Source organism: Cyanobium sp. Aljojuca 7A6, from assembly GCF_024346455.1.
Lineage (GTDB): Bacteria > Cyanobacteriota > Cyanobacteriia > PCC-6307 > Cyanobiaceae > Cyanobium.
The window spans coordinates 56,701-111,609 of record NZ_JAGQCY010000009.1; the positions used below are offsets into that span (position 1 = coordinate 56,701).

54 protein-coding genes (2 of these 54 cut by a window edge) are annotated in these 54,909 nt (G+C 68.2%); 28 read left to right on the forward strand and 26 right to left on the reverse strand.

Annotated features, from left to right (window positions below; genetic code table 11):
- Both KBY95_RS09490 and KBY95_RS09495 read left to right on the forward strand, forming a co-directional pair.
- Positions 1 to 1,312: the 3' portion of an ATP-binding protein gene (locus tag KBY95_RS09490; RefSeq protein WP_254964749.1), read on the forward strand. 1,199 nt of this gene lie to the left of the window's left edge; the window shows 1,312 of its 2,511 coding nt (coding positions 1,200-2,511); its start codon lies off the left edge, out of view; its stop codon occupies positions 1,310 to 1,312.
- A 5-nt stretch (positions 1,313 to 1,317) separates the two neighbouring features.
- Positions 1,318 to 2,490 (forward strand): PP2C family protein-serine/threonine phosphatase, encoded by a 1,173-nt coding sequence (locus KBY95_RS09495; RefSeq protein ID WP_254964750.1) that lies wholly within the window; start codon positions 1,318 to 1,320, stop codon positions 2,488 to 2,490.
- A 22-nt stretch (positions 2,491 to 2,512) separates the two neighbouring features.
- Here the strand turns inward: KBY95_RS09495 and KBY95_RS09500 are convergent, their stop codons facing one another.
- Positions 2,513 to 2,890: an STAS domain-containing protein gene (locus KBY95_RS09500; RefSeq protein WP_254964751.1), complete on the reverse strand. Its 378-nt coding sequence runs from the start codon at positions 2,888 to 2,890 to the stop codon at positions 2,513 to 2,515.
- Between the two features lie 174 nt (positions 2,891 to 3,064).
- Here KBY95_RS09500 and KBY95_RS09505 point away from each other — a divergent pair, with 174 nt between their 5' ends.
- From KBY95_RS09505 to KBY95_RS09515, 3 genes are all read left to right on the forward strand, one after another.
- Entirely contained in the window at positions 3,065 to 3,412 is a 348-nt protein-coding gene (locus tag KBY95_RS09505) for a PAS domain S-box protein (protein WP_254964752.1), read from the forward strand.
- 7 nt (positions 3,413 to 3,419) lie between these two features.
- A complete protein-coding gene (locus tag KBY95_RS09510) occupies positions 3,420 to 5,045 on the forward strand; it encodes an ATP-binding protein (protein WP_254964753.1) in 1,626 nt (541 codons plus the stop codon).
- Between the two features lie 113 nt (positions 5,046 to 5,158).
- Positions 5,159 to 7,039 carry an ATP-binding protein gene (locus KBY95_RS09515; protein ID WP_254964754.1) on the forward strand — a complete coding sequence of 627 codons (1,881 nt, stop codon included), beginning with the start codon at positions 5,159 to 5,161 and terminating at the stop codon, positions 7,037 to 7,039.
- Between the two features lie 13 nt (positions 7,040 to 7,052).
- Here KBY95_RS09515 and KBY95_RS09520 read toward each other — a convergent pair whose 3' ends face one another.
- From KBY95_RS09520 to menD, 3 genes are all read right to left on the reverse strand, one after another.
- On the reverse strand, positions 7,053 to 8,024 hold the full coding sequence (locus KBY95_RS09520) for a sensor domain-containing diguanylate cyclase (protein ID WP_254964755.1): 972 nt from the start codon (positions 8,022 to 8,024) through the stop codon (positions 7,053 to 7,055).
- A gap of 108 nt (positions 8,025 to 8,132) precedes the next feature.
- On the reverse strand, positions 8,133 to 8,987 hold the full coding sequence (gene menB / locus KBY95_RS09525; RefSeq protein ID WP_254964756.1) for a 1,4-dihydroxy-2-naphthoyl-CoA synthase: 855 nt from the start codon (positions 8,985 to 8,987) through the stop codon (positions 8,133 to 8,135).
- Positions 8,984 to 10,753 carry a 2-succinyl-5-enolpyruvyl-6-hydroxy-3-cyclohexene-1-carboxylic-acid synthase gene (gene menD, locus KBY95_RS09530; protein WP_254964757.1) on the reverse strand — a complete coding sequence of 590 codons (1,770 nt, stop codon included), beginning with the start codon at positions 10,751 to 10,753 and terminating at the stop codon, positions 8,984 to 8,986. The genes menB and menD overlap by 4 nt, the downstream gene beginning before the upstream one ends.
- Positions 10,754 to 10,836: 83 nt before the next feature.
- On the opposite strand from menD, the gene lepB reads away from it, so the two are divergent.
- Both lepB and KBY95_RS09540 read left to right on the forward strand, forming a co-directional pair.
- Positions 10,837 to 11,445, forward strand: a complete 609-nt coding sequence (lepB, locus tag KBY95_RS09535) for a signal peptidase I (protein ID WP_254964758.1) — start codon at positions 10,837 to 10,839, stop codon at positions 11,443 to 11,445.
- Positions 11,446 to 11,494: 49 nt separating this feature from the next.
- The gene (locus KBY95_RS09540) at positions 11,495 to 11,854 is read left to right on the forward strand and encodes a DUF760 domain-containing protein (protein WP_254964759.1); all 360 of its coding nucleotides are present in this window, start codon (positions 11,495 to 11,497) and stop codon (positions 11,852 to 11,854) included.
- Here the strand turns inward: KBY95_RS09540 and KBY95_RS09545 are convergent.
- The 6 genes from KBY95_RS09545 to KBY95_RS09570 form a co-directional block, all read right to left on the reverse strand.
- A complete protein-coding gene (locus KBY95_RS09545) occupies positions 11,851 to 13,059 on the reverse strand; it encodes a DUF4336 domain-containing protein (protein ID WP_254964760.1) in 1,209 nt (402 codons plus the stop codon). The genes KBY95_RS09540 and KBY95_RS09545 overlap by 4 nt on opposite strands.
- On the reverse strand, positions 13,056 to 13,928 hold the full coding sequence (locus KBY95_RS09550; protein ID WP_254964761.1) for a metal ABC transporter permease: 873 nt from the start codon (positions 13,926 to 13,928) through the stop codon (positions 13,056 to 13,058). Before KBY95_RS09550 ends, KBY95_RS09545 begins: the two co-directional genes overlap by 4 nt.
- Positions 13,925 to 14,719: a metal ABC transporter ATP-binding protein gene (locus tag KBY95_RS09555; RefSeq protein WP_254964762.1), complete on the reverse strand. Its 795-nt coding sequence runs from the start codon at positions 14,717 to 14,719 to the stop codon at positions 13,925 to 13,927. The genes KBY95_RS09550 and KBY95_RS09555 overlap by 4 nt, the downstream gene beginning before the upstream one ends.
- 4 nt (positions 14,720 to 14,723) lie before the next feature.
- Positions 14,724 to 15,716 (reverse strand): metal ABC transporter substrate-binding protein, encoded by a 993-nt coding sequence (locus tag KBY95_RS09560; protein WP_254964763.1) that lies wholly within the window; start codon positions 15,714 to 15,716, stop codon positions 14,724 to 14,726.
- Between the two features lie 150 nt (positions 15,717 to 15,866).
- Positions 15,867 to 16,943 (reverse strand): photosystem II q(b) protein, encoded by a 1,077-nt coding sequence (psbA, locus tag KBY95_RS09565; RefSeq protein WP_254951264.1) that lies wholly within the window; start codon positions 16,941 to 16,943, stop codon positions 15,867 to 15,869.
- Positions 16,944 to 17,098: 155 nt separating this feature from the next.
- The gene (locus KBY95_RS09570) at positions 17,099 to 18,493 is read right to left on the reverse strand and encodes a YcjF family protein (RefSeq protein ID WP_254964764.1); all 1,395 of its coding nucleotides are present in this window, start codon (positions 18,491 to 18,493) and stop codon (positions 17,099 to 17,101) included.
- Positions 18,494 to 18,634: 141 nt separating this feature from the next.
- Between KBY95_RS09570 and KBY95_RS09575 the strand changes: the two genes are divergently transcribed.
- The 4 genes from KBY95_RS09575 (at position 18,635) to KBY95_RS09590 (ending at position 21,769) form a co-directional block, all read left to right on the forward strand.
- Positions 18,635 to 19,201, forward strand: a complete 567-nt coding sequence (locus KBY95_RS09575) for a hypothetical protein (RefSeq protein WP_254964765.1) — start codon at positions 18,635 to 18,637, stop codon at positions 19,199 to 19,201.
- Positions 19,202 to 19,216: 15 nt separating this feature from the next.
- The gene (locus KBY95_RS09580; RefSeq protein WP_254964766.1) at positions 19,217 to 19,768 is read left to right on the forward strand and encodes a hypothetical protein; all 552 of its coding nucleotides are present in this window, start codon (positions 19,217 to 19,219) and stop codon (positions 19,766 to 19,768) included.
- A complete protein-coding gene (gene trpS / locus KBY95_RS09585; RefSeq protein WP_254964767.1) occupies positions 19,765 to 20,802 on the forward strand; it encodes a tryptophan--tRNA ligase in 1,038 nt (345 codons plus the stop codon). The genes KBY95_RS09580 and trpS overlap by 4 nt, the downstream gene beginning before the upstream one ends.
- 304 nt (positions 20,803 to 21,106) lie before the next feature.
- Entirely contained in the window at positions 21,107 to 21,769 is a 663-nt protein-coding gene (locus tag KBY95_RS09590; protein WP_254964768.1) for a glycoside hydrolase family 104 protein, read from the forward strand.
- A gap of 6 nt (positions 21,770 to 21,775) precedes the next feature.
- Here KBY95_RS09590 and KBY95_RS09595 read toward each other — a convergent pair whose 3' ends face one another.
- Positions 21,776 to 22,204, reverse strand: a complete 429-nt coding sequence (locus tag KBY95_RS09595; protein ID WP_254964769.1) for a TM2 domain-containing protein — start codon at positions 22,202 to 22,204, stop codon at positions 21,776 to 21,778.
- 176 nt (positions 22,205 to 22,380) lie between these two features.
- Here KBY95_RS09595 and thrS point away from each other — a divergent pair, with 176 nt between their 5' ends.
- The 5 genes from thrS (at position 22,381) to KBY95_RS09620 (ending at position 30,168) form a co-directional block, all read left to right on the forward strand.
- Positions 22,381 to 24,228 (forward strand): threonine--tRNA ligase, encoded by a 1,848-nt coding sequence (thrS, locus tag KBY95_RS09600; RefSeq protein ID WP_396095010.1) that lies wholly within the window; start codon positions 22,381 to 22,383, stop codon positions 24,226 to 24,228.
- The gene (glk, locus tag KBY95_RS09605) at positions 24,225 to 25,256 is read left to right on the forward strand and encodes a glucokinase (protein ID WP_254964770.1); all 1,032 of its coding nucleotides are present in this window, start codon (positions 24,225 to 24,227) and stop codon (positions 25,254 to 25,256) included. The genes thrS and glk overlap by 4 nt, the downstream gene beginning before the upstream one ends.
- Before the next feature lie 53 nt (positions 25,257 to 25,309).
- Complete coding sequence (thrB, locus tag KBY95_RS09610; RefSeq protein WP_254964773.1) at positions 25,310 to 26,284, forward strand: homoserine kinase; 975 nt, start codon at positions 25,310 to 25,312, stop codon at positions 26,282 to 26,284.
- A gap of 113 nt (positions 26,285 to 26,397) precedes the next feature.
- Positions 26,398 to 27,993, forward strand: coding sequence for an NAD(P)H-quinone oxidoreductase subunit 4 (locus tag KBY95_RS09615; RefSeq protein ID WP_254964774.1), 1,596 nt, complete (start codon positions 26,398 to 26,400; stop codon positions 27,991 to 27,993).
- A gap of 60 nt (positions 27,994 to 28,053) precedes the next feature.
- Complete coding sequence (locus KBY95_RS09620) at positions 28,054 to 30,168, forward strand: M3 family metallopeptidase (RefSeq protein WP_254964775.1); 2,115 nt, start codon at positions 28,054 to 28,056, stop codon at positions 30,166 to 30,168.
- Positions 30,169 to 30,188: 20 nt separating this feature from the next.
- Here the strand turns inward: KBY95_RS09620 and KBY95_RS09625 are convergent, their stop codons facing one another.
- Together KBY95_RS09625 and KBY95_RS09630 are read right to left on the reverse strand one after the other, a co-directional pair.
- Positions 30,189 to 30,755 (reverse strand): DUF3122 domain-containing protein, encoded by a 567-nt coding sequence (locus tag KBY95_RS09625; protein ID WP_254964776.1) that lies wholly within the window; start codon positions 30,753 to 30,755, stop codon positions 30,189 to 30,191.
- Between the two features lie 226 nt (positions 30,756 to 30,981).
- On the reverse strand, positions 30,982 to 32,151 hold the full coding sequence (locus KBY95_RS09630; RefSeq protein ID WP_254964777.1) for an OFA family MFS transporter: 1,170 nt from the start codon (positions 32,149 to 32,151) through the stop codon (positions 30,982 to 30,984).
- A 356-nt stretch (positions 32,152 to 32,507) separates the two neighbouring features.
- Here KBY95_RS09630 and KBY95_RS09635 point away from each other — a divergent pair, with 356 nt between their 5' ends.
- Both KBY95_RS09635 and KBY95_RS09640 read left to right on the forward strand, forming a co-directional pair.
- Complete coding sequence (locus KBY95_RS09635) at positions 32,508 to 33,755, forward strand: NAD(P)/FAD-dependent oxidoreductase (RefSeq protein WP_254964778.1); 1,248 nt, start codon at positions 32,508 to 32,510, stop codon at positions 33,753 to 33,755.
- On the forward strand, positions 33,752 to 35,947 hold the full coding sequence (locus tag KBY95_RS09640) for an FAD-dependent oxidoreductase (RefSeq protein ID WP_254964779.1): 2,196 nt from the start codon (positions 33,752 to 33,754) through the stop codon (positions 35,945 to 35,947). The genes KBY95_RS09635 and KBY95_RS09640 overlap by 4 nt, the downstream gene beginning before the upstream one ends.
- Here the strand turns inward: KBY95_RS09640 and KBY95_RS09645 are convergent.
- From KBY95_RS09645 to KBY95_RS09665, 5 genes are all read right to left on the reverse strand, one after another.
- Entirely contained in the window at positions 35,906 to 36,355 is a 450-nt protein-coding gene (locus KBY95_RS09645; protein ID WP_254964780.1) for a TspO/MBR family protein, read from the reverse strand. The two genes, KBY95_RS09640 and KBY95_RS09645, sit on opposite strands and share 42 nt — an antisense overlap.
- Positions 36,352 to 36,723, reverse strand: coding sequence for a VOC family protein (locus KBY95_RS09650; RefSeq protein WP_254964781.1), 372 nt, complete (start codon positions 36,721 to 36,723; stop codon positions 36,352 to 36,354). The genes KBY95_RS09645 and KBY95_RS09650 overlap by 4 nt, the downstream gene beginning before the upstream one ends.
- A 46-nt stretch (positions 36,724 to 36,769) precedes the next feature.
- The gene (gene glmU / locus KBY95_RS09655; protein WP_254964782.1) at positions 36,770 to 38,146 is read right to left on the reverse strand and encodes a bifunctional UDP-N-acetylglucosamine diphosphorylase/glucosamine-1-phosphate N-acetyltransferase GlmU; all 1,377 of its coding nucleotides are present in this window, start codon (positions 38,144 to 38,146) and stop codon (positions 36,770 to 36,772) included.
- 95 nt (positions 38,147 to 38,241) lie between these two features.
- Positions 38,242 to 39,534 (reverse strand): 3-phosphoshikimate 1-carboxyvinyltransferase, encoded by a 1,293-nt coding sequence (aroA, locus tag KBY95_RS09660; RefSeq protein ID WP_254964822.1) that lies wholly within the window; start codon positions 39,532 to 39,534, stop codon positions 38,242 to 38,244.
- A gap of 110 nt (positions 39,535 to 39,644) precedes the next feature.
- A complete protein-coding gene (locus tag KBY95_RS09665; protein ID WP_254964783.1) occupies positions 39,645 to 39,974 on the reverse strand; it encodes a DUF2605 family protein in 330 nt (109 codons plus the stop codon).
- 94 nt (positions 39,975 to 40,068) lie between these two features.
- On the opposite strand from KBY95_RS09665, the gene KBY95_RS09670 reads away from it, so the two are divergent.
- On the forward strand, positions 40,069 to 40,755 hold the full coding sequence (locus KBY95_RS09670) for a DUF547 domain-containing protein (protein WP_254964784.1): 687 nt from the start codon (positions 40,069 to 40,071) through the stop codon (positions 40,753 to 40,755).
- Between the two features lie 3 nt (positions 40,756 to 40,758).
- Here KBY95_RS09670 and KBY95_RS09675 read toward each other — a convergent pair whose 3' ends face one another.
- The gene (locus tag KBY95_RS09675) at positions 40,759 to 41,502 is read right to left on the reverse strand and encodes a TIGR04283 family arsenosugar biosynthesis glycosyltransferase (RefSeq protein ID WP_254964785.1); all 744 of its coding nucleotides are present in this window, start codon (positions 41,500 to 41,502) and stop codon (positions 40,759 to 40,761) included.
- Between KBY95_RS09675 and ubiG the strand changes: the two genes are divergently transcribed.
- The gene (ubiG, locus tag KBY95_RS09680; RefSeq protein ID WP_254964786.1) at positions 41,477 to 42,262 is read left to right on the forward strand and encodes a bifunctional 2-polyprenyl-6-hydroxyphenol methylase/3-demethylubiquinol 3-O-methyltransferase UbiG; all 786 of its coding nucleotides are present in this window, start codon (positions 41,477 to 41,479) and stop codon (positions 42,260 to 42,262) included. The genes KBY95_RS09675 and ubiG overlap by 26 nt on opposite strands.
- On the opposite strand, the gene KBY95_RS09685 is transcribed toward ubiG, so the two are convergent.
- Entirely contained in the window at positions 42,231 to 42,677 is a 447-nt protein-coding gene (locus KBY95_RS09685; protein ID WP_254964787.1) for an Rrf2 family transcriptional regulator, read from the reverse strand. The genes ubiG and KBY95_RS09685 overlap by 32 nt on opposite strands.
- Complete coding sequence (locus KBY95_RS09690; protein ID WP_254964788.1) at positions 42,677 to 44,251, reverse strand: UbiD family decarboxylase; 1,575 nt, start codon at positions 44,249 to 44,251, stop codon at positions 42,677 to 42,679. The genes KBY95_RS09685 and KBY95_RS09690 overlap by 1 nt, the downstream gene beginning before the upstream one ends.
- 73 nt (positions 44,252 to 44,324) lie before the next feature.
- On the opposite strand from KBY95_RS09690, the gene KBY95_RS09695 reads away from it, so the two are divergent.
- The 5 genes from KBY95_RS09695 to sds all read left to right on the forward strand — a co-directional run bounded on the left by KBY95_RS09695 (position 44,325) and on the right by sds (position 48,894).
- Entirely contained in the window at positions 44,325 to 45,080 is a 756-nt protein-coding gene (locus KBY95_RS09695) for a 2-phosphosulfolactate phosphatase family protein (protein ID WP_254964789.1), read from the forward strand.
- A gap of 61 nt (positions 45,081 to 45,141) precedes the next feature.
- Positions 45,142 to 45,960 (forward strand): carbon-nitrogen hydrolase family protein, encoded by an 819-nt coding sequence (locus tag KBY95_RS09700; RefSeq protein WP_254964790.1) that lies wholly within the window; start codon positions 45,142 to 45,144, stop codon positions 45,958 to 45,960.
- 6 nt (positions 45,961 to 45,966) lie between these two features.
- Positions 45,967 to 47,064 (forward strand): N-acetylmuramoyl-L-alanine amidase, encoded by a 1,098-nt coding sequence (locus KBY95_RS09705; RefSeq protein ID WP_254964791.1) that lies wholly within the window; start codon positions 45,967 to 45,969, stop codon positions 47,062 to 47,064.
- Entirely contained in the window at positions 47,061 to 47,885 is an 825-nt protein-coding gene (gene murI, locus KBY95_RS09710) for a glutamate racemase (protein ID WP_254964792.1), read from the forward strand. The genes KBY95_RS09705 and murI overlap by 4 nt, the downstream gene beginning before the upstream one ends.
- 37 nt (positions 47,886 to 47,922) lie before the next feature.
- Positions 47,923 to 48,894: a solanesyl diphosphate synthase gene (sds, locus tag KBY95_RS09715; RefSeq protein WP_216908406.1), complete on the forward strand. Its 972-nt coding sequence runs from the start codon at positions 47,923 to 47,925 to the stop codon at positions 48,892 to 48,894.
- Here sds and KBY95_RS09720 read toward each other — a convergent pair.
- The 3 genes from KBY95_RS09720 to KBY95_RS09730 form a co-directional block, all read right to left on the reverse strand.
- Complete coding sequence (locus tag KBY95_RS09720; protein ID WP_254964793.1) at positions 48,888 to 49,547, reverse strand: HAD family phosphatase; 660 nt, start codon at positions 49,545 to 49,547, stop codon at positions 48,888 to 48,890. The two genes, sds and KBY95_RS09720, sit on opposite strands and share 7 nt — an antisense overlap.
- A 14-nt stretch (positions 49,548 to 49,561) precedes the next feature.
- Positions 49,562 to 49,888: a hypothetical protein gene (locus KBY95_RS09725; protein WP_396095011.1), complete on the reverse strand. Its 327-nt coding sequence runs from the start codon at positions 49,886 to 49,888 to the stop codon at positions 49,562 to 49,564.
- A 100-nt stretch (positions 49,889 to 49,988) separates the two neighbouring features.
- The gene (locus KBY95_RS09730; protein WP_254964794.1) at positions 49,989 to 50,441 is read right to left on the reverse strand and encodes a tryptophan-rich sensory protein; all 453 of its coding nucleotides are present in this window, start codon (positions 50,439 to 50,441) and stop codon (positions 49,989 to 49,991) included.
- 80 nt (positions 50,442 to 50,521) lie between these two features.
- On the opposite strand from KBY95_RS09730, the gene acs reads away from it, so the two are divergent.
- Positions 50,522 to 52,495, forward strand: a complete 1,974-nt coding sequence (gene acs / locus KBY95_RS09735; protein WP_254964795.1) for an acetate--CoA ligase — start codon at positions 50,522 to 50,524, stop codon at positions 52,493 to 52,495.
- Positions 52,496 to 52,519: 24 nt separating this feature from the next.
- Here the strand turns inward: acs and KBY95_RS09740 are convergent, their stop codons facing one another.
- Positions 52,520 to 53,248: a DUF1350 family protein gene (locus KBY95_RS09740; RefSeq protein WP_254964797.1), complete on the reverse strand. Its 729-nt coding sequence runs from the start codon at positions 53,246 to 53,248 to the stop codon at positions 52,520 to 52,522.
- 35 nt (positions 53,249 to 53,283) lie between these two features.
- A complete protein-coding gene (locus tag KBY95_RS09745; RefSeq protein ID WP_254964798.1) occupies positions 53,284 to 53,748 on the reverse strand; it encodes a peroxiredoxin in 465 nt (154 codons plus the stop codon).
- Between the two features lie 99 nt (positions 53,749 to 53,847).
- Here KBY95_RS09745 and KBY95_RS09750 point away from each other — a divergent pair, with 99 nt between their 5' ends.
- Both KBY95_RS09750 and KBY95_RS09755 read left to right on the forward strand, forming a co-directional pair.
- Positions 53,848 to 54,714 (forward strand): 3'-5' exonuclease, encoded by an 867-nt coding sequence (locus tag KBY95_RS09750; protein ID WP_254964799.1) that lies wholly within the window; start codon positions 53,848 to 53,850, stop codon positions 54,712 to 54,714.
- 111 nt (positions 54,715 to 54,825) lie between these two features.
- On the forward strand, positions 54,826 to 54,909 hold the beginning of the coding sequence (locus KBY95_RS09755; protein WP_254951202.1) for a hypothetical protein. It continues 171 nt past the right edge of the window; the window shows 84 of its 255 coding nt (coding positions 1-84); it begins with the start codon at positions 54,826 to 54,828; its stop codon lies beyond the right edge, outside the window.

Sequence of the window (54,909 nt, forward strand, 5' to 3'; positions counted from 1 at the left end):
CCAGGAAGGCGAAGGCAGTGTCTTCACCTTCACCGTCCTGCTGCATCTTGATCCGGCCTCGCAGGCGAGCACCAGCCCGGAGCTCCTGGCGGTGCCAGCGGCGGCGCCCATCCTCCTGCTCATCGGCAATCCCACGCTCCGCGCTGTGCTCCAGAAGCAGCTTTGCTGGATGGGGCTGACGGTGATCGCCCCCGATCCCTGCCAGATCCCCACGCCGTTCGCCCACACCCAGATCGGCGACCTCGGGCCTGGGGCGGTGCTCATCGATGGGCGGCTGCTCTGCAGCGACGACGAGACATCAGCGCCGCCCTTTCTGCAGGACCCCATGATCCGGCTGCACCCCTGGATCATTTTGGCCGACCGCTGCAAGGTCTCCGCGCTGGGTTCCCTGGGCGAGAGGCCGCCAGTGATGCTCACCAAGCCTGTGCGACGCGAACAGCTCCGCCTGGCCCTGATGCAGCAATTGCAGTGTCCTGAGCAGCGGCGGCTGGCCGGGCCGCCAACACTGACGCGCGAATCTGTCCCTCGGGGCGGCCCCCATCGTCTCGCCGACCGGCTGCCGCTGCGGCTGCTCGTCGTGGATGACATCCCCGTGAACCGCCAGTTGGCGCTTCAGTTGCTGCAGCGGCTGGGCTACCGGGCCGAGGCCGTGGCCTCAGGCTCAGAGGCGCTCGCGGCCGTCCAGGAGACCCCATTCGACGTGCTGTTCATGGACGTGCAGATGCCGGAGCTGGACGGGTACGCGACCACGCGGGCCATCCGGCAGCTGCCGGCTCCGTTCTTACAGCCCTGGATCATCGCCATGACGGCCCATGGCCGTCCGGAGGATCGCCAGGCCTGCCTCCAGGCCGGCATGGACGACTTTCTGGCCAAGCCGATCGTGCCTGCCCAGCTCACCTACGCCCTGGAGCACTACCAGCCCCGCGACCAACCCGAGGCACCAGTGGGGGGAGGGGCCGACCCGATCGACGCTGCTGCCTGGGAGGAACTGGAGCAGGCCATGGGAGACGGTGCTGAGGCCGTGCTCCAGGAGCTCATCGACCTCTATCTCGAGGACGCGATGCGTCTGGTGTCCGCGGTGGTGCTGGCCCACCAGTACCACGATCCCCCCGCGATGATCGCCGCCGCCCATTCCCTGCGCTCCCCCAGTGCCAGCCTGGGGGCGCTGCGGTTGGCCGCGTTGTGCGGCCAGGTTGAGGAGTCCCTGCGCTCCGCGCCCGAGGCGTGGCCCCAGGTCAGAATCGATCAGTTGCTCGTCGAGGCTGGACGGGTGACCGAAGCTCTGCGGCTGCGTCGACCCCTGGAAGCCTGACCCCCATGGAAGGCCGTTCCGCACCGATCTCAATCCTGTTAGTGGATGACGACCGCATCCATTCCCGCATCCTCGAGGTCCGCCTACGCGCCCAGGGCTACCAGATCGTTGTGGCGGATTCGGGTGACAGCGCCCTGGTGCAAGCCCGTCTCTGCCCCCCCACGGTCATCCTCTGCGACTGGCTGATGGATGGCATGAACGGGCTGGACGTCTGCAGGGCGTTCAAGGCGGAACCAGCCCTGGAATCCGCCCACTTCATCCTGCTGACCTCGCGCTCCCGGGTGGAGGATCGGGTGGAGGGGCTGGACTGCGGGGCCGATGACTTTCTCAGCAAGCCAGTGGATCCAGAGGAGCTGCTGGCCCGGGTCCGCTCCGGCATCCGCCTGCACCAGGCCAATGAACGGCTCAAGGCCCTGGCCGAGGAGTTACGAGAGCAGAAGTTGCGGCTGGATCAGGAGCTGGAGGAGGCGGCCAGCTATGTGCGCTCCCTGCTGCCCAAGTCCATCGGCGGGGCTGTGCGGGCGGACTCCCGCTTCGAGCCCTGCCACGAACTGGGCGATGATTCCTTTGATTTCTTCTGGCTCGATGACGACCACTTCGTCGTCTACCTCGCCGATGGCTCGGGCCATGGACTGGCGGCGGCCTTCCCCTCGATTTCCGTTCACAACCAGTTGCGCTCCCGTGCGCTGCCAGCGGATCTGCGTGATCCGGGCGCGGTGTTGCAGACCCTGAACGCCGGGTTTCCGATGGAGCGTCACCAGGGCCGGTATCTGACGCTGTGGTACGGGGTGTATCAAGCCTCCAGCCGTACCCTGCGCTTTGCCAGTGCGGGCCATCCCCCGGCTCTGCTCTGGAGCCGCACGGGAGGGTTTCCCTGCCGCTGGCTCAAAGGTGAGGGCATGGCCGTGGGGCTGTTCGAAGACGCGACCTATGCCACCGAGAGCCTGGATGTTGGCGAGGGGGCCTGCCTTCTCGTCTATAGCGATGGCCTCTATGAGGTGCCCAGGCCCGGTGGGGTGATGGGGACGCTGCCCGATTTCATGGAGCTGGTGGAGCAGTGCCGCGGTCTGCTCGCTGATGATGATGGCCTCGATCGGTTGCTGTCCCAGATCCACGATTTTACGGATAATGCGCCATTCACCGATGACTACTCGGTGATTCGGGCTCTGCTGTCGTGATTCCTAAAGGTCTTCTGGTGATTCAGGTATCGCTTGAGCCGCCCGATTGATCGACCGCCAACGCGGCGACGCAGGCCTCACTGTTCGGAAAAATGGTGAACACTTTTTCGGTGCCGGTGAGTTCCAGAACGATGCGCACCTGGCTGCAGAGACCGCATAGAAACAGTTGCCTGTCTTGCTCCCTGACCCGCTTGAGAACGGAAACCAGCGCGCCGAATCCGCTGCTGTCCATGAAGTCAACGCCTTGGCAATCAATCAGAATGTCCCTGGGCTTATCCGCCAGGATCGTGGCGATGGAGTGACGCAAATCAGCGCCGCTTTGGGCATCAAGCAGCCCTGTGGGATTCAGGATGCAAAGATCATCCACACAATCAAACTCAAATTTGGGTGATCTTACCATTCATCGCCGCCTGCCCATTCGTCTTGGTCTGGGGTCTGGGGAGCCGCCCCAGGCTGGCGGCGGGGGGTGTGGGTCCGACCCCAAGTTCCCCCTGCCGCTGAGGGGGCAGGAAGGAGCCAATCGAGCACGGCGCTACAGTTTGTTACCCGGCAGGCCGCATCAGCAGCGAGGACCATGGTCACGATCGAAGAGCTTCGTCGCCAATCCCTTCCCTTTGTCGCCGCCGATCAGGAAGGGCTGATCGTGGAGATCAACGATCTGTTTGTGTCGACCTATGGATGGACATTGGACGATCTCACGGGGCAGTCCCTTTCCATGATCTTGCCTGCCGCTTATCAGGATGCTCACCACCTGGGATTCTCCCGTTTCCAGATCGTGGGTGAATCCCAGATCCTCAACCATCCCCTCGAGCTGATGACCATCTGCAAAGATGGAAAAGTCCTCAACTCCGAGCACTTCATTGTGGCCGAGCGCCGAGGAGAGAGCTGGGTGTTCGCGGCAACCCTGCGTCCGCTGACCTGAGGCGGAGATGCCGGATCAGAACCTGGTCGCCCAGCTACGGACCACCCTGGGGAGGTTGGAATCGGCCCTGGGAGTCATTGAAGAGGCCCTCGCCTTCACCGACCTCGACGGCCTCGTGGAATGGACGAATGCCTCGTTCGACCGCTTTGTGGGGCTTTCCCGCCTGCAGAGCCTCGGCCATCCACTCGCCCAGATCATTCCCAGGCGCCACGATGGCGAGCTGATGCCACCCAGAGAGGCGCGGCCGTTCTGGGGCTCGTCTTCGGAAGGGAGCACCACCTGGGAGTTGCTGAGTGAGCCACCCCGGCGCGTCATTGCAGTGTCCTGGGCCACCGTCAATCTGCCGACCAAACCGTCGCTGGTGTTCACATTCAGGGATCAGAGCACGATCGTCCAGGCCCAGGATCGCCTGATCGAGGCCAGGGATCAGCTGGAGGAACAGGTGGTCCAGAGAACCCGGGAGTTGCAGCAGGCCCGTGATGAGGCCTTGGCGGCCAGCCAATCCAAGACCCGCTTTCTGGCCACCATGAGCCATGAGATCCGAACGCCGTTGAACGCTGTGATCGGCATGACGGATCTGTTGCTCAGCAGCTCATTGGAGACGCAGCAACGGGAGATGCTGGAAACGATTCACGACAGCGGTGAGTATCTGTTGAGTCTGGTCAACGACATCCTCGACATCTCGCAGATTGAAACCGGCAAACTCGAACTGAATCCCAGGAGCTTTGATCTTCATTCCCTGCTTCATGACCTTGCCACGCTGTTCCAGCATCAGGCGTCCTCCCGAGGCCTCAGCCTGCAGCTCCACATGTCGCCGGACATGCCGAAGTGGCTGGTCGGTGATGACCTCAAGCTGCGTCAGATCCTCTACAACCTCCTGGGAAATGCCTGCAAGTACACCAACGAGGGGGAGATTCGTCTCAGCGTTGAGGCGTTGCCAAGGCAAAGCCATGCGTTGACCCTGTTGTTTCGTGTTTCGGACACGGGTATTGGCATGGCCCCTGAGACGCTGCCGTTCATCTTTGACGAATTCATCGGCCATTCCAACCCGGCCCAGGCCCAGCAGAGTGCCGGACTCGGCCTCGCCATCTGCTCCCGACTGGCCAAGCTGATGGGGGGTGACATCTCCGTGGTCTCAACCCTGGGGTCCGGCAGTTGTTTTTCCGTGCGTCTTCCCTTTGGGTCGGCATTGCCAGACCATCAGGAGGCCAGTGGTGCGGACCTTGGTGAGAACTTTGAATCTGTGATTCGTATCCTGGTCGCTGATGACAACCGTGTCAATCAACGGGTGCTGGAATTGATGCTGGCCAGAATGAATCTCACGGCTGAGTCAGTGGGCGATAGGGAGGCGGCCGTGCAATGCGTCAAGGATGGCGAGGTTGACCTTGTGATGATGGATGTGGCCATGCCCGGCCTCGATGGAATTGCGGCCACGCGTCAGCTGCGAGAAGATGGTTTTTCGGATGTTTATATCATTGCACTCACGGCCTATTCGTTCGACTCCCACCGCCAGGAGTGTGAGGCTGCCGGAATGAACGACTTCCTCTCCAAACCGCTTCGTTTGGCAGACCTCTGTGCGGCCTTGAACCGCTACCGCGACTGGCGCGCGGCCCGCTTGGCGACGCTGTCCTAGCGGTCTCCACCAGAGGCCAGGCGATCAGAGCAGGGGCGTTGGACTGTAGGTTGGAATGTCAGAGAAGGTGGGGCGTGAGCCAAGCAGACGTCGCCTCTCCATCGAAGGCCAAGATGGTCTGGGATAGCTGTCTGCTGGCCCTCGGGATCATGGCGATCTCGAGTACGGCGTTGACCATCACCTATCGGGTGGCCGAGCAGACGCTTTACACCAACAGCAAGGAGCGCCTGCGCGATCTGGCCGTATTCACGGCGCAGCAGATGGACGGTGATCTTCACGCCCGAATCACCAGCCCGAAGCAGAAGGCTGATTCTCTCTATCGCCAGGCCATCGATCCCCTGATCCGGCTCAGGACGTCGGTTCCGGATGTCTACTACGCCTACACCCTCAGGGGCCCTGCCCAGGATCTTCGCTTCGTTCTTGACAGCACGGTCTACATCAAGAACCAGGGCGATAATGTCAGCACGCTGGAAATTGGCCAGCGCTACCCGGACGCTCCCCGGGCGGCCCGCCGGGCGGCCCGTTCCGGCACGGTCGAGGTGAGTTCCGTTCCCTACACCGATCAGTGGGGAACCTTCCTCAGCAGCTTTGCCCCCATCCGCGATGGCAACGGGCGGCCCGTGGGGCTGGTGGGCGTCGATCTCACCATGGCCACCCTGAATCAGCAGTTGTTTCCCCTGCGCCTGAGCCTGGGTCTCTCGTTGGGCGGGAGTGCGCTGTTGTCAGGGCTGGCGGGTGTGCTCCATTGGCGGTCGCTGCGATCCACGGCCCAGGCCCTGGAGGTCAGCCTGCAGGCGGGAGATCTGGCCCGTCGGGCGGCGCTCGAATCCGAGCAGGCCAACCTCGCCAAGAGCACCTTCCTGGCCACCATGGGCCACGAGTTGCGCACGCCACTGAATGGTGTGATCGGACTCACCGACATCCTGCTGAGCACCGCCCTGACGGACCACCAGCAGTCCTGCCTGCAGACGGTCAGGAACTCCGGCGAATCCCTGCTCCTCCTGCTCAACCAACTGCTCGACTTCGCAGCGATCGACAGTGGCAAGTTGGTGATTGATTCAGCCCCCTGCCGTCTTCGACCCCTGTTCGACGACGTGCTGACGCTTTTTGCTCAGCAGGCGCAGGTCAAAGGCCTGACGACCAACCTTGCCTTCGACGCCGCCATCCCCGCTGTGGTGCTGGCGGATTCCCTCCACCTCAGGCAGATCCTGGTGAACCTGCTCAGCAATGCGATCAAATTCACCGACCGTGGGGAGGTGGCCATGGCCGTTTCGGTGCAGGCTGGCCTCAGCGATGGCCGGGTTCCCCTGGTGTTCAGCGTCCGTGACTCCGGCTGCGGCATCGCCGCTTCCTCCGTGGAGGCCCTCTTCCAGCCCTTCACCCAGGCCGATTCCTCCAGCACCCGATCCCACGGCGGCACGGGTCTGGGTCTGGCCATCTGCCACCACCTGGTGGTCGCCATGGGGGGCACCCTCCAACTCGAAAGCCGGCCCGGGAAAGGCAGCACCTTCACGGTGACGCTTCCTGTGGCGATCCCCGCGGCCCCCGCACCGGCGAGCACCTCGTCGACGCCGGATGGGGAGCCCACAGCGGCCTGTTTCGCTGCCAGCCATCCCCTGCGGATCCTCCTGGCCGAAGACAATGCCGTCAATGCCCGCGTCTGTGAACTGATGCTGCAGCGCCTCGGCTATGGGGTCAGCGTGGCCCGTGATGGCCAAGAGGCCCTGCTGGAGCAGCGCCGGCTGGATCCGGACATCATCTTGATGGATCTGCGCATGCCGAAACTGGATGGCTTCAACGCCACCCGCCGGATCCGGGAACAGGCTGGCCCCGAGGGTCGCCCCTGGATCGTGGCGGTCACCGCCAACATCCGCGAGAGCGACCGTGCCGCGGCCCTGGCCAGCGGCATGAATGACTTCATCGGCAAGCCGATCAGGGTCGAGTCGCTGCAATCCGCCCTGTCCCGGGCCTATGCGGCCGTGCAGGGACACTGACGCAGCCTGGGGCTCAGTCGCCCGCCGCCATGCCCGACAGCCTGGCCTGGTTCAGGGCGGTTTCGGCCCGTTGAAACAGATCCCTGAAGCCGGCGTCTTCGGCGCTGAGGCTGGCCACACTCCGGCTGACGGGCAGGGGGTGGCGAACGCCATCCACCAGCCAGCCCTGCAGCGCCAACCCGGCCCGGAGGCTCTCCGCCTGGGCATGGCCCTCCCGGGCCTCGAGGCCGGTGCGCAACACGGCGAACTCGGCTTCGGTGACGCGCCCGACCAAGGCACTGTCCCCCAGTCCTGCCTGAAGGGTCTTGGCCACCTCCTGAAGCACCCGCTCGCCTTGCTGGCTGCCGAAGCGAGCCCGGAAGCTTTGGAAATCGTCGAGGCCGATGAGCATCAGGGTCAGGGCCTCGCCGCTCTGCCGGGCCCTGAGGAACTCCCGCTGGCCCGCCTCGAAGAAGGGACGCCGGTTCTGGAGGCCGGTGAGCGGGCAGAGGTAGCCGTTGCGCCTGGATTCCAGGTACTGGGTGACCATGCCGGCCAGATCCTGCAGCAGCTGGTGCTCCCCGCTGGCCAGCTGCCTCGGCTCGGGGCTGATGACGCAGAGGGTGCCCAGATTGAAACCGGTGCGGGACTGCAGCGGCACCCCGGCATAGAAGCGGATGTGGGGGTCCCCCGTGACCAGGGGGTTGTCCTTGAAGCGCTCATCTTCGGTGGCATCACTGACGACCATGACGTCGTCGGAGCAGATGGCGTGAGCACAGAAGGCCTGCTCCCGTGGCGTTTCACTCGCCTCCAGGCCCACCCGGGAGAGAAACCATTGCCGCTGGCGATCCACCAGCGAGATCAGGGCGATGGGAACACCCAGCATCTGGCTGGCCAGGCGGGTGATGCGGTTGAAGTCCTCATCGGGCTCCGTATCGAGGATGTGGTGCTCGTCCAGGGCCGCCTGGCGCAGAGCCTCGTTGTCCGGGATCGGATAGGCGGGCATCGCGCGGCGCAGGAGTAACTGTTGGGACCAAGACGCCGGGTGCTTGACGTCTGCGCCTTGGCGAGTATGGCGGGGCCTGAGCCGTCCCTGAGACCGGGGCACGCGGCTTCATGGCAGCCAGGGAGCCTCGGAGAAATCAGGATCCCGCTTTTCCAGGAAGGCGTTGCGCCCCTCCTGGCCTTCGCTGGTTCGGTAAAAAAGATGGGTGGCCTGGCCCGCCAGCTCCTGGATCCCGGCCAGGCCGTCGGTTTCGGCGTTGAAGGCGGCCTTGAGGCAGCGGATCGCCGTGGGGCTGTGCTGCAGCACCTCCCGCGCCCAGGCCACCCCTTCCCGTTCCAGCTCCTCCAGGGGCACCACGGCGTTCACCAGCCCCATGGCCAGGGCCTGAGTCGCGTCGTAGCGGCGGCACAGGAACCAGATCTCCCTGGCCTTGCGTTGCCCCACCACCCGGGCCAGGTAACCGGCGCCGAAACCGCCATCGAAGCTGCCCACCCGGGGCCCGGTCTGGCCGAAGACGGCGTTCTCGGCCGCCAGGCTCAGATCGCAGAGCAGGTGCAGCACCTGCCCGCCGCCGATGGCATACCCCGCCACCAAGGCGATCACCACCTTGGGCAGGCTGCGGATGATCCGTTGCAGGTCGAGCACGTTCAGCCGCGGCAGGCCGCTCTCGTCGAGGTAGCCGCCATCGCCGCGCACGCTCTGGTCCCCTCCGGCGCAGAAGGCCCAGACGCCATCGGCGGCCGGGCCTGCGCCGGTGAACAGCACCACGCCGATGGAGGGATCGTCCCGGACCCGGTTGAAGGCATCACAGAGTTCCTGCACCGTGAGCGGCCGGAAGGCGTTGCGCTTCTCGGGCCGGTTGAGGCTGATCCGGGCGATCCCATCGCCGCTGGTCTCCAAGCGGATGTCGCTGTAGTCGCCGGCACTGGTCCAGCTCGGCAGGGGCAGGGAAACGGGGGTCATGGGGGCGTGACCTGGGCTGCGGCCATTGTGCGCAGCCGCAGCCGCAGGGCGGCATCACGGCGCCGGTCGGTCGAGATCACCAGCAGTGCCATCGGTTGCTGCCGTGCCCAGGCCAGGTCGCTCTCCAGGGTGGCCAGGCCCTCAACCCGCCGGCCCGGCACCCCGTGCACCGCCGCCAGCGCCAGGGGATCCACCGGCTGGGGCATGGCGAACAGACGTTCGAAATCCATCGCCTCCGCCGGCTCGGTACGGATCGGCAACTGCTCGAAGATGCCGCCGCCGCCGTTGTCGATCAGCACCACGGTGAGGCGCCCCCGCAGCTGGCTCCGCCACAGCCAGCCGTTGGCGTCGTGCAGCAGGGCCAGATCGCCGCTCACCAGCACCAGGTCGCCCAGGGCCTCGGCCAGGCCGCAGGCGCTCGAGAGGGTGCCATCGATCCCCGAGGCCCCCCGGAAGCCGTGCATCGGCCGGGGTGGGGCGCCCGGGTGGCCAAAGCTTTCCCAGTCGCGCACCGGACTGCTGTTGGCCAGCAGCACCGGCAGCCCCGCCGGCAGCAGCCCGCTGAGCCGACGGGCCAGGGCTGGTTCGCCGTCCTCGCCCTCCAGCTCCTGCTCCAGCAGCGCCTGCACCGCCGCCTCCGCCTGGCGCCAGCGATCCGCCAGCGTCAGTGATTCCCATGCGGGCTTGCCCGTGGCGGTGGGCTGGGGTTGGCCCGCCAGCCAGGCCGCCAGGCCGGCGCCGCACTGGGCCCGCACCAGCCGGAGGGGATCGAGGGGGCGGCCGTCCCCTTCGCTCACCAGCACCTGGGGCCCGCTTTGGGCCGCCAGCCAGCGCTGCAGGCGACGGCTGGCCGGCAGGGGCCCCAGGCGCAACACCTGCAGGCCCCCGATCGCCGCTGCGCTGAAGGTCTCTTTCGCCAGGATCAGGTCGTAGGCCTTCACGGTGTCGAGCCCCGGCAGGCCCCGCAGGCTCGAGAGGCCATCGGCCAGCACGGGCCAGCCGCTGCGCCGTTGCCAGTCCCGCAGGGCCTGCACGTGGGCGGGCCAGGCGGCGGGGCTACCGCGCCAGGGGCCGGCCACCACCACGCCGGGACGATCCGGGTCCAGGGTCGCGGCCTCTCCGGTGGCCAAGCGGGGAGGCGCCGGCGGGTTGCCCAACGGGGCCGGGGGGGCGGCGCCCGCTGGCTGGCTGGAGAGCGAAGCGGCCAGGTGGGTCAGCTCCCCGCCGCTGGCATGCAGCGGTTCGGCGAAGGGCAGGTTGAGGTGGATCGGTCCGGCTCCGCGCCCGGCCCCATCCCCTTGGGCGGCGGCCAGGGCGGCGCTGGCAAGGGACTCCAGCTCCTTGGGTGCCATCGCCGCCAGCCCCTCGGGGGCGCCGCTGCCCAGCCAGCGGCAGCTGCAGGCCAGAAAGGCTTCCTGGTTGACGCTCTGGTTGGCGCCGCAGCCCTTGAGCTGGGCCGGACGGTCGGCCGTGAGCAGCAGCAGGGGCAGGCAGCCGAAATCGGCCTCCACGGCGGCGGGCAGCAGGTTGGCCACCGCCGTGCCCGAGGTGGTGATCACCGCCGCCGGCTGGCCGCTGCCCCGGCCCAGGCCGAGGGCGAAGAAGGCGGCGCTGCGCTCATCGATGGCCGTATGCAAGCGCAAGCCGCCTCTCTCCAGCAGGGCGGCGGCCACCGCCAGGGGCGCCGAGCGACTGCCCGGGCAGAGCACCGCATGGGCCAGGCCGCCAAGGCGCAGGGCACGCAAGAGCGTCAGGGCTGCCTGCACATTGGCCAGGGATGACGGGGGCCCGGCCAAAGGGGAGCTCCACTGTTCAGGATGGGGGAATCATCCTCATCGACGGCTTCGCCATGGCCAGCGGCCCCGCCATCGCCAAGCCCCCCTCCGGTCCCCAGGCTGGGGTCAGTGGGCTGCTGCAGCAAGCCGCCCGCCTGCTGCTCTGGGTGCTGCTGGCCCTGCTGCTGCGCTGGGCGGTGGTGGAGCCCCGCTGGATCCCCTCCGGATCGATGCTGCCGACCCTGCAGCTCCAGGACCGGATCCTGGTGGAGAAGCTCACACCCCGTTTCGGCTCCGGTGTGCGCACCGGCAGCATCGTGGTGTTTCATCCGCCGGCCCGGCTGCAGGAGGCGGGCTACGACCCGCGTACGGCCCTGATCAAGCGGGTGGTGGCGGTGGCCGGCGATCAGGTGGAAGTGAAAGACGGCCAGCTCTGGCGCAATGGCAGCCCCGCCGAGCCGGACTGGGCCAGCGAACCGATGGCCTATGCCCTGGAGGCTTTCGTGGTGCCCGCCGGCGAGGTGCTGGTGCTGGGGGACAACCGCAATGCCAGCCTTGATTCCCATCTCTGGGGGCCCCTGCCGGAGGCCGATCTGATCGGTACGGCCATCTGGCGCTACTGGCCCCTCGCCCGGTTCGGTCCGGTTGGGTTCTCCTCTCCCCACGCAGGGGAAGCCCCATGAAGGACTGCGTTAGGGTGCGTGTCGTGTTGCAGCGCACACCGGAGGGCAAATGTTCAACCCGGAGTTCCTGACCGCCGATAATGAGGCGATCAGCGACAATTCGCTGATTCAGTACCTGCAGGAACAGTCTCCGGACGTGCTGCAGAGGGTGGCCCGCTCGGCCACAGGCGACATCCAGGACATCATTCGCCACAACGTCCAGGGGCTGCTCGGCATGCTCCCCGGCGAGCAGTTCGAGGTGAAGATCCAGGCCAGCCGTGACAGCCTCGCCGGCCTGCTGGCCTCGGCGATGATGACCGGCTACTTCCTGCGCCAGATGGAACAACGCATGGAACTGGAATCGGCCATGCTCGGCAGCGGTGGTTTCGAGGCCGGTCTCGACGACGATCCCGGCGAGCTGGAGCTCTAAGCCCTGGGCTCTTGTGGCTCGGGAGTCTCTCCCGGTACCAACCCCAGGCGCACCAGGGTGTTGTCGATCCCGGCCAGAGTTTGCCAGGACCCTTGATCAGGCGCCCACTCCCCCGTCTCGATCCGGTCCGCCAGGGCGGTGAGCTCCGCCGCTGAGCTGGCCACGGGGGCCTCATGGTGGGCCGGCACCACCCAGCGCAGATCCTTCAGGCCAGCCAGCACACGGATCCAGGCCACCAGGGCGGCGCGCTGGCGGGGGAACACCAGCCGCTCCAGCACCGCCGCCACCTGCAGCCTGCTGCGGCCCCCAGGCGTCAGGGCCTCGAAGTCCTCCTGCCAGCCAGGCAACCAGCGGAACGGATAAAAGCCGAAATGGGCCCTGCCGCCACGGCACCCCGGTGCCAGGCAATGGCGCAGCACCTCGCCCAGGGGCGGCACCTCCAGGGGCCTGGGCCGCAGATAGGTGGCGAACAGCACCATCCGCCACCAGCCCTTGCGCCGCCGATCCGGATCGTCCAGCAACGGCTCATCGCCCCGCTCACGGGCATGGAACAGCAGTGGTGTGGGATCGAGATCAAACACCGCCGGAGGCTCGTGCGGAATCGCCACCAGGGCATCGGTGAGCAGCAGGCTGCCGCTGGCCCGATCGAAGCAGGCGATCTCCAGGAAGGTGCCCAGCCCCAGATCAAGAGGCCCCAGCGGCAGCCAGTCGAGCTGGTCGCCGTGGGGCACCCCATCGCTCAGCAGCACCCGGGTGCGGGAGGCGGGGAACCCCAGCCAGGCGGGCGGCAGCGGCAGCGGGAAACTCCACTGCTTCGGCGTTACCCACACCTGGGCCGCAGGAAAGGCCCGGGCCATGGCCGGCACGGGCAGCTTGTGCTCCAGGCCCGATGCGGTGGGCAGCACGATCGTGCACACCCGCCCGTAGCGCTCCTCCAGCTGGTGCAGCTGGGTCCTCACTTCGGCGGTGGGCGCCACCGGGGCATAGAGCAGCAGCCCTTCGCTGACCCGCAGCACCAACATGCGGATCGGCACCGCCACGTACCAGACCCCCTGCACTTGCTCGAAGCTCCAGAGCCGCTCGGCAATCAGCTCTCGCACCAGGGTGCGGCGGCGGCCATAGGGGTAGAGGGGCAGCAGGGGCCACCAGGACCAGCGTTGGTCGGCGGGCGAGGGCGTAGCAGCGAAGTTGGCTGTTTCGCTCACGCGGACGGGAAGCGCGAGGCCCGTGGGGAACGGCGCCGTTGGGCCAGCAGGCCATGGCGGGGCGCCAGCAGGAAGCAGAGCAGGAATAACAGCGTCTGCACGAGCACGATGCATCCGGCGGTGGAGGCATCCATCCAGTAACTCCAGTAGATCCCCACCACGCTGGAGATCACCGCCGACAGGATCGAGAGCCACACCATGCGGTCGAAGCGATCGGTGAGCAGGTAAGCGGTGGCTCCCGGGGTGACCAGCATCGCCACCACCAGGATGATCCCCACCGTCTGCAGGCCGGCCACCGCCGCCAGTGACAGCATCGACAGCAGCAGGTAGTGAAGAACGCCGGTGTGGATGCCGATCGAGCGGGCGTGGGTGGGATCGAAGCAGAACAGGAGCAGGTCCTTGCGCATCACCAGCAGCACGGTCAGCACCAGCAGGCTGATCACCACCGTCTGGAGGATGTCGGAGGAGCTGATGCCCAGCACGTTGCCGAACAGGATGTGGGACAGGTCGATGCTGCTGCGCACCTTGGAGATGAGCGTCAGGCCGAGGGCGAAGAAGCCGGTGAACACCAGCCCGATCACGGTGTCCTCCTTGATCCGGGTCATCTGCTTGATGAAGCCGATCAGGGCCACCGAGCCGACGCCGAAGACAAAGGCCCCCACCGCGAAGGGCAGATTCAGGGCGTAGGCGATCACCACGCCGGGCATCACCGCATGGGACACCGCATCACCCATCAGGGCCCAGCCCTTGAGCGTCATGTAGCAGGAGAGCAGGCCGCAGACACAGGAGACCAGAGTGCTGACCAGCAGGGCCCGCACCATGAACTCCTGCTGCAGGGGTTCGACCAACCAGGTCAGCAGGGTGGTCATGGCGCCTGCGGATCGGGGTCCATGGCTGTCGCCGACTCCGCCTCCAGCCGCAGGCCACCGAAGGTCAGCGCCAGGTTCTCGCTGGTGAACACGGAGGCGGTCTCGCCATAGGCGAGCACGGTCTTGTTGATCAGCACCACCTGGTCGCAGAAGCTGGTGACATGGGAGAGGTCGTGGGTGGAGATCATCAGCGTGCGCCCCTCGCGACGGAACTGCTCGAACAGCTCGATCATCAACTTCTCGGTGCGGATGTCGACGCCGTTGAAGGGCTCGTCCAGCAGCATCACCGAGGCGCCCTGGGCCAGGGCCCGCGCCAGGAAGGCCCGTTTGCGCTGGCCGCCGGAAAGGGCTCCGATCTGGCGGTCCCGCAACGGCCAGAGCTCCACCCGATCCAGCGCCTCCTTCACCGCCACCCGGTCGACCGGCCGCGGGATGCGCAGCACATTCATGGCGCCGTAGCGGCCCATCATCACCACCTCATGGACGTTGACCGGAAAGTTCCAGTCGACGCTTTCGGTCTGGGGGACATAGGCCACCGCCTTGGCCCGGCGGGCCTGGTGCAAGGGCAGACCATTGATGGCGATGCTGCCGGCCGTCGGGCGCACGAAGCCCATCAGGGCCTTGAACAGGGTGGACTTGCCGGCCCCGTTCATCCCCACCAGAGCGCAGATGCTGCCGGCATCGAGATGCAGGGACGCGTCGTGGACGGCCACCACCCCGTGGTAGTCGACGCAGAGATGGCGAACCGAGATGCGCTCGTTGGCGCTGAGGTGAGGAAGGCGCGAGGGCATCGGTTCAGCTCCCCGCCAGACCCGCTTGCAGGATCCTTACGTTATGACGCTGCATCTCCAGCAGGTTGGGGGCAGGACCGTCCGGCAGGGAGAGGGAATCGACATGGAACACCCCCCCGAAGCGGGCCCCCGACTGCCGGGCCACCTGCTTCTGGGGCTCAGCGCTGACGGTGCTCTCGCAGAACACCGCCGGCACCTGGCGCTCCTTCACCAGGGCGATCAGGCGGGCCATGCGCTGGGGGGTGATCTGGGATTCGGCGTTCACCGGCCACAGATAGGCCTCGGTGAGGCCGTAGTCGCGGGCGAGGTAGGAGAAGGCCCCTTCACAGGTGGCGAGCACCCGCTGGCGGGGGGGGATCTGGCCCAGGGACACCTGCAGCTCCCTGTGGAGCGCGTCCAGCTGGGCGTTGTAGCGCTCGGCGTTGCGGCGGAAGGTCGCCTCGCCGGCGGGGTCGAGCCGGGTGAGGGCCAGGCGGATGTTTTCCACATAGACCTTCGCCAGCCGCGGGGACATCCAGGCATGGGGGTTGGGCTTGCCCTGGTGGGCGTCACTGGCGATCGGCAGGGGGGCGATCCCTTCGGTGAGGGTCACATGGGGCACATCCCGGAGGCTGGCGTAGAAGCGCTGGGCCCAGCGCTCCAGCCCGAAGCCGTTCTCCAGCACCATCTGGGCCCCCGAAGCCCGCTTCAGGTCGCTGGGGGTCGGCTCGTAGCCGTGAACCTCGTCGCCCAGGCGCGTGATCGATTCCACCCGTACCCGCTCGCCGGCCACCTGGCGGGTCATGTCCGCCAGGATCGTGAAGGTGGTGAGCACCAGGGGCCGCCCGTCCGGGGCCGTGCCTGCCTCCTTGGTTCCGGAGGGCGTTCCGTTCTCCGCCGGCCTGGGGTGACAGCCGCTGGCCAGCAGCGGCACGACAAGGGCGGCGCCCAGCAGAATTCTCCTCAGACGTTCGCGGAGGCCGCTTGGGTCCTGGGCATTCGTGCGGAGCAGAGGCATTCGGATGTGGGTCAGTGAGAAAGCTTGCTGTGAACATTTTGGCGGTTGTTACCCCCGATCGTTGGCCGGCCCAAGCCAAAGAAAAGCCCCCTCTGCAGAGGGGGCCAAGGGATGGATCGCCTGGCCACGGGAGCCGGACCGATCCCTGGATCAGCCGATCGCCGGGGCGCGCAGGGCGACGGGAATCGACTGGGTCGCGGCCAGATCGAGCGGGAAGTTGTGCGCGTTGCGCTCGTGCATCACTTCCATGCCCAGACCGGCACGGTTGAGGATGTCGGCCCAGGTGTTGATCACCCGGCCCTGACCGTCGAGGATCGACTGGTTGAAGTTGAAGCCGTTCAGGTTGAAGGCCATCGTGCTCACGCCCAGGGCGGTGAACCAGATGCCGACCACCGGCCAGGCCGCCAGGAAGAAGTGCAGGCTGCGGCTGTTGTTGAACGAGGCGTACTGGAAGATCAGGCGACCGAAGTAGCCGTGGGCAGCCACGATGTTGTAGGTCTCCTCTTCCTGGCCGAACTTGTAGCCGTAGTTCTGCGACTCGCTCTCGGTGGTTTCACGCACCAGGGAGCTGGTGACGAGCGAACCGTGCATGGCGGAGAACAGGGAGCCACCGAACACACCCGCCACACCCAGCATGTGGAAGGGGTGCATCAGGATGTTGTGCTCAGCCTGGAACACCAGCATGAAATTGAAGGTGCCGCTGATGCCGAGCGGCATGCCGTCGGAGAAGGACCCCTGGCCGAAGGGATAGATCAGGAACACCGCGAAGGCCGCCGAGAGGGGGGCGGAGTAGGCGACGCAGATCCAGGGGCGCATGCCCAGGCGGTAGGAGAGTTCCCACTGACGGCCCATGTAGGCCGAGATGCCGATCAGAAAGTGGAAAACCACCAGCTGGTAGGGGCCACCGTTGTACAGCCACTCATCGAGGCTGGCGGCTTCCCAGATGGGGTAAAGGTGCAGACCGATGGCGTTGCTGGAAGGAACAACGGCGCCGGAGATGATGTTGTTGCCTTGGATCAGGGAGCCGGCGACAGGCTCGCGGATGCCGTCGATGTCGACGGAGGGGGCCGCGATGAAGGCGACGATGAAGCAGATGGCGGCAGCCAGCAGGCAGGGGATCATCAGCACACCGAACCAACCGACGTAGATGCGGTTGTTGGTGGAGGTGACCCAGCCACAGAAGCTTTCCCAGCTTCCGGAGCGGCCGCTGCGGAGGGCAGTGGTCATGGAAGTAAGACGGGTGTAAGAGGAGAGATACCTCCCCAAGGGAGGTCGATTCACATTAAGTAACCCCTCCCTGGATCGGACCGGAGCGCAATGATCCTTCAGCCAATCGTGTTGGAGCGCAATGAAAAGTGATGAAGAGACTTCATGAATAATCGTTATGAGCTGGCTGGCAGGGAGCCGGTCCCCGGAGAAGCCAGTTGCTGGCCGAGCCAGTCGCGTCCCTGCTGCAGAAACCCGGGCCAGTCGAGCTTCTCCGCCTCGGCCGCCCGCGCCACCAGCAGCGGCGCCTCCCGCTTGATCCGCTCCAGGTCCGGCGCCTCGACGCCAGCCGAGAGGGCCAGCACATCGGCCATGGCATGGCACACCACCCGGGTCAGATAGGCCGCGCTCAGGGCCTGGAGAGCCCCGCCCACCAGCCAGGTGGCGCCATGCAGGCGCACGGCCGCCACCAGGGCCTGGCTGCTCCACTCCACCACCCCCAGCAGCAGCGAGGCCTTGGCCAGTTCGACGGCGGCGGCCTTGAGCTGCTCCACGCTCCAGGGGCAATCCCAGAGCCGGGCCATCTCCTGGAGCATCAGACCGTTGGCCGCCGCCAGCACCACCAGATCCATCGAGGGAACGGGGGCGGCAAACACCCCCGCCGCCACGGCCCATTGGGTGCGTTGCTGCAGCTGCACGAGTCGCTGCCGGCGCAGGAGCTCCAGCTCCGCTTGCCAGTGGCGGTGGAGATCTTCGCAGCGCCGCAACGGTGTGGCCCGGCGCAGGGCGGCACCTTCGCTGCCGAGCCAGCGGGCCAGGGGCTGCAGGCTGGCCGTCAGGGCGTCGGGACGGCCGTCCCAGCTCAGCACCCGCTCGGGGGCGGTGGCGGGCCACTGGGACACCAGTTCGGCCACCAGAGCCTGCGGGTCGCAGGGAGCCTCCGGTTGGACCAGCAGCCAGACGGGCTGACCCTTCGGCACCGCTTCCAGCCAGCGCAGATCGGCGGCCCGAAGGGGGGTCACCAGGTGGAACAGCACCACGTCAGCGGCGGCGAGGCCGTCCGGCCAGCGGCGCTCCCGGCTCACCGCCGGCAGGGCTTCGCCCCAGCGCAGGCTCAGGGCCAGACGGCCGCGCAGGGACCGCTGCAACTGGGGTGCCCAGGCGGCGTCAGGGACCACGGAGCCCACCAGGGCCAGATGCAAATCGGTTCGGGTGCCTTGTTCGCGCAGGGCGGTCAGGCCCTCGCGGCGTCGCGCCTGGGCCTGCCCGGGCTCGCCTTCCAGCCGTTCGAACTGCAAGAGGAGATCGTCGCAGCGCCGTAGCCAGGCCTCGAAGCTGCTGGGCAGCCGCGGCGTTGCCAGCCGGGTGGGCCGCCGGCCCAACCACCACCAGCCCGCCGCGATCCCCGCCAGCCCCATCAGGCCCCATCCTTCTCCGGGCAGTGACCGCAGGATGAACTCGCCCCCCAGCACCCCTCCGGCGAGCATCAGAGCTTGCCTGCCCCAGCCGGCGGACAGCAGCGACGACAGCGACGAGGACAGTGCGGCTGGGGGCAGTGGGTCCTGGGGCATCACGGGTGGCTGCCGGCGGCGTTGCCTCTCTAGCTCAGAAGTGACGGGGCTCACACCCCCGACCCCCTCTCCCTTAAGCCAAGGCCCCTGCAGACCCCGGCAGGGCGCAGCATGATGGCTGATGTCGTCCGGATCTGCTCCGTGCCGTCTTCCGATGACCGTGCCGGCCTGGCAGCAACGCTGGACGGCCTGTTTCTTCTGGACGACCAGATGGCGGAGCTGCGCCGCGCCCATGCTGAGCTGCGCCGCAGCGATCACTGGCACGGCGGCCTGCCGGTGCTGCTGCTGGAACGCTGCTGGCTGCGCCTGAGCCGTGTCTCGGTGGAGCATCTCGCCCAGCGGCTGCCCCCGGATTGCAGTCAGGAGGCCCCCGAGCTCTGCCGGTACCGGGAGCTGGTGGCGGCCGGTCGCTCGCCGTGGGAAGCCGAGCGGCTCTGCTGGGAGGACTTCGGCGCGGAGGCCTGCCGGGAAGCCCTGCGCAAATTCTGGGCCGCCCAGGAACGGGGAACCCAGGGCTGGACCCTGGAGACCTATCTCGACCTTCTCCAGCAATACCGCCTGCGCTTCGCCCAGGAGGGCCCCCGGCCCGTGCCTTTGCTGGTGCTGGCCCGGCGGGAGGGCACGGCGCGCCTCGGCAGGCATCGGCTGCTGTGGCTGGTGCCCGAAGCGGCCGGCGGCCGGCCGTCGATGCGCGACACTTGCCCCTGATTGCAGGCTGCGGCCATGGGCGACGACACCAACACCCCTCTTCCCGTGGGCTCCGGCCGTGGGGACTCCCCCGAGCGGGGCGGCCGTTCGGGGCCGAACCGGGAGCCGGGTGGCTTCCGCATCCGTCTGAGCGACAACGAGCTGCAGGCGGCCCGCGCCCTGCAGGACGCCTTTGGCCTGCGCTCCACCGTGGCGGTGCTGGGCTTTGCCCTGCGCACCCTTGCCGACCAGCTGGAGAAGGGGCAGCTCGAGGCCCTGGTCGCCGAGAGCCGGGCCCAGGCGGGCTCCCGCGCTCCGGCCCCCCGTGGGGGTGGTGAGCCCCGCCGCGTCATCGGCGGTGACGGCCAACCCCGCTCCGGCGGCCGAGGCGGCCAGGGTGGTGCCCGGATTGATCCCTTTGCCCGGCCCAGCAAGCCGGTGGTTCCGGTCGAGGTGAGTGAACCCGAAGCCCCTGCCGAAGAGGAGGCCCCGGATTCCGCCAGTGAGGCCCCGGACGCCGTCTCCGATCCTGGTGAAGCCCCCGTAGCCGCTTCCGAACCCGAGGTCGACGCCACTCCGGACGCGTGAGCCAGCCCAGCACTGCGCCGGCACGGCCCCGGGTGCTCTCCGGTGTGCAACCCACCGGTGCTCTGCATCTGGGCAACTGGCTCGGGGCCATCCGCAATTGGGTGGATCTGCAGGACAGTCACGAGACCTTCTTCTGTGTGGTCGACCTGCACGCGATCACGGTGCCCCACGATCCGAAGCGCCTGGCCGAGGACACCCTCACCACCGCCGCCCTCTACCTGGCCTGCGGCATCGACCCGCAACGGGCCACCGTGTTCGCCCAGAGCCAGGTGAGCGCCCACAGCGAGCTCTGCTGGCTGCTCAACTGCGTCACGCCGCTCAATTGGCTGGAACGGATGATCCAGTTCAAGGAGAAGGCGCTCAAGCAGGGCGACAACGTCTCTGTCGGCCTGCTGGATTACCCGGTGCTGATGGCCGCCGACATCCTTCTCTATGACGCCGACCTGGTGCCGGTGGGGGAAGACCAGAAGCAGCACCTCGAGCTGGCTCGCGACATCGCCCAGCAGCGCATCAACGCCCGCTATGCGCCGGATCCGGAGCAGCCGATCCTCAAGGTGCCCGAGCCCCTCATCCTGAAGGAGGGGGCGCGGGTGATGAGCCTCACAGACGGCAGCGCCAAGATGAGCAAGAGCGATCCCAACGAGGGCTCCCGCATCACCCTGCTGGACCCCCCCGAGCTCATCACCCGCAAGATCAAGCGGGCCAAGACCGATCCGGTCATGGGCCTGGAGTTCGGCAATCCGGAGCGCCCGGAGGCCGACAACCTGCTCGGGCTCTATGCCCTGGTGTCCGGCGTCGGCCGTGAGCGGGCGGCGGCGGAGTGCGCCTCAATGGGCTGGGGTGGCTTCAAGCCTCTGCTGACGGAAGCCACGGTGGAAGCCTTGCGGCCCGTGCAGCAGCGCTACGTCGAGCTGCGCAGCGATCCCGCCACCCTCGAGGCGGTTCTTCGGGACGGGAAAGAGCGGGCTGCGGCCGTGGCCAGCGCGACACTGCAGCGGGTGCGCAGCGCCCTGGGATTTCTGGCTTCGAATTGAAGCGAATTGATTCCCTGGTGGCAAGGTGCCGCCGGAAAGCGTGAATCAATCGTTATGTATTCATCACGACAACTGATGGTTCGCCCTGGGTGTAGGGCATCTTGTGGGATGTCTGGCCGCCTCTGGCTGGCACCTGAGGACTGCCGCCCATCCCCCGCTCCTGACTGAAGTTTTCCTGAGTGCCGGTCCCGCTGATCGGTGTTGCAAGCACGTCAGAACCCGTTCTGTCCAGTACGGGCGCAGGGGTCTCGCCTTCGGGGGCTGTCCCTGAGCAGGGTCAGGGTCCCCTGACGACCGCTTGCCCTTGCGACGACCCTTCCTGCCTCCGCCGCCGCCGCATCAGCATGGCCCGCTGGCTTTGGTGTTGTTGCTGATGCTGCCGATGCTGCAACGACCGGTCGCGCCAGTCCCCCAACCAGTGGCCCCGGCAGCGGCCCAATCAGCGGCCAGGCCCATCGCCCAGCCGGCGCTGGCGGCGGCCACCGGCCCCTATGGGGTCACCCCCGAGCGACGCGCCCTGCTCAACACCATCCGCTTCGCCGAAGGCACCTGGATCGGTGGCAGCCAGGAGGGCTATCGGGTGCTCTACGGCGGTGATCGCTTCGGCGATCTCAGCCGTCATCCGGACATCGTCGTGCGGCGCCGCTATGCCAGCGCTGCCGCCGGTGCTTATCAATTTCTTCCCACCACCTGGGACCAGGCCGCCGAGGAGCTCCAGCTCAGGGATTTCCGTCCCGCCAGCCAGGATCAGGCGGCCTTGCACCTGGTGCAGGAACGGGGGGCGCTGCAAAGCTTCGATCGCCATGGCCTCACGGCCGAGGTGTTGGCCCGGTTGGCGCCGGAATGGGCCTCCCTGCCGACCCTCGAGGGCGTCAGCCATTACGGCCAGCCGGTGAAAGACCGCCGTGAGCTGCAGAAGTTTTACCAGCGGGAGCTGGAACGGCTGCGCCGTCTCACCAGCGCCTGAGCCGGTTCAGGGCTCCCGGTACACCACGCGGCCCCGTTCGTCATTGCCCACATCGAGCAGATGGTTGAGCAGCAGCCGCTCGACCTCAGCGCTGACCACGCTGCTGTTGGCCTGGGCGGGTAGCTGGAGCTCCAGCAGCGCGTCGTTGAGGGTGAAGCCAGCCTTGCCGGCCCGACGGGCGAGTTGCAGCAACTGCCGTTCGATCGGCGGGTAAGACGCCGTGTCGCTCTCCGCCAGGGCCTCCTCCAGCAGCAGGGACTGGTTGGCCTGCCGCACCATGTCGGGCACCAGCACCAGGTCCAGCAGCTGGCCGATGCCGCAGAGCCCGAAGGTGAGCAGCCAGAGCGTGCCGCTCAGGGGTTTGCGGTTGTAGAAGCGCTGCAGCCCGCACAGCCCCACCAGGCAGGTGCACCACAACAGATAGCTGAGCGCCACGCTGCGCCTCTCGGACGCAGGGTTGAGCGCCAACCCCGCGGGACGGCTGGGGAGTGGCCGCTGTTGTGGGCTCTGGACGGGTCCTGGCGTGGGTCGGGCAGCCATCAGGGTGCTCAGCACCCCCAACTTAGGGCCGCTGCCGGGCCTGGATACCATGCCTCTAACAGGTGCCCTCCATGACGTCCGCGCCCCCTTCGCCGGTGCCACCGGCCTCCAGCCCCGTCCCCTCCGGTGGCGCCGCTCCCGATGGCGCCGCCATGGTGCTGCCGAAAACAAGTCAAAGCCCCCAGTTGCTGCGGATTCGCCACTCGATGAGCCACGTGCTCGCCATGGCGGTGCAGAAGCTCTTTCCCCTGGCCCAGGTCACCATCGGTCCCTGGACCGAGAGTGGCTTCTACTACGACTTCGACAACCCGGATCCCTTCACCGAGGCCGATCTCAAGGCGATCCAGAAGGAGATGGGCAAGATCATCGCCCGCAAGCTGCCCTTGGAGCGCATCGAGGTGAGCAGGGAGGAGGCGGAGCGCCGCATCCGGGGCCAGAACGAGCCCTACAAGCTGGAAATCCTGGCCGGACTGACCGAGCCGATCACCCTGTACACCCTGGGAGACCAATGGTGGGACCTCTGCGCCGGTCCGCATGTGGCCAACACCGGCGAACTCCACCCCAAGGCCTTCGCCCTTGAGAGCGTGGCCGGCGCCTATTGGCGCGGCGACGAGAAACGCGCCCAGCTGCAGCGCATCTATGGCACCGCCTGGGAGACACCGGAGCAGCTGGCGGAGCACAAGCGGCGCAAGGAGGAGGCCCTGCGCCGCGACCACCGGCGCCTCGGCACCGACCTCGACCTCTTTTCGATCGAGGAGGAAGCCGGCGCCGGCCTGGTGTTCTGGCATCCCCGCGGCGCCCGCATGCGGCTGCTGATCGAGGACTTCTGGCGCTCGGCCCACTTCGAGGACGGCTACGAGCTCCTGTACACCCCCCACGTGGCCGACCTCAGCCTGTGGAAAACCTCGGGCCACCTCGACTTCTACAGCGAGAGCATGTTCGGGCCGATGGCGGTGGACGAGCGGCAGTACCAGCTCAAGCCGATGAACTGCCCCTTCCATGTGCTCACCTATGCCAGCCGGTTGCGTTCCTACCGGGAGCTGCCGATCCGCTGGGCTGAACTCGGCACGGTGTATCGCTACGAACGGCCTGGGGTGATGCATGGGTTGATGCGGGTGCGCGGCTTCACCCAGGACGACGCCCATGTGTTCTGCCTGCCGGAGCAGATCTCCGATGAAATCCTGCGGGTGCTCAACCTCACCGAGCGCATCCTCTCCACCTTCGATTTCCGCAGCTACGAGATCCATCTCTCCACCCGTCCGGAGAAGTCGATCGGCGAGGATGCCGTCTGGGAGCTGGCCACCGCCGGCCTGGTCGAGGCCCTGGAGCGCAAGGGCTGGGCCTACAAGGTGGATGAGGGGGGCGGGGCCTTCTATGGCCCCAAGATCGACCTCAAGATCGAAGACGCCATCGGTCGGATGTGGCAGTGCTCGACCATCCAGCTCGACTTCAACCTGCCGGAACGCTTCGATCTCAATTACGTGGCGGCCGACGGCAGCCGCTCGCGGCTGATCATGATCCACCGCGCCATCTTCGGATCCCTGGAACGCTTTTTCGGCGTGATGGTGGAGAACTATGCCGGCGATTTCCCCTTCTGGCTGGCCCCCGAGCAGGTTCGGCTGCTGCCGGTCACCGACGACGCCCTCCCCTGGGCCGAGGAGCTCAAAGGCCTGCTGGCGGCCGCCGGCATCCGCGCCGGTATCGACCACAGCGGCGATCGGCTCGGCAAGCTGATCCGCAACGGCGAACAGATGAAGATCCCGGTGCTGGGGGTGCTCGGTGCCCGTGAAGCGGAAACCCGCAGCGTCAGCCTGCGCAGTCGTCGTCAGGGGGATCTGGGCAGCGTGGCGGCCGACGCCCTGGTGGCCGCCGCTTCGGCCGCGAATGCCGGCCGGCTGGCCACCCTGGCCCTGGCATGAGCCTTCTGCTGGCGGGCGACATCGGCGGCACCAAGACCCTGCTGAGCCTCTGGCGCTCGGGCGCTGACCGGCTCGAGCTGCTGCTGGAGGAGCGGTTTGTCTCGGCGGCCTGGGAGGACCTGGCCCCGATGGTGCGCCACTTCCTGGCCGGCGCCCGAGCGGTCGCCGAAGGCCCACCGGAGGCCGCCTGTTTTGCCGTGGCCGGACCGGTGCAAGGGGGGCAGGCCCAGCTCACCAACCTCCCCTGGCGGCTCGATGCCGAGGCCCTGGCCCGCGGTTGCGGTCTGCCGGCGGTGGAGCTGGTCAACGACTTCGCCGTGCTGATCTACGGCCTGCCCCATCTCCAGCCTGGCCAGGTGGCGCCCGTGCGTGATGGTCGCCGCGACCCGCAGGCGCCGCTGCTGGTGCTGGGGGCTGGCACCGGCCTGGGGGTGGCCATGGGCCTGCCCAGCGCCGCTGGTCTGCGGGCCATCCCCAGCGAAGCGGCCCATGGGGAATTCGCCCCCCGCAGCCAGCAGGAATGGGAGCTGAAGCAATGGCTCAGAGACGATCTGTCCCTGGAGCGGGTGTCGATCGAGCGCGTGGTGAGCGGCACTGGCCTGGGCCATGTGGCCCGTTGGCTCCTGCGTTGCCGCCACCCTGACGGTGACCATCCCCTCAGCGAGCACGCCCGTCTCTGGAGCGCGGCCGGTGATGGGCCTGCCCAGTCCGACCTGCCCGCTGAGGTGGCGATGGCCGCCGCCGCCGGCGACCGTCTGGCGGCCGACGCCCTCGACCTGTGGCTCGGGGCCTACGGCAGCGTTTGCGGCGATCTGGCCCTGGCCGCCCTGAGCCGGGGCGGGCTCTGGCTGGCCGGCGGCACGGCCGCCAAGCTGCTTGACGGCCTGCGCTCGAGCACCTTCCTGGAGCCCTTTCTGAACAAGGGGCGCCTGCGCCCCACCCTGGAGCCCGTGCCCATCACTGCCGTGGTGGATCCGGCGGTGGGGAGCTTCAGCGCCGCCTGCCGCGCCCGGATGCTGCTGGGCTGAGTCCAGCACAGCAAAGGGTCGGCTGCAACACTGAGCCCAACGACAGTTCACCTATGGTTCGGCCCCAGATTGGCCAGGGGGTGGTGGTGGAGGTTCCGGCCACCACCGCCAACATCGGCCCAGGATTCGATTGCCTCGGCGCCGCCCTGGCCCTCGGTAACCGCTTCGAGCTGCGGGTGATCGAGGGGGGAGGCGAGCGTTTCGAGCTGATCATCGAGGGCCCGGAGGGGGCCCACCTGCGTGGTGGCCCGGACAACCTCGTCTACCGCTCCGCCCAGCGGGTCTGGCGTGAGGTGGGACTGGAAGCGGTGGCGATCGAGGCCCGGGTGCAGCTGGCCGTGCCTCCTGCCCGGGGTCTGGGCAGCAGCGCCACGGCCATCGTGGCGGGCCTGATCGGCGCCAATGCCCTGGTGGGAGAGCCGCTCAGCCGGGAGAAGCTGCTCGAGCTGGCCATCGACATCGAGGGCCATCCCGACAATGTGGTTCCGTCCCTGCTCGGTGGGCTCTGCCTGACGGCGCGGGCCGCCTCCCATCGCTGGCGGGTGGTGCGGTGCGAGTGGAACCCACTCGTGAAGGCCGTGGTGGCGATTCCGACGATCCGGCTGAGCACCAGCGAGGCGCGCCGCGCCATGCCCCGCAGCATCCCGATCAGCGATGCGGTGATGAATCTGGGGGCCCTCACCCTGCTTCTGCAGGGGCTGCGCACGGGCAATGGCGATCTGATCGCCGATGGCATGCACGATCGCATCCACGAGCCCTACCGCTGGGGGCTGATCCAGGGGGGGCGTGCGGTGCGGGAGGCCGCCCTGGAGACCGGGGCCTGGGGTTGCGTGATCAGCGGCGCCGGCCCCAGCCTGCTGGCCCTGGCTCCTGCCGACCGGGCCGAGGCGGTGGGGCAGGCCATGACCGGTGCCTGGCAGGGGGAGGGGGTGAGCAGCCACAGTGCCGTGCTCGGACTTCAGGAGGGCGGCAGCACCTGGGAACCCCTGGTCGAGGCTGGCCGCCCACAGGTCATCGCTGCCGACTAGAACAGCGCTGTAATGAGTACAACTACCCAGCTGATAAGCTCTGCGCCCCAGGGGCGCCCTGCCGCCGAGGTCGAGTCCCCCGTCATACTTCCTGCCTGGAGCACCGCACAGTGATGGACGCCAGCCTGCCGCTTTCGCTCGCGTCCTCTACGTTTCCCGCCGGACTCTCTGAAGCTGCCGGATTTCCCTGGCTGAGCCTCATCGTGCTGCTGCCGGCCACCGCAGCCCTGTTGATGCCCCTGCTGCCCGGCGACGGCAGCGACCCCCGCCTGCCCCGCACCGTTGCCCTAGGTGTTCTGGGCGTGGATTTTGCCCTGATCCTTTGGGTGTTCGCCCGTCATTTTGATGGCGGTCTCAGCGAGCTTCAGCTGGTGGAGCGGGTGTCCTGGGTGCCGGCCCTCGGTCTGGAATGGTCCCTGGCCGCCGATGGGCTCTCGGCCCCCCTGGTCGTACTCAGCGGACTCGTCACCCTGCTCTCGGTGGCGGCCAGCTGGAACATCCGCCTCAAGACACGCCTTTATTTCGGCCTGCTCCTGGTCCAGGCCACCGCCCAGAGCCTGGTGTTCCTCTCCCAGGATTTCCTGCTCTTCTTCCTGGCCTGGGAGCTCGAACTGGTGCCGGTGTATCTGTTGATCGCCATCTGGGGCGGCAAGCAACGCCAGTACGCCGCCACCAAGTTCATCCTCTACACGGCCACGGCCTCCCTGCTGATCCTGATCAGCGGGCTGGCCCTGGCCCTTTCCGGCGACAGCTTCACCCTCAACCTCAGCGAGCTGGCGGCCCGCTCCCCGGGCGGCACCTTCGGCCTGCTCTGTTATCTGGGCTTTCTGGTGGGCTTCGGCGTGAAGTTGCCGATGTTCCCGTTGCACACCTGGTTGCCCGATGCCCACGGCGAGGCCAACGCGCCGGTGTCGATGTTGCTGGCGGGGGTGCTGCTCAAGATGGGCGGCTATGCCCTGCTGCGCTTCAACGTGCAGATGCTCCCCGAGGTGCACCTGAGGCTGGCGCCGGCTCTGATCGTGCTCGGGATCATCAACATCATCTACGGCGCGCTCAACGCCTTCGCCCAGGACAACGTCAAGCGCCGCATCGCCTGCAGTTCGGTGAGCCACATGGGCTTCGTCCTGCTGGGGATCGGCGCCATTGATGCCCTCGGCATGAGCGGCGCCATGCTGCAGATGATCAGCCATGGTCTGATCGCCGCAGCGATGTTCTTTGTCACCGGCGTCTTTTACGAGCGCACCGAGACCCTTTCGATCCCCAACATGGGTGGTCTGGCCAAGGTGCTGCCAATCACCTTCGCCTTCTTCCTGGCCAGCTCCCTGGCCTCCCTGGCCCTGCCGGGGATGAGTGGCTTCATCAGCGAGATCACCGTGTTTCTTGGGGTCACCTCCTACGAGGGCTTCACGGTCGGCTTCCGCGTCATCGCCATCTTCCTGGCTGCCATCGGCCTGGTGCTCACCCCTGTGTACTTGCTCTCCTTGTGCCGGCGCGTCTTCTTCGGTCCCCGGATTCCGGCCCTGGCGGTGGTGGGCGACATGAAGCCCCGGGAGCTGCTGATCGGCCTCAGCCTGCTGGTGCCCACCCTTGTGATCGGTTTCTGGCCGCGGGTGGCGATCGACCTGTATGAAGCCAGCACCAATGGCCTGGCTGCCGAGCTGGCCAACCAGGGGGCCGTGGCCATGGGACGGTTGGCCGCCCTCGGCTGACCCGCACCCTGGTCCGGGGTGGGCTGAAATGGGACCTTCCTCCGCAGCGGCCGCCCGGCGATGACCAGCACCCTCCAGAGCCCCCCTGCCCTGCTGGCCGGAGAGGGACTGCCCCGCTTCGAGGCCATCACCCCGGATCAGGTGAGGGCCCACATCCCCGAACTCCTCAACGGCCTGCAGGCGGAGCTGGATCGGGTCGAGGCTGATCTGGCGGCGGCGACGTCCGCCGCAAGGCCCCTCACCTGGGCCGAAGTGATGGATCCCCTGCATCGCCTGGGGGAACGGCTGCGTTGGAGCTGGGGGGTGGTGAGCCACCTCAACGGCGTCTGTAACAGCACGGAACTGCGGGAGGCCCACGCCAGCCAGCAGGCGGCGGTTGTGGCCTTCGGCAACCGTTCCGGCCAGAGCCGGGTGCTCTACGAGGCCCTGCGCCGCCTGCAGAGCCAGGGGGGGCTGGATGCCACCCAGGAGCGGATCCTCACGGCGGAACTGCGGGACATGGAGCTGCGGGGCGTGGGCCTCGAGGGCGCCGCCCAGGAGGCCTTCAACGCTGCCAGTCAGGAGCTGGCGGAACTGGCCACCGCCTTCGGCAACCGCGTGCTGGATGCCACCAACAGCTGGACCGTGAAGCTCACCGATCCGGCCGAGGTGGAGGGGTTGCCCGAGAGCCTCAGGGAGCAGCTGGCCCAGGCCGCCCGCGATGCCGGCGATGGCCAGGCCACGGCCGCGGCTGGGCCCTGGCTGCTGGGGCTCGACATGCCCCGCTTCGGCCCGTTCCTGAAGTACAGCCGCCGCCGCGACCTGCGGGAGATTGCTTACAAGGCCCACGTGAGCCGAGCTTCGGGAGAATCCGATGGCAACTGGCCCGCGATTGAGCGGATTCTCACCCTGCGCCGTGTGCAGGCCCACCAGCTCGGCCATGGCTCCTGGGCCGAGGTGAGCCTGGCTTCGAAGATGGCCGGTTCGGTGGCCGAGGTGGAGGCCCTGCTGGAGGACCTGCGCACCGCTGCCTACCCGGTGGCCCTGCTGGAACTGGAGGCGCTGCGCGCCTGTGCGGCCCGGGAGGGGGCGGCCGAGGCAGGGGACTTCAAGCCATGGGACGTGAGTTTCTGGGCCGAGGTGCGGCGCCAGCAGGCGTTCGACCTCGACAGTGAGGCCCTGCGGCCCTGGTTCCCCCTGCCCCGGGTGCTCGAGGGCCTGTTCGGCCTTTGCGACCGCCTGTTCGGCCTCCATATCCACCCCGCCGATGGCGAGGCGCCCGTCTGGCATCCGGATGTGCGTTTCTTCCGCGTCGATGACGCCGCCAGCGGCGAGCCCCTGGCGGCCTTCTATCTGGACCCCTACAGCCGGCCGGGCAGCAAGCGCGGCGGCGCCTGGATGGATGAATGCCTGGTGCGTTCGCTGGATGCCTCTGGGCAGCCCGTGCTCCCCGTGGCCTACCTGGTCTGCAACCAGAGCCCACCCGTGGGTGACACCCCCAGCCTGATGACCTTCGAGGAGGTGGAGACCCTGTTCCACGAATTCGGCCACGGCCTCCAGCACATGCTCACCACGGTGGAGCGTCCCCAGGCGGCCGGCATCAACAACGTGGAATGGGATGCGGTGGAGCTGCCCAGCCAGTTCATGGAGAACTGGTGCTATGACCACGCCACCTTGATGGGGATGGCCCGCCACTGGCAGAGCGGCGAACCGTTGCCGGAGGTGGAGTTCGCCAAGCTCCGGGCCGCCCGCACCTTCATGGGGGGTGCCGCCACCCTGCGCCAAGTGCACTTCGCCCTCACCGACCTGCGTCTCCACAGCCAGTGGACCCCGGAATGCGGCCAGACGCCCGAACAGCTGCGCCGCGAGATCGCCGCCACCACCACCGTGCTGGAGCCGATCGAAGAAGATGCCTTTCTCTGCTCCTTCGGCCACATCTTTGCCGGCGGCTATTCCGCCGGCTACTACTCCTACAAGTGGGCCGAGGTGCTCAGCGCCGATGCGTTCAGCGCCTTTGAAGAGGTGGGCCTGGAGAATGAGGCGGCGATCCAGGCCACCGGCCGCCGCTTCCGCGAGACGGTGCTCAGCCTCGGCGGCAGCCGCCACCCCGGCGAGGTGTTTGAAACCTTCCGGGGCCGGGCTCCCAGCCCGGAGGCCCTGATCCGGCACTCCGGGCTGGGAGCCGCTGGCGGCTGAGGGTGGGGGCCCCTCGAGGCTCAGTTCGCGCAGGCGCTGGAGATGGAGTGCATGGTCTGAACCTGACCGGGTGCCAGAGCGAAGTTCAGGTCACCAGCGGAGCTGGGGACTGTGATCCGCATGGCCATGCCGTCTTCAGGGATGGGATTGAGGCAGCCAGCGTTGAACTGGGAGGAACCCACGGGGATGGTGCCACCGGCGCTGCTCAGCAGTTCCTGGCTGAGGTTGTCCAGGCTCCAGGCTTGCTTCGCTCCGTCACTCATCACCGTGGGGCGAGTGTGGTTCAGGTTCAGTCCGACCGTCTCGGCGTTCAGTCTCAATCGCAATCCGGAAGGAGAATTGATCTCGGAACGTTCAAACAACACGGCACCCAGCTTGTGACCTGAGCCGTCGTGGAGAAACCAGTTTCCGGTGTCATCGGCCATCGCCGCCGATGGGGTGAACAGGGGGGCGAGCACAAGCAGCCCCACGGCCATGATCCAGGCACTTCCCAGGATGCCAATACGGCGCCACTGATGTGCAAATCCCTGTTTCGTAGCGGCAATGAATGGTTCCATTGCCTTGACCTGAGTTGTGGACGTTTCCAACCTGACCGCAACATCAGATCCGTCATGGCGGCAATTCACCCCCTGACGATGGGCCCGATAGCGTTAAAGTGATCCCGAAAAAAATGTTTCTCAAGGAATCTGAGCATCTGCGGTTGGCTCCCCTGAATCGGCTGATCGATGGCCTTGGTTGATTCGCCTGTTCAGGGTTGAGTCCAGATCATCGCTTGGGCGATGACCGTCCATCAGGGTGCCCTGCTGGGGACGGCTACCACCCATCCTTGCCTGTCCCGCGCCTCAACAACGTGCCAGCGGCCACCATCCCGAGGATGGTCAGCAGAGCCAGTGGAACGAACACATGGTTGTAGCTGCCAAACAGATCACGGGTGCGTCCGGTCACCAGCGTTCCGATCAAGGCACCGACGCCATAGGCCGTGAAAACAATCCCATAATTCTGCGCATAACGATCAGGCGCAAAGAAGCGCAACGTGATCGTGGGAGCCATTGCCAACCATCCCCCCAGGCAGAACCAGAACAGGCAGAAGGAGAGGAGATAGGTCCCAATCTGTCCACTGCGCGCCTGGATCATCAAAAGGCAGGCCACGAAACTGATCGTATAGGAAAAGATCGCGACATAGTGGGGCTTGAAGCGATCGCTCAACCAGCCAAACAAGGGACGACTGATCCCATTGAAGACAGCAAACAACGACATGCTGCTGGCCGCCACAGCTGGATGAATGCCGATGAGCTCCTCTCCAACGGAGCTGGAGATGCCGATCGCACTCAACCCTACGAGCGTCCCAATGACGTAGCAGATCCACAGGCCATAGAAGGATCTGTTCCTGAAAAGGCTCGTCGGATGATGGGGAGCTGAGGCGAACGCTGGCTGGGCAAGGACTGGCTGGGGCTGCCAGGCCTTGGGTGGCAGCTTCATGGTGAAGGACAGGGCCACGATGATCACCATCATGGCGATGCCAAGAAGGCGCAGGGTGGGCCTCACCGTGTAGGTCTCGATGAGGTGGTTGGCGAGGGGGGCGGTGATCAGTGGGGAGAGCCCAAAGCCAACGATCGTCAGTCCAACGGCCAACCCTTTCTTATCAGGAAACCATCGTGAGACCACCAGAATCGGAACCCCATAAACAATGCCAATCCCTGTCCCTCCAATGATTCCGTAGCTGACAACAAGCCCTCCCACCTGGTTGGCAAAGCTCGAAAGAACGTAGCCAAGGCCAACGATGATGCCGCCGATGGCTGTCGTCAGGCGGGTGCCCAGGCGGGGCAGATAAAAGCCAGTCACGGGCATCAGCGCTGCATAGAACACCAGCACGACGGTGAACGGCATCAGACTTTCCGTCGCGCCCATCCCCAGTTCCTGCTCCAATGGGGTTCTGAAAAGGCTCCAGGAATACACACTGCCCAGACAGAGCAGGATCACCATGCCCAGGGGAATCAGGAGCCATCGCCCTTGGCTGGCGGGCCTTCCCAGGAGCATGACCTGGCCCTCAGGCTGAATCGTCAGGTTCATTGGGTACCGCAAGAACGTGGGCAGAGCGGCTGATCGGGCTGCTTGTGCTGTTGCGTCACAAGTGATGTCTATCCCGCGTCCAGAGGACGATTGAGGGGCGTCGTAACATTTCCAGCCCACTTGGATCAAGGCTAAACCGGTTCTGTTATTCCATCCGCAACAACCTGGATGGACTTGTCGGGATCCACACGAATCAGTGCAATCTCAGTTAGAATAATCCGGCCTGATCCGTTTCCGGTGAGTCCTTCGCCCCTTGCCGGAGAGACGTGATGGGACCCAGGAGAATTCTGGTGCTGGGCGGCGGTTTTGCCGGCCTGTGGAGTGCCCTGGCGGCCGCTCGCCAGCTCGATCAGCTGGGTCTCGCTCCAGACGCCGTGGAGGTGCTGCTCGTCAATCGCGACGCTTTCCACGGCATCCGTGTGCGCAATTACGAGCCCGACCTCACACCACTCAGGGTCCCCCTGGAGGCGGTGCTGGCTCCCGCCGGGGTCCGCTGGCTGGTGGGGGAGGTCGGCTCCATCGACCTGGCCGCCCGAACGGTCACGGTGCTGTCGGAGTCTTGGCCCCAGAACCTTGCCTACGACCGGCTGGTCTTCGCCCTGGGCAGCCAGCTGCTGCGGCCCGAGGTCCCCGGCCTGGTTGAGCACGGCTTCGATGTCGACACCTATGCCGGAGCCTCCAAGCTTGCAATGCACCTGCAGGCCTTGGTGCAGCACCCCGAAGCACCTGGCCAGTTCACGGCCGTGGTGGTGGGGGCCGGCCTGACAGGGATTGAGGCCGCCTGCGAGCTGCCGGCACGGCTGCGGTCCGTTCAGGAGCGCGCCGGCCTGGCCCAGCCGCTGCGGGTCGTGCTGGTGGATCACAACCCCAAGGTGGGCTCCGACATGGGCGACGCGGCGCGGCCCGTGATCGAAGAGGCCCTGGCCGCCCTGGGCGTGGAGCTGCGGCTCGGGGTCCGGGTGGACGGCCTCGATGGCGCCTCGATCCGCTTCGATTCCGGCGAGATCCTGGCCACGTCAACGGTGCTCTGGTGCGCCGGCATGCGGGCCAGCCCGCTCACCGCCGGCTGTGGGGTGGCCACCGATGCCCTCGGCCGCCTGCCGGTGGATGCCGTTCTTCGGGTCGAGGGGCTCAGGGATGTGTTCGCTGCTGGCGACAGCGCCAACCTGGCGCTGGGTGATGGCCACACCTCGGTCATGTCCTGTCAGCACGGCCGGCCCATGGGCCGGTTCGCCGGGCACAACGCGGTCTGCGATCTGCTGGGTCTGCCGCTGTTGCCGCTGCGGATCGATTGGTACACCACCATCCTGGATCTGGGTCCCTGGGGGGCCCTCTACACCGAAGGCTGGGACCGCCAGGTCGTGGCCACCGGGGAGACGGCCAAACGCACCAAACGTCTGATCAACGGCGTGCGCATCGTCCCGCCCCTGAACGGCGACCGGGCCGAGATCCTCGCCGCCGCCGCTCCGGTGATCCAGCGCCCTCCACCGCTCCAGCCCCTGGGGAGCCAGCGATGAGCTCCCCTGGGCAGGAGGACTCCCCCGGTGCACCCGTGGGACGCCTGTTGGCGATCGCCCTTGTGCTGGCTGGGGTGACCCTGTTCTTCAGCCAGGGCTGGTACCGCCAGCTGGATCTCGCTGCGCTGCAGGCCTCCCGCAGCCAGCTCGTGGCCTGGCGCCAGGCGGCCCCGCTGGCCACCGCTGCCGCGTATCTCCTGGTGTACGTGCTGGCGACAGGGCTCTCCCTGCCGGGCGCCACCGTGCTCACCCTGGCAGGAGGCGCCGTCTTCGGCCTGCTCCAGGGCACGCTGCTGGTCTCACTCGGCTCCACCCTCGGCGCCACGGTGGCCTGCCTGCTGGCCCGGACCTTGTTGCGGGAGCCGGTGCGGCGCCGTTTCGGCTCCCGCCTGGGGCCGATCGAGGCTGGCGTCCGCCGTGACGGTGCCAGCTACTTGCTCAGTCTGCGGCTGGTGCCGGTGGTGCCGTTTTTCCTGGTCAACCTGCTGATGGGCCTCACCCCCATGCCCCTGCGCTCGTTTGCCTTTGTGTCCCAGCTGGGCATGCTGCCGGCCACCCTGGTGTACGTGAACGCCGGCACCCAGCTGGGCCAGCTCACCGGCCTGAAGGGCCTCCTTTCGCCCGCCCTGCTCGGCTCTTTCGCCCTGCTGGGCCTGCTGCCCTGGATCGTCAAGCTGCTGCAGGGCCGCTGGCGGCTCTGGCGGCTATACCGCCCCTGGAGCCGCCCCCGCCATTTCGATCGCAACCTGATCGTCATCGGCGCCGGGGCGGCTGGCCTCGTCACCGCCTACATCGCCGCCACGGTGCGGGCCAAGGTGACCCTGATCGAGCGGGCCCGCATGGGTGGCGACTGCCTCAACACCGGCTGCGTGCCCAGCAAGGCCCTGATCAGCTCCGCCCGCCTGGCCGCCCGCCTGCGCCATGCCGACCGCTACGGCCTCAGCCCCATGGAGCCCCAGGTGGATCTGCGCCGGGTGCTGGAGCGGGTGCGGCAGAAGGTGGCGGCCATTGCCCCCCACGACAGCGTCGAGCGCTACACAGCCCTGGGCGTAGATGTGCGCCTCGGCCAGGCCCGCCTGGTGAGCCCCTGGGAGGTGGCGATCACCGCCGCCGATGGCAGCGAGACCGTGCTGTCGGCCCGCGCCATCGTGCTGGCCACTGGGGCCGCGCCGGTGATTCCGGCGGTGCCCGGCATCGCTTCCGTGCGGGTGCTCACCAGTGAAACCCTCTGGGACGCCCTGGCCGAGCACCCGTCCCCCCGGCCCAGCCTGGTGGTGCTGGGCGGCGGGCCGATCGGCTGCGAACTGGCCCAGGCCCTGGCCCAGCTGGGCCTGCCCGTGACCCTGCTGCAACGCAACACCCGGCTCCTGCCGCGGGAAGATCCGGAGGTGGGGGCGCTGCTGCGCGAGGTGCTGGAGCGCGATGGCGTGCGGGTGCACACCGGATGCCGCATGGAGCGCGTCAAGTCCACGGCCGCGGGCGGCGTGCAGGTTCACTTCCAGGATGGCGGTGGCGGCGGTGGCGTCGAGGCCGACGAACTGCTCTGTGCCGTGGGCCGCCAGGCCCGGTTGGAGGGCCACGGTCTGGAGGCCCTCGGTATCCCCACGGGCCGCACCATCGATACCAGCCCCCACCTGCAGACCCTCTACCCCAACATCTATGCCGCCGGGGATGCGGCCGGCCCCTGGCAGTTCACCCACACGGCGGCCCACCAGGCCTGGTACGCGGCCGTCAACGGTCTGTTTGATCCGGTGCGCTTCGCCGTCGATGGCCGCGTCATTCCGCGCACCACCTTCACTGACCCGGAGGTGGCCCGGGTGGGGCTGAGCGAGTCGGAGGCGATGGAGCAGGGGGTGGCCTTCGAGGTCACCCGCTTCGACCTGGCCGAGCTGGATCGGGCCATCGTCGAATCCGCCGAAACCGGCTTCGTGAAGGTGCTCACCGTGCCTGGCAAGGACAGGATTCTGGGGGTCACGATCGTGGCGGAGCAGGCCGGGGAGCTGCTGGCTGAATTCGTGCTGGCGATGAAGTGGAACCTGGGCCTGGGCAAGGTGATGGGGGCGATCCACGCCTATCCCACCCTGGCGGAAGCCAACAAGTACGCCGCTGGGGCCTGGAAGAAGGCCCATGCCCCCCAGCGCACCCTGGCCCTACTGGAACGGTTTCACACCTGGCGTCGCGGCGGCGGATAGGAACGGGTCGGTGTTGTGCAGGGCCACATTCACCGCCGCCACCAGCAGGCCAGCCACCGTGTCCGCCGCCGCCAGTACCGGGCTGTGCAGCCAGAAGAAGAAGGTGGTGAACACGGCGAACAGCAGCCAGCCCACTCCTTCTGAGACCACGACCAGTTGCCTTCGCCGGCTTGGCGCGACATCCAGATTGGCGACGCGGGCCAAGGCCACCAGGGAGGTGATGTTCAGCGCCAGCCACAGGGGGGCGAACAGCCAGTCCGGGGGGGCGTAGGAGGGAAGATGGAACGCCGTATAAAAGGCGGCGTCGCCACGCACCCCCGCCGGCCAGAAGCTGACGGCATTGGCGGCCACCTGAATCACGGCGCCGTGCCACCAGCGGAACCGCGGTGCCGGGGCCAAGGAGCTCACGTCTGGGAGTGGAGCCCGATGCTGTTGCCTTCGGTGTCGAGCACCAGGCTCATGAAGCCGTAGGCGCCGATCGACATCTTCGCTTTGAGCACCGTGCCGCCGGCGGCCGCCACCCGGCTTTCTTCCACGGCGCAATCGTCGCAGTGGAAATAGATCAGGGTGCCGCCTCCCCCCGGGGCCATGCCCTCCATTTTCGCCAGGGCGCCTCCGGCTCCCACCTGATCGTTCTGCATCGGGAAGGCGTAGTACTCCATGCCCGCCTCCCCCATGGATTCCAGGCTCACCTCAAACACGGTTTCGTAGAAGGCCCGGGCCCGGGCCATGTCGTCGACATACAGCTCGAACCAGATGACGGGGTTGACGGCCATGGGTGCGAGGTGATTTTGGGCTGAGATTAAGCCAGGAATTCGGGATTCAACCCGCCACCCCCTGCTGTTGCCGGGAGCTGGCAGCGCCCCAGTTCTCCTTCACCAGCTGGCGGGCCCGGCCCAGGGCCAGGGCGCCGGCGGGCACGTCATTGGTGAGGGTGGAGCCGGCCCCGACCGTCACCCCGGCGCCGAGGGTGATCGGTGCCACCAGCACTGAATTGGCACCTGTCTTGCTGCCGCCACCGATCACGGTGCGGTGCTTGCGCACCCCATCAAAGTTGGCGGTCACCGTGCCGGCGCCGATGTTCACCTCAGCGCCCAGGTCGGCGTCGCCCAGATAGCTGAGGTGGTTGGCCTTGCAGCCCTCCCCCAGCTGGCTGTTCTTGACCTCCACGAAATTGCCGATGCGGCAGCCGGCGGCCAGACGGGCGCCGGCCCGCAGCTGGGCGAACGGACCGATGACGCAGCCGGGCTCTACATGGCTGTCACGCAGCACCGAATGGAGCACCTCCACCCCGGCGGCCAGGTGGCTGTTCTCGATCAGACAGCCCGGGCCGATGCGGCAGCCCTCGCCGATGCTGCTGACCCCCCGGAAGTGGCACTGGGGCTCCACCAGCACGTCGCGGCCGAAGTGGGTGTGCTCACTGAGGGTGCAGCTGGCAGGATCGGTGAAGCTCACCCCTTCGGCCATCCAGTGGCGCCGCAGCCGCTCCTGCAGCACCGCCTCGCAGTGGGCCAGTTGCTGGCGGTCGTTGATGCCGGCCACCTCGTTGGGGTCGTCCACCGCCAGGTGCATGGCTGGCTGCAGCAGGGCCACGGTGTCGGTGAGGTAGAGCTCGCCCTGGTCGTTGTCGCTGCTCAGGCTGGGCAGCACGGCGGCAAGGCGGGCCCAGTCGAAGCAGTAGATGCCGGCGTTGGTGAGGGTGTTGCCGAGCTGCTCTGCCTTGCAGTCGCGGTGTTCCACGATCCCGCTCACCTGGCCCGCCGCGTCGGCGAAAACGCGGCCGTAGCCGCTGGGGTCGGCCAGGCGGGCGGTGAGCAGGGTCACCGCGGCGCCACTGGCACGATGCGTAGCCAGCAGTTGCTCCAGGGTTTCGGGCCGCAGCAGGGGCACATCACCGTTGAGCACCAGCAGCTCCCCCTCAAAGCCCGCGAGGGGTTGGAGCAGTTGCTGCACGGCATGGCCGGTGCCGTTCTGGGGCTGCTGCAGGACGAATTCCAGCCCCTCCACGCCAGCGAGGGTGCGCTCAACCCGTTCCGCCTGGTGCCCGACCACCAGCAGCTGGCGGTCGGGGGCGAGCCGGTGGCAGCTGCCCAGCACCCGTTCCACCAGGGTCGCCCCGGCTAGGGGCTGGAGCACCTTCGGCAGGGCACTCTTCATGCGGGTCCCTTTCCCGGCGGCCAGGACGGCAACGGCGAGCATCGGCGGCGGCGGGGCGTCTGCGCCGGAATCTACCGGTGCCCTAAGGAGCAGCCCAGTGCGTTGATCGCTCCCCACGACCCCAAGCAACAGCCAGCTCAGTGGCGCAGGCGGGTCAGGTCCTCCCAGAAGCCTGGGTAGGAGACGGCGGCGGCCTCCGCTCGACGCAGGCAGGTGTCGCCGCGGGCCACCAGGGAGGCCACCGCCAGGCTCATCGCCACCCGGTGATCGGTTTCGCTGTCCACCTCGGCCCCGTGCAACGGGGTCGGGCCTTCGATGCTGAGGCCATCGGCATGCTCCTCGAGCCTGGCCCCCATGGCTGTCAGCTGACGGGCCATCACCGCCAGCCGGTCGGTCTCCTTCACCCGCAGCTCGGCGGCGCCGCTGATGCGGCTGACTCCCTCGGCGCAGCAGGCCGCCACCGCCAGCACAGGGATTTCATCCACCAGGCGGGGGATCATCGGTTCCTCGATGCGGAAGGCCCGCAGGGGGCCGTGCTGCACGCGCAGATCCCCCACCGGTTCGCCGGCCACATCGCGGGCGTTGAGCACGCTGATCAGGGCGCCCATCGCGGTCAGGACATCGAGAATGCCGGTGCGGCTGGGGTTGAGGCCGACGTTTTCAACGGTGACATCGGCCCCCGGGGTGATCGCCGCCGCCACCAGCCAGAAGGCGGCCGAACTGATGTCACCGGGGATCACCACCGTCTGGCCCCGCAGGCTCGGGCCGGGCTTCACGGTGATGAAGCGGCCCTGGTCGCCATCCACCACGAGGTCGGCGCCGAAGGCCCGCAGCATCCGCTCGCTGTGGTCGCGGGTGGGGGCCGGTTCGATCACGGTGGTGGGACCGCTTGCCGTCAGGGCGGCCAGCAGCAGGGCGCTCTTCACCTGGGCCGACGCCACCGGCGTGCCGATCACACCGCCATGGAGGGTCTGGCCCTGCACGGCCAGGGGGGCCAGATTGCCGTTCTCGCGCCCCTGGATCCGGGCCCCCATGTGAGCCAGGGGAAGTCCCACCCGGCCCATGGGCCTGGAACGCAGGGAGGCGTCCCCGGTGAGCACGAAGTGACGCCCGGCGCGGCCAGCCAGCAACCCCAGCATCAACCGCATGGTGGTGCCGGAGTTGCCGCAGTCGAGCACGTCGTCGGGCTCTTTCAGCCCGTCGAGCCCCACCCCCTCCACGCTCACCGGCTGGCCGGCGCTGATCGCCGAGACCGTCACGCCCATGGCCCGCAGGCAGGCGGCGGTGCTGAGCGGGTCCTCAGCGGGCAACAGCCCTTCGATGCGGGTGGGTCCTTCGGCGATGGCCCCGAACAGAAGCGAACGGTGGGAAATGGATTTATCGCCGGGCACCTTCACACTTCCCCTCAGGCTGCCGCCGGCCGGCAGCATCAGGGGCGCCGGTAGGGCGGCCACGCTCGCTTCGACGCCCGCGGAAGAGGACAAGAGTGTGGCGCCAACTGGAGCGATCCTATGGAGCGACCGGTTCCTGGCCGCTTCGTTCAGGGTCGGATGCCGATCGCCCGCAGCTTGGACGACAGGCCCCAGACCTCCACCACCAGCCGGTGCCAGGCGGTGATCGTCTCCATGGCCAGGCCCATCGGCTTGGGGGCAGCGGCTCGCAGGGCCCGCGCCGCCGCCAGGGACCGGCGCGCTTCTTCAAGCCGCTCGCCCAGGTTGGCCTGGTCGCCGGCGGCCAGCACAGTCTCCGGGCAGTGCTGCAGCAGCAACAGGCCGCGATCAAAGGATTCGGCGTAGTCCTGCAGCAGTGGCACCAGGATCTCCTCCAGCAGGGGGCCGGTGGGATCGGGCAGGGAAGGGGCGGACTCCATTCGATCAGCGTAGGAATTCCTGCCGTCATCTCCCCGGTACGGATCACCAGTCCCTGGCAGGGACATGGAACGATGGCTCCGGAAGGGTTGCCCCATGACTGACGTTGCTGCCTGGGATGGCCTCATCCGCCGCTACGTCGATGGCGCTGGTCGGGTGGACTACGGCACCTGGCAGCGACAGGGCGCTGGCGAACTGGAGGACTGGCTGGCGGCCCAGCGCCCCTTTGATTCGGAGCCCAACTCCACGGCCGACGCCATGGCCCTGTGGATCAACCTTTACAACGCGCTGGTGATCAAGGAGGTGCTGGCACGCTTCCCGCTGGCCTCGATTCGCCCCACCATCGCAGGGGTGCCCAACTGGCCGGCGTTCCTGGCCTTCTTTTCCCGGCCGGTGATCAGCCTGCAGGGCCAGCCCCTCAGCCTCAACCGCATCGAGCACGAGATTCTTCGCCCTCGATTCGGCGACCCCCGCCTTCATTTCGCCCTGGTCTGCGCCGCTGTCGGCTGCCCCCTGCTCCGTCCTGAGGCCTACCGGGCCGACCGGCTTGAGGCCCAGTTGGAGGAGGACGCTCTGCGCTTTCTGCTGAATCCACAGAAGCTGCATTTCGATCAGGCCAGCGGCCGCCTGCACTGCAGCCGGATCTTCCAGTGGTACCGCCAGGACTTCCTGGCGGTGGCCCCCTCCATCGCCGCCTACGTGGGCCGCTACCTCCCGGAGCTGGCGCTGCCGGCGGGCGTCCGGCTCCGCTACCTCCCCTACGACTGGGCACTCAACGGCTGAGCCTCAATCGCTGATCTGGCCATAGAAGCGTCTGAGCCGCGAGGCCGGTACGCCCAGGCCCCACAGCAGGCCGATCATCAGGTAGATCCCGGTGGCCTGCCAGGAGCCCCAGCGCGCCACCCGGCGGTCGGAGGACTCCACCACCCGGTTGAGCTGCCGGATGCGGCCCAGCCGGCCGAGTCGCTCGCACAGATCGGCGTCCTCCATGATCGGCAGGCTGGCGTCGAAGCCGCCGCAGCGCTCGAAGTCGCGCCGGCGGCAGAACATCACCTGGTCGCCGAACAGCACCCGGAAGCCCTTGAGGACGTAGCGATGGGGCCGGAAGAGCAGCGCCGCGTAATGGGTCTTGAGGGCGTTGTGCAGGCTCACGCCCCAACGGGTACGGCGCTCACCCCGCATCAGCGCAATGAAGCCACCGCCGCTGACGGCCGGGTCGGCCAGGGTGGTGGCCACCAGCAGCACCAGATCCGAAGGCACCAGGGTGTCGGCATGGAGGAAGCAGAGGATTTCGCCGCGGGCCACGGCCGCGCCCTGGTTCATCTGCACCGCCCGCCCTGTCCGCTGCGAGCGGATGACCTGGCAGTCGTGAACGTGGGCCTTGGCCAGAGTGGCATCGGTGCTGCCGCCATCCACCACGATCACCTCATCGGCCGCCGGATCGAGGATCTCCAGCTGGTTGAGGGTGCGGCCCAGGTGAGCGGCTTCGTTGAGGGTCGGGATAATGATCGAAACCGACGGCGCTATCACCTTGCTGCGTAACAATCTCTCATTCTACGATCAGCAGGCGGCTGGTTGGTGGGATGAAACGGCCACCATCTTTCCGCTCAGCCAACTCAATCCGCTTCGCTTTCTCTTTTTTGATCGATTCGTTCCCCAGTGGGGGAATCTGCGGGTCCTGGATGTGGGGTGTGGCGGCGGTTACACCTGTGAATTTCTTGCCCGCCGGGGCGCTCGCCTGAGTGGCATCGACCGTTCCGCCCCCTGCATCGACGCGGCCCGAAGCCATGCGGCCGCGTCGGGTCTGGAGATTGACTACCGGGTGGGAACGGCGGAGCAGCTTCCCTTTGGGGTCGGACGTTTCGATGTGGTCATCTGCGTCGACGTGCTGGAGCATGTCGATCGCCCGGACAGCGTGATCGCGGAGATTGCCAGGGTGCTGACCCCAGGAGGAACGTTCTGTTTCGACACCATCAATCGCACCGTCCGCTCCCGGCTCATCATGATCTGGTTGCTCGAGTTGGTGTTGCGGCTGATCCCGGCCGGCGTTCACGACTGGGAGCGGTTCGTCACGCCAGTGGCCCTGCGTGGCTGGCTGGCGGCCCGTGGATTCAGCGCCGTCGCGATGCAGGGCATGGATCTGTTCGGCCGTGGTCCGCTGCGTACCCTGGGCCGGCTGCTGCATTACTGGCGCACTGGTGGCTTCCAGGTCGGCTTTGACGATGACCTGGCGGTGATGTTCATCGGTGTCGCCAGCCTCAGCCCAGCAGAAGCCCCCCGGATTCGCTGAAGGCCGCCCGGGCGCTGCGCAGATCGAAGAGCAGGTCCTCCAGGGTGAGGCGGTCCAGTTCCCGCTCCAGGGCCTGCAACAGGCGTCGGTTGAGCACCCGGGTCACCCGGTCGCTGGGCTGCGGGTCCTGCTCGGGGTCCGCGGGGGGCACCAGGCTGGTGGCCGGGGCGTCCACGGCCGCCAGAATCGCCGCCAGGGGCAGGTCCGCGGGCAGGCGCCGCAGCCGGTAGCCCCCCTGCCGGCCCCGCCGGGACTCCACCAGGGCGGCACGACGCAGCTTGAGCATCAACTGCTCCAGCATCGGGGCCGGCAGGTCCTGGGCCAGGGCAAGGGCGTTCACCGACTGCCAGCGCGGTGGATCCAGGGCCAGCTCCAGCAGGGCCTTGAGGGCGTAGATGCCGCTGCGGCGCAGCATCAGCGGCCAGCGGCGAGGCGCTCCAGCACGTACTCCAGGGTGTAGCCGAACAGGGCGGGGTCCGGCTCACCCTGGCCCAGATCATCCAGGCCCAGTTCGCTCCAGCGACCATCCACCCGGGCCTCCAGCGAGGCGTCCCGGCCCAGGGCCTGGCCCCAGTCGTGGCGCTTCTCCGGGCCGATCTTGGTGGTGGCATCAATCGCCAGCCGTCCCCCGAGCCCGAGCCGCTCGCTGGCGAAATCAAGCGAGTCGAACGGGGTGTCCTCCAGCACGAACAGGTCGCGCTGCGGATCCACCTGGGCGCTGATGGCCCAGATCACCTGGCGCGGGTCGCGGATCGCGATCGACTTGTCGACCACCACGACGAACTTGGTGTACGTGAACTGGGGCAGGGCGCTCCAGAAGGCCATGGCGGCCCGTTTGGCCTGCCCCGGGTAGGCCTTGTCGATGGCGATCACCGCCAGCTTGTAGCTGAGGCCCTCCATGGGCAGGAAGAAATCGACGATCTCCGGGATCTGCTGGCGCAGGATCGGCGTATAAATGCGGTTCAGGGCGATCGCCAGCATCGCCTCCTCCTTCGGCGGCCGGCCGCTGAAGGTGGTCAGGAAGATCGGTTCACGGCGCTGGGTGACGCAGTGGAAGCGCACCAGGGGCGAGTCCTCTTCGCCGCCGTAGAAGCCCATGTGGTCGCCGCAAGGGCCGTCGGGAAGAACCTCGCCGGGGGTGATCGTGCCCTCCAGCACCACCTCGCTGTGGGATGGCACCTCCAGGTCGAGGGTTTTGCAGCGGGCCAGTCGCACGCCCTCACCGGCGTAGAGGCCGGCGAACAGCCACTCGCTCAGCTGCACCGGAATCGGTGTCGCCGCCGCCATCACCAGCAGCGGGTGCACCCCGATGGCGACCGCCACCTCAAGCTTGCGGCCCATCGCCGCCGCCTTGCGCAGGTGCCGGGCACCGCCCCGCACACTCAGCCAGTGCACGGTGGCGCTGTTGATCGACTGGCGCTGCAGCCGGTAGACGCCGACATTGGGGACACCGGTTTCGGGGTCCTTGGTGATCACCAGCCCCAGGGTGATCACCCCGCCCGCATCCCCCGGCCAGGGGCGCAGCAGCGGCAGGCGCTCCAGATTCACCTCCTCGCCACGCAGCACCTGCTGGTGACAGGGGGGGGTGAGATCAAGGTCGGGCCGGGCCCGTACCAGATCCCAGAAGAGCCCCCCAAATTTCATCACCTCCTTGAGTCCCTTCGGCGGCCGGGGCTGCTGCAGCAGGGCCAGGCGCTCGCCGAGGGCCTCGAGCTCCTCGGGCCGTTCCATGCCCATGCTCCAGAGCACCCGTTCCACGGTGCCCATCAGGTTCACCGCCACCGGCATGGGGGAGCCGATCACGTTCTCGAACAGCAGGGCCGGGCCGCCCATGGCCAGCACCCGATCGGCGATGGCCGCCAGTTCCAGATCCGGGTCCACCGGCGCCGTGAGGCGCCGCAGCTGGCCGCGCTTCTCCAGCAACGCCAGGAAATCGCGCAGATTGCGCTGGCGTCCCAGGGCTTTGCCCCGTCCGATCCCTTCCGCCACCACCCCAGCCACCGTCGTCCTGCGCTGTCGTGCTGCTGCCTACTGTGACGCACCCCCGTAGCGATCGCGTTCCGTGTTGCTCTCCTACTTCCACACCTCCGAAGCGGTGCCCCCGCTGCTTTCCCCCGAGGAGGGAGGTCCCGATGCGGCCGTGGTCATCGACGTGCTGCGGGCCACGACCACCATCGCCTGGGCGCTGCAGAACGGGGCCGAGGCCATCCAGGCCTTTGCCGATCTGGGCGCCCTCGAAGCGGCCGCCGCCCATTGGCCTGCCGCCCGCCGGCTGCGGGCCGGCGAGCGCGGCGGCAAGCGGGTGGAGGGCTACGACCTGGGCAACTCCCCCCTGGCGGTCACCCCGGAGCGGGTGGAGAGCAAGCGCCTCTTCCTGAGCACCACCAATGGCACCCGCTCCCTCGATCGGGTCCAGGCGGTACCCCTGCTGCTCACCGCCTGCCTGCCCAACCGCACCGCCGTGGCACGGCGGCTGATCGAGCGCCAGGCCCTGCGGGTCTGGATCGTGGGCAGCGGCTGGGAGGGGGATTACTCCCTCGAGGACAGCCTGGCGGCGGGGGCGGTGGCTTCGGCCGCGATCGAGCTGGCGGTGGCTCCCCACATGGGGGTCCGCTGCGCCAACGACGAGATGCTGGCGGCCCTGGCCCTCTGGCAGCAGTGGCGCCACGACACCGAGACCTGCCTGCGCAGCGCCAGCCACGGCCAGCGCCTGATTGGCCTCGGCAACCACGACGCCGATTTCGCCTGCTGCGCCGCCGTGGACAGCCTGGAGATCGTGCCGATCCAGGCCGAACCCGGGGTGCTGCGGGCCAGTTGAGCCGCGCCTTGCCCCGCTTGGCGGGTCCCTTACGATTCGCCGGTCTTGGAGCGGTCTGGCGGTGAGCAGTTTTCTGGCAGCAGCGCTGCAACTCACCAGCACCCCCGATCCGGAGGCCAATTTCGCAGCGGCCGAAGAACTGATCGAACTGGCGGCCCGCCGCGGCGCCGACCTGGTCGGCCTGCCCGAAAACTTCGCCTTCATGGGCGACGACGTCCGCCGGCTGGAGCTGGCGCCGCTCCTGGCGGAGCGCTGCAGCCGCTTTCTGGTCACCATGGCTCGGCGTTACCAGGTGACCCTGCTGGGCGGCGGGTTCCCGGTGCCGGCCGGGGAAGGCCAGACCTTCAACCGCGCCGAACTGGTGGGTCGGGAGGGCCAGCTCCTGGCCCGCTACGACAAGATCCACCTCTTCGATGTCGATCTGCCCGACGGCATCACCTACCGGGAGTCGGCCACGGTGCAACCCGGCCACGAACTGCCCCCCGTGGTCGACGTGCCGGGGCTCTGTCGCATTGGTCTGTCGATCTGTTACGACGTGCGTTTCCCCGAGCTGTATCGCCAGCTGGCGGGCTCAGGGGCCCAGTTGCTGATGATCCCGGCTGCTTTCACGGCCTACACCGGCAAGGACCACTGGCAGGTGCTGCTCCAGGCCCGGGCCATCGAGAACACCGCCTATGTCCTGGCCCCCGCCCAGACCGGACTCCACTACGGCCGCCGCCAGACCCATGGCCATGCCCTGGTGATTGACCCCTGGGGCACCGTGATGGCCGACGCGGGAGTGGAGCCGGGCCTGGCGATGGCCCCGGTCGACATGGCCCACGAGGCCAGGGTCCGTGCCCAGATGCCCAGCCTGCAGCACCGTCACCCGGCCCTTTTCTGAGTGTTCATGGGAGTGCCTGCGGCGCGTTTCGCCTGGTTGTTGAGCCTGCCCCTGCTGCTTGGCTCCCTGCCCGCCCAGGCGGCGAGTGCCCTGTCGGCCTGGCGCCTCAGCCGGGAGGGGGTGCTGGAACTGCGCACCTCCCCGGGGGTGCGGCTGCAGGCGTTCTACGAGGAGGGTTCGGGCGCCACCGGCCCCCGGGTCTGGGTGGATCTGCCGGGCGCCCCCCAGCGCAGCCGTTCGGTGCCCGTTGGCGGCCTGGTGCGGGAAGTGCGGATCGGCCGGCCCGATTCCGGCACCACCCGGCTGGTGCTCGAATTCAGGCCAGGCACCCGCCTTGATCCACGCCAGCTGCGGCTGGTGGGCACCGCCCGTGACCGCTGGCGCCTGACCCTCACCGGGCTGCCCCTGAGTGGCTTCACCCGCAATGTCGGCGAGGGCGACATGGACGCGCCAACCTCCAGCTGGAGCGCCACCCGCCCCACCTTCAGCGGCAGCGGTCGGGCCACTTCCGGCCGACCCCTGTCCCCCGATGGACTGCCGGTGGTGCCCCGGGGCCGCTTCCGGGTGGTGATCGACCCTGGCCACGGGGGCCCTGACCCGGGCGCCGTGGGGATCGGTGGACTGCGGGAAGCCGATGTCGTGCTGGATGTGAGCCTGCAGGTGGCCCAGCTGCTCCAGGCCCGGGGGGTGCAGGTGCTGATGACCCGCACCTCGGACGTGGATGTCGACCTGCCGCCGCGGGTGTCGTTGGCCAACAGCAGCAACGCCGCCGTTTTCGTGAGCATCCACGCCAATGCCCTGAGCATGGCCCGCCCCGATGTGAATGGGGTCGAAACCTTCTATTTCCAGTCGGGCAGCTCCCAGCGGCTGGCCCAGGCGATCCAGTCCCGCATCATGGCGATTTCGTCGGGCACCCCCGACCGCGGCGCCCGGCCGGGCCGCTTCTTTGTGATCCGCCGCACGGTGATGCCGGCGGCGCTGGCGGAAATGGGCTTCGTCACCGGTCGCATCGACGCACCTCGCCTGGCCGATCCCAATTTCCGGCGCCGCATGGCCGTGGCCATCACCGCCGGGATCCTCGACTATCTCCAGGGGGACTCTTGAGCCTGCTCGTCGGCCTGTTCGACAGTGGCCTCGGCGGGTTGACCGTGCTGCGTCAGGTCCATGCCCTCTACCCCCACTCCCCCTGCCTTTACCTGGGGGACACGGCCCGGGTTCCCTACGGACAACGGTCGAACGAAGAGATCCGGGCGATTGCCTCGGAGGTGGTGCACTGGCTGCGGTTGCAGGGGGTGGGTGTGCTGGTGATGGCCTGCAACACCTCCAATGCCCTGGCGCTCGACGTGGCCGTGGCCGAAGCAGGGGTGCCGGTGGTGGGGCTGATCGACAGCCTGGCCAGTGAACTCACCAGCGACCACGTCGGGGTGCTGGCCACCCCAGCCACCGCCGCCAGTGGTGCCTACCGGCGTTCGATCCAGGCCTGCCGCCCCTCGGCCCGGGTGCTGGAGATGGGTTGCCCCGCCTTCGTGCCCCTGATCGAGGCCGGCGACCTGCAGGCCCCCGAGCTGCGCGCCGCCGCCGCCGACTACCTGGCCCCGTTGCTGGAGGCTGAGGTGGACACCATCGTGCTGGGCTGCACCCACTACCCGCTGCTGCGGGCCCTGCTGGCCGAGCTGCTCCCCCCCGACGTGCAACTGGTGGACCCGGCCCTGGCGGCCGCCCAGCGCCTCGGGCCCTTGCTGGCCAGCCTTGGCGATTCCCCCGAAGTGGACCAGACGGTGGAGTCGGTGCGTCCGCCTCTGGAGCGCACCCGTTTCTGTGTCACCGGCCCCGCCGAGGCCTTCGCCACCGCGGCCGCCGCCTGGCTGGGAAGCCGACCGGCGGTGCGCAGCGTCAGCCTGCAGTCGCCCACCCGCGCCTATTGAGGCACGGCCCCTAGGATCGCTTCATCGTGGAGGTGACGTGGCGACGGTTGCAGAGTTGCTCCAGCCGGTGGAGTCCGACCTCGATGCCCTGCTGGCCGACCTGCGCAGCTTGATCGGCGCCGGCCATCCGATTCTTCAGGCCGCCGCCGAGCATCTGTTCGCGGCCGGTGGCAAGCGCCTACGGCCCGGCATCGTGCTGCTGCTGTCGCGGGCCATTGCCCCCGACGGGGGCCTCAGCCCCCGCCACCGGCGGCTGGCGGAGATCACCGAGATGATCCATACCGCTTCCCTCGTCCATGACGACGTGGTGGATGAGGCGGCCACCCGCCGGGGCGTGGCCACGGTGCACAGCCGCTTCAACCACCGCGTTGCGGTGCTGGCCGGCGATTTTCTCTTCGCCCAGGCCAGCTGGCACCTCGCCAATCTCGATGATCTCGAGGTGGTGAAACTGCTATCCCGCGTGATCATGGATCTGGCCGATGGCGAGGTGCGCCAGGGTCTGTTCCGTTACGACACGGGTCAGAGCTTCGAGACCTACCTCGAGAAGAGCTACTGCAAGACGGCGTCCCTGATCGCCAACAGTGCCCGGGCCGCCGGGGTGCTGACCGGTCTGCCCGAACCACGCCTCGACGCCCTCTACCGCTTCGGCCGCCAACTCGGCCTGGCCTTCCAGGTGGTGGATGACATCCTCGATTTCACCGCCAGCGACCAGCAGCTGGGCAAGCCCGCCGCCAGTGACCTGGCCTCCGGTTACCTCACCGCCCCGGTGCTGTATGCGCTCGAGGAGCGGCCGGCCCTGGCCGGGCTGATCGAGCGGGAATTCTGTGAGGCCGGCGACCTCGACCAGGCCCTGGCCATGGTGCGCGGTTGCGAGGCCATCGGCCGGGCCCGGGCCCTGGCCGAGGGCTTCGCCCGTGAGGCCCACGAGGCGATCGAATGGCTGCCTCCCTCGGAGCCCCGCAGCGCCCTGCGCGCCCTGCCTGAGTTCGTCCTCAGCCGTCTCTACTGATCCAGCGCCACCTCCTCCAGGGAGTTGAGGCAGATCACCCCTTCGGGGTAGGCCTGGCAGCCCACCCCAGGAGGCAGCAGCACATGCACCCGGCAACCGGCGCCCAGGGCGGCGGCCACGCCGGCGCTGGAGTCTTCGAACGCCCAGCACGCGGTTGGGGCCACCCCCAGACGCCGGGCCGCCAACAGGAAAGCATCCGGGGCAGGTTTGCCCCTGCCCAGGTCCGGGTCATCGCCATGGACCCGTGCGCTGATCAGGGCCATCCAGGGGTGGGGTGCCACCTTCAGTTCCACCGCCGCGCGCGCGCTGCTGGTGGCCAGGGCCATGGGGATCTCCAGGGCCAGGCAGCGCCGCACCAGGGCTTCGGCACCGGGCATGGCCGGGGCGCCCGCCAGCAGGGCCTCGGCGATGGGCTGGCGCACGGCCAGCAGCTCCTGCTCGCTCAGCGGTGGCCCTCCCGCGGCGGTGATCCACCGACGCACCTGGCTGGCGCAGTCGAGGCGCCGCCGGCCCCGCAGGCTGAGCAACTCGGCCCCATCGAGGGGGCGACCGAAGCGGCTGGCCACCGTTTGCCAGGCCCTGGCATGGGCGGGCTCGGTGTCCAGCAGCAAACCGTCGAGATCGAACAGGCAGGCGGCGGGTCGCTGGGACATGCTCCCAGCCTGCATCAGGGCGGATCGATCTCCGGGTAACGGTCCTCCAGGGCGGTTTCCAGGGTGGTGAGCAACAGCACCAGGGCGGCCCGCTCGTCGAGCTCACTGCCACTCACCTCCTCGATCCAGCGGTGGCAGAGGGCCTCGATCTGCTGGAACAGCCCGGTGCCGCCCCGCAGCAGGGTCATCACCTGCTCGACGTTGTCTTCATCGATGTCCGGCGGCAACCCCACCACATAGCGGCGACCGTCGTCCCCCACGTAGGTGAGGTTGCCCTCGGCGTCCCGTGTCGGGCCGGCATGGGGCGTGATGGGCTGCTCCTCCATGGCCTTGCGCTCCATTCCCGTGGGTTCGCCCCCTGGCTAACGCCGCCGGGCGATCTTGCCAAGCAGCGATGAGCAGCCCTGATCGGCCTGGCGGACGCTCCGGGTCGGTGGGGTCTCATCGGTTCAGCTTCTGCATCCGCCAGGTCACGAAGGTGCCGATCGGGCTCCAGAGCAGGAAGGGCACCAGCAGCAGGCTGGCGGGACTCGAGATGGGCAGCAGCGCCAGCGCCAGGCCCAGGCCCCAGAGCCACCCAGCCAGGCCTGCGGCCGTTCCCCAGGCGAGCCGCCGGGTGCGGCAGATCAGCAGCGTGTAGCTCTGCACCAGCACCAGCAGCACCAGGAAGCCCACCATGGCCAGCGGCGCCGTCACCCCACCGGCCCACCAGCGCAGCAGGGACGCGGCATAGAAGCAGAGGTAGATGACCGACCAGATCAGTGGGATCCAGCGCTCGAAGGTGAGCCAGCGGGGCCGGCGCAGCCGCAGGAACCAGGCGAACTGCTGCCGGCTCGGGGTCAGGACGGCGATCACCAGGCCCATCACCAGCAGGATCGTCAGCCAGGCAGGCATGGGATGGGAGCCGTGTCCCTCCAGCGTGGCCTGTCTGCGGTTGAATGCACCATGCCCCAGCCCGCCCGGCAGGCTTTGCCATGACCCAGGACTCCTCGCCCACCATCGAGTCGGTGCTCCAGGAACAGCGGCAGTTCGATCCGCCGCCCCAGCTGGCCGCCGAGGCCCGCATCGGTTCGATGGCGGCCTACGAAGCGCTGGCGGCGCGCGCCCAGGCCGATCCCGATGGCTTCTGGGGAGAGGCGGCCCGGCGCGAGCTGCACTGGTTCGAGCCCTTCGAGACGGTGCTCGACTGGAGCCATCCGCCCTTCGCCCGCTGGTTCGAGGGGGGCACCACCAACCTTTCCTACAACTGCCTCGATCGCCACCTGGAGGGCCCCCGGGCCGACAAGACGGCCCTGATCTGGGAAGGCGAACCGGGCGACGTGCGCCGCTTCACCTACCGCGAGCTGCACGCCGAGGTCTGTCGCGCCGCCAATGCCCTCAAAGGCCTCGGTGTCGGCAAGGGGGATCTGGTGGCCCTGTACATGCCGATGGTGCCGGAGGCGGCCATTGCCATGCTGGCCTGCGCCCGCATCGGCGCCCCCCACTCGGTGGTGTTCGGCGGCTTCTCCGCTGAGGCCCTGCGCGACCGTCTGAACGACGGGCAGGTGAAGCTGGTGATCACCGCCGACGGCGGCTTCCGCAAGGACAAGGCCGTGTCCCTCAAACCGGCGGTGGATCAGGCCCTGGATGAGGGGTGCCCCAGCGTCGAGCACGTGCTGGTGGTACGCCGCACCGGCGAGGCCACCGCCTTCGAGGCCGGCCGCGACCTCTGGTGGCATGAGCTGGTGGATGGCCAGAGCGCCGACTGCCCGGCCGAGCCCATGGCCAGCGAAGACCGTCTCTTCGTGCTTTACACCTCCGGTTCCACCGGCAAACCCAAGGGGGTGGTGCACACCACCGCCGGCTACAACCTCTGGGCCCATCTCACCTTCCAGTGGATCTTCGACATCCGCGAGGACGACATTCACTGGTGCACCGCCGATGTGGGCTGGATCACCGGCCACAGCTACATCGTCTATGGGCCACTCTCCAACGGCGCCACCACGCTCATGTACGAGGGGGCGCCGCGGCCGGCCAAGCCCGGGGCCTTCTGGGAGGTGATCGAGAAGCACCGGGTGACGATTTTCTACACCGCCCCCACGGCCATCCGCGCCTTCATGAAGAGCGGCCGTGCGGTACCCGACCGCTACGACATGTCCAGCCTGCGCATCCTCGGCACCGTCGGCGAGCCGATCAATCCGGAGGCCTGGATGTGGTATCGCGATGTGATCGGCGGCGACCGCTGCCCCGTGGTGGACACCTGGTGGCAGACCGAGACCGGCGGGGTGATGATCAGCCCCCTGCCCGGGGCCACCCCCACCAAGCCCGGCTCGGCCACCCTGCCCCTGCCAGGGATCGTCGCCGACGTGGTCGACCTGGAGGGCAACAGCGTGCCCACCGGCCAGGGGGGCTACCTGGCGGTGCGGCGGCCCTGGCCCGGGATGATGCGCACCGTGCACGGGGATCCGGATCGCTTCCGTAGCAGCTACTGGGAGCACATTCGGCCCGCCGATGGCAGTTGGCTGTATTTCGCCGGCGACGGCGCCCGCCGCGACGCTGATGGCTATTTCTGGGTGATGGGCCGGGTCGATGACGTGATCAACGTCTCCGGCCACCGGCTGGGCACGATGGAGATCGAATCGGCCCTGGTCAGCCACCCGTCGGTGGCGGAGGCCGCGGTGGTGGGCCGACCCGACGATCTCAAGGGGGAGGGAATTGTGGCCTTCGTCACCCTGGATGTGGGGGTGGAGGGCGATGCGGCCCTGGAGGCCGAGCTGCGCCGCCATGTGGGCCTGGAGATCGGGCCGATTGCTCGGCCCGACATCATCCGCTTCACCGATGCCTTGCCCAAGACCCGCAGCGGCAAGATCATGCGCCGGATCCTGCGCTCCCTGGCGTCGGGGCAGGAGGTGAGCGGCGACACCTCCACCCTTGAGGACCGTTCGGTGCTCGACCAGCTGCGGGTCTGAGGCCCTGAGCCAGCCCGGGCGGCCTCAGACAGCCCCAGCCCAGGTGCTGATCTGCTCGGCCAGCCGCTCCATGCCCCGCTGGCGGGCTGGATCATCGGCCCAGTCGCCGAGGAACTGTTTGCGAAGTCCGCCGCTGGCGGGGGTGAGGTGATCCCCGGGCAGCTCCACCAGGGTGGAGGCATCGCCTGTCCTGGCCTGCAGCACGCCGATCAGCCGGCCGCTCTGGTCGATGCTGTCGCGGCTGAAGCGCACCAGCAGGTTGCGGGGCTGGCGGTAGCTGTTGGCGATCTGGACCAGGGTGTCTTCCGGGGAGGGGCTGAATTCGCTGCGGAAGCGGAATTGCTGGCCCAACTCCGCCAGGAAGGGGATCGATCGCTCGGCTGAGAAGTTGTTGAAGCTGAGGGCCACCAGGCCATCACAGCGCCGGCCCCCATCGGGCGCCAGCAGGTGCAGCTTGCAGCCCAGGCTGTGGCCCAGCCGCAGCAGGGTGGCTTCGGGCTGGCCGGTCTGTTGTTCGCGCCACTGGCGGAACAGCCGCCAGGCGGCGTTGGACTGGGACTGGTGGTCGAAGCCGGGCACGTAGCTCCAGGCATGGATCCGCCAGCCCCTGTTGGCCAGGGCCTCGAGAAAGCGCCGATAGCTCAGCTGGGGGGTGGCGGCCAGGTAGCTGCCACCGATGAATTCGATCAGTCCCCGGGGGCGGCCCGTGGGCTCCAGCGTCCAGAGCTCCCCCTGTTGTCGCCACGGCGTCACGGTCTCGTTCTCCCCCTTACGGATTGCGGCGCGGCTCAGGAGGCCTGGAGGCCACGCAGGGCGTCCAGGGCCTCGCGCCGGTGGGCCGGGCCATCGAGCAGGTTGTTGAAGACATGGCGGACCACCCCCTGGCCATCGATGACGTAGGTGACCCTGCCGGGCAGCAGGCCCAGCACGCTGGGCACGCCGAAGGCCTTGCGCAGCCGGTTGCCGCCATCCACCAGCAACGGAAACGGCAGCCGGTGGCGGTTGGCGAAGCGCCGGTGGCTGGCGGCATCGTCGCCGCTGACCCCCCACACCGCGGCCCCGAGCTCCTGCAGGTCGGCGTAGCTGTCCCGAAAGGCGCAAGCCTCCATGGTGCAGCCGGGGGTGTCGTCCTTGGGATAGAAGAACAGCACCAGGGCTTTGCCGTCCAGCTGGTCGCTGCGCCGTTCCGTGTCGTCCTGGTCGGGCAGAGCGATCAGAGGGGCGGTGTCGCCGGGGGCGAGGGCTGGAGCCACGAAAGCGGAGAAACGGCGGGACCTCTCCAGCCTAGGAAGCACGAAACCGGCAAGGCCTTGCCCGGGTTGCGACGATGGGGGGCGTGCGGACGGCGCCCGATGCAGGAGCAACCTGGTCTCTGGCAACAGAACGATCTGCTGGGAGTGGCGGCCCCGGTGCCGGCCGACCCGCCCCCCCCCGCCGCGACCCGGCCCGCCCCCCTGTCCCTGCCCGTCTGCGCCGGCCGCCCGCCGCGGGCCCTGCCCCGGGTTCCCGAGAAACTGTTGATCCTTGACACGGAGACCACCGGGCTCTCCACCCTCCAGGGCCAGTGCATCGAGGTGGGGGCGATTCTGTTCCATGTGCCCCAGCGGGCCGTGCTGAGCCAGGTGTCCTTCCTGCTGCCCAGCGCCGGTAACGCGGCCGAGGGCATCAACGGCATCCCTGCCGTGGTGACGCGTCTGGAGCAGCCCTGGCAGGAGGCCCTGGCTTGCTTCCGGGCCATGGTCGGCGCCTGTGACGCCTTGGTCGCCCACAACGTCGCTTTCGATCGGCAGTGGTTCGGCCTGGGGCCCCTGCCGGTGCTGGATCGCCCCTGGATCTGCTCGATGGAGGACATCCGCTGGCCGTCCGAGCGCCAGTTGCGCAGCACCCCTTCGGTCCGTGATCTGGCCCTGGCCTATGGGGTGCCGGTCTGGGCGGCCCATCGGGCCCTGACCGACTGCATCTACCTGGCCCAGGTGTTTGAGCGCTGCACCGACCTCGAGGCGCTGCTGCAGGCCGCCCTGGAGCCCCGCAGCCTCTACCGGGCGGAGCTTCCCTACGCCGAGCGTCACCGCGCCCGGGAGGCTGGTTTCCGCTGGAACGAAGCGGTGCCAAAGGCCTGGAGCCGCCGTCTCAGCCGGCGGGAGGCAGAGGCACTGGCCTTTCCCGTCCAGTTGATGCCTGAGCCTTCGCCTGTCGAAGGCCTGGCCCGCAGCGCCTGAGGCCGGCGCCGGATCTTCCGTTTTTGTTTCGATGGTTGAAGCAGAACCGGGTATACGGGGCGCTTCCTCGCGGCCTCCCCACCCTTGGAGTGTTCTTCCGGCGTCGCCGTCATGGTCACCCGGCTGCCAACCAGCTCCGGTGATGGCGCTGAACCCGCGCAGCACCGCGTGCGCCGCTGGCAGACAGCCCGCACC

Excerpts from the sequence above, each read along its gene's own strand:
- KBY95_RS09540 (WP_254964759.1), top strand. The coding sequence starts at position 11,495 with ATGTTCAACCCGGAGTTCCTGACCGCCGATAATGAGGCGATCAGCGAC.
- KBY95_RS09505 (WP_254964752.1), top strand. The coding sequence starts at position 3,065 with ATGGTCACGATCGAAGAGCTTCGTCGCCAATCCCTTCCCTTTGTCGCC.
- KBY95_RS09705 (WP_254964791.1), top strand. The coding sequence starts at position 45,967 with ATGGGAGTGCCTGCGGCGCGTTTCGCCTGGTTGTTGAGCCTGCCCCTG.
- KBY95_RS09515 (WP_254964754.1), top strand. The coding sequence starts at position 5,159 with ATGGTCTGGGATAGCTGTCTGCTGGCCCTCGGGATCATGGCGATCTCG.
- thrS (WP_396095010.1), top strand. The coding sequence starts at position 22,381 with ATGACGTCCGCGCCCCCTTCGCCGGTGCCACCGGCCTCCAGCCCCGTC.
- acs (WP_254964795.1), top strand. The coding sequence starts at position 50,522 with ATGACCCAGGACTCCTCGCCCACCATCGAGTCGGTGCTCCAGGAACAG.
- KBY95_RS09615 (WP_254964774.1), top strand. The coding sequence starts at position 26,398 with ATGGACGCCAGCCTGCCGCTTTCGCTCGCGTCCTCTACGTTTCCCGCC.
- KBY95_RS09670 (WP_254964784.1), top strand. The coding sequence starts at position 40,069 with ATGACTGACGTTGCTGCCTGGGATGGCCTCATCCGCCGCTACGTCGAT.
- glmU (WP_254964782.1), bottom strand. The coding sequence starts at position 38,146 with ATGCTCGCCGTTGCCGTCCTGGCCGCCGGGAAAGGGACCCGCATGAAG.
- lepB (WP_254964758.1), top strand. The coding sequence starts at position 10,837 with ATGGCCAGCGGCCCCGCCATCGCCAAGCCCCCCTCCGGTCCCCAGGCT.
- KBY95_RS09630 (WP_254964777.1), bottom strand. The coding sequence starts at position 32,151 with ATGGTGATCCTGCTCTGTCTGGGCAGTGTGTATTCCTGGAGCCTTTTC.
- KBY95_RS09500 (WP_254964751.1), bottom strand. The coding sequence starts at position 2,890 with ATGGTAAGATCACCCAAATTTGAGTTTGATTGTGTGGATGATCTTTGC.
- KBY95_RS09725 (WP_396095011.1), bottom strand. The coding sequence starts at position 49,888 with ATGGAGCGCAAGGCCATGGAGGAGCAGCCCATCACGCCCCATGCCGGC.
- KBY95_RS09495 (WP_254964750.1), top strand. The coding sequence starts at position 1,318 with ATGGAAGGCCGTTCCGCACCGATCTCAATCCTGTTAGTGGATGACGAC.
- KBY95_RS09635 (WP_254964778.1), top strand. The coding sequence starts at position 32,508 with ATGGGACCCAGGAGAATTCTGGTGCTGGGCGGCGGTTTTGCCGGCCTG.
- KBY95_RS09550 (WP_254964761.1), bottom strand. The coding sequence starts at position 13,928 with ATGACCACCCTGCTGACCTGGTTGGTCGAACCCCTGCAGCAGGAGTTC.
- aroA (WP_254964822.1), bottom strand. The coding sequence starts at position 39,534 with ATGCTGCCGGCCGGCGGCAGCCTGAGGGGAAGTGTGAAGGTGCCCGGC.
- menB (WP_254964756.1), bottom strand. The coding sequence starts at position 8,987 with ATGACCCCCGTTTCCCTGCCCCTGCCGAGCTGGACCAGTGCCGGCGAC.
- thrB (WP_254964773.1), top strand. The coding sequence starts at position 25,310 with ATGGTTCGGCCCCAGATTGGCCAGGGGGTGGTGGTGGAGGTTCCGGCC.
- KBY95_RS09685 (WP_254964787.1), bottom strand. The coding sequence starts at position 42,677 with ATGCTGCGCCGCAGCGGCATCTACGCCCTCAAGGCCCTGCTGGAGCTG.
- psbA (WP_254951264.1), bottom strand. The coding sequence starts at position 16,943 with ATGACCACTGCCCTCCGCAGCGGCCGCTCCGGAAGCTGGGAAAGCTTC.
- KBY95_RS09510 (WP_254964753.1), top strand. The coding sequence starts at position 3,420 with ATGCCGGATCAGAACCTGGTCGCCCAGCTACGGACCACCCTGGGGAGG.
- KBY95_RS09620 (WP_254964775.1), top strand. The coding sequence starts at position 28,054 with ATGACCAGCACCCTCCAGAGCCCCCCTGCCCTGCTGGCCGGAGAGGGA.
- ubiG (WP_254964786.1), top strand. The coding sequence starts at position 41,477 with ATGATCGAAACCGACGGCGCTATCACCTTGCTGCGTAACAATCTCTCA.
- KBY95_RS09750 (WP_254964799.1), top strand. The coding sequence starts at position 53,848 with ATGCAGGAGCAACCTGGTCTCTGGCAACAGAACGATCTGCTGGGAGTG.
- KBY95_RS09560 (WP_254964763.1), bottom strand. The coding sequence starts at position 15,716 with ATGCCTCTGCTCCGCACGAATGCCCAGGACCCAAGCGGCCTCCGCGAA.
- KBY95_RS09570 (WP_254964764.1), bottom strand. The coding sequence starts at position 18,493 with ATGCCCCAGGACCCACTGCCCCCAGCCGCACTGTCCTCGTCGCTGTCG.
- KBY95_RS09640 (WP_254964779.1), top strand. The coding sequence starts at position 33,752 with ATGAGCTCCCCTGGGCAGGAGGACTCCCCCGGTGCACCCGTGGGACGC.
- KBY95_RS09730 (WP_254964794.1), bottom strand. The coding sequence starts at position 50,441 with ATGCCTGCCTGGCTGACGATCCTGCTGGTGATGGGCCTGGTGATCGCC.
- glk (WP_254964770.1), top strand. The coding sequence starts at position 24,225 with ATGAGCCTTCTGCTGGCGGGCGACATCGGCGGCACCAAGACCCTGCTG.
- KBY95_RS09520 (WP_254964755.1), bottom strand. The coding sequence starts at position 8,024 with ATGCCCGCCTATCCGATCCCGGACAACGAGGCTCTGCGCCAGGCGGCC.
- KBY95_RS09650 (WP_254964781.1), bottom strand. The coding sequence starts at position 36,723 with ATGGCCGTCAACCCCGTCATCTGGTTCGAGCTGTATGTCGACGACATG.
- KBY95_RS09580 (WP_254964766.1), top strand. The coding sequence starts at position 19,217 with ATGGGCGACGACACCAACACCCCTCTTCCCGTGGGCTCCGGCCGTGGG.
- KBY95_RS09665 (WP_254964783.1), bottom strand. The coding sequence starts at position 39,974 with ATGGAGTCCGCCCCTTCCCTGCCCGATCCCACCGGCCCCCTGCTGGAG.
- KBY95_RS09555 (WP_254964762.1), bottom strand. The coding sequence starts at position 14,719 with ATGCCCTCGCGCCTTCCTCACCTCAGCGCCAACGAGCGCATCTCGGTT.
- KBY95_RS09720 (WP_254964793.1), bottom strand. The coding sequence starts at position 49,547 with ATGTCCCAGCGACCCGCCGCCTGCCTGTTCGATCTCGACGGTTTGCTG.